The sequence below is a fragment of the Vallitalea sediminicola genome, assembly GCF_054408565.1.
This window is the reverse complement of the sequence record NZ_BTPT01000004.1, coordinates 115344-173014: the sequence shown is the minus strand read 5'-3', so window position 1 is coordinate 173014 and position 57671 is coordinate 115344. Positions and strand designations below refer to the sequence as shown.

Here is a 57671-nt window from a genome sequence, read left to right as displayed (position 1 = left end):
TATTTTGTATTAGGGTCAAGTTCAGAACTATGAGCACCATCATATCCTAAGATATTTCTTGCAAATTCAATAACTGCACATTGCATTCCTAGACATATACCAAAGAATGGAATCTTGTTTTCTCTTGCATATCTTACTGCTAATATCTTACCTTCAATACCTCTGTCTCCAAATCCACCTGGAACTAAGATTCCATCAGCATCTTTCAAGTAATCATCTGCATTTTCACTATTAACTTCCTCTGAATTTATCCATAGAACTTCTAGCTTGGTTTTATGATATATTCCAGCATGTTTCAATGATTCTACAATAGAAATATATGCATCATGTAATTCAACATATTTACCAACTAGAGCAATCTTAACAAGGTTAGTCATTGATTTTTCTCTATCTATCATTTCTTTCCATTCGCTTAAATCAGGTTCAGTACATTCAAGATTCAATTTGTTACATACAATCTTAGCCAGTCCTTCTTTTTCTAACATCAATGGAACTTCATATAAAGTATCAGCATCAAGATTCTGTATAACACATTCTTTTTTTACATTACAAAAAAGAGCCATCTTATCTTTCATTTCTTCTGATAGTTCATACTCTGTTCTACATACTAGAATATCTGGTAATATACCAATAGAACGTAATTCTTTTACAGAGTGTTGCGTAGGCTTAGTCTTCATTTCACCAGCTTTAGCAAGATAAGGAATAAGGGTTACATGTATATATAATACATTTTCTGATCCTACTTCGGCTGATACTTGTCTAATAGCCTCCATAAATGGTAAGCTTTCAATATCTCCAACTGTTCCACCTATCTCTGTAATTACAATATCAGACCCATCACTTTTTCCTACTCTGTATACTCTTTCTTTTATAGCATTTGTTATATGTGGAATAACTTGAACTGTTGCGCCTAAGTATTCCCCTTTTCTTTCTTTGTTAAGTACAGACCAGTAGATTTTTCCAGTAGTAATATTACTATACTTACTAAGATTCTCATTAATAAATCTCTCGTAATGTCCAAGGTCTAAGTCGGTTTCTGCTCCGTCTTCAGTCACAAATACCTCTCCATGTTGATACGGACTCATTGTGCCAGGGTCAATGTTAATGTAAGGGTCGAATTTTTGTATTGTAACTTTCTTACCTCTAGCTTTTAAAAGTCTTCCTAATGAAGCAGCTGTTATGCCCTTTCCTAGTCCGGAAACAACACCTCCCGTAACAAAAATGTATTTCGTTTGCATCCTCATTTCACCTCTTAGTTATTTTTTTTATTAAATGATTACTCTATAAAAAGTAGTCTAAACAATTTTGTTCTTACTACTTTTTATAATGAACCTTATATACTTTTGGGTTATTCAATTTCTATTTAATACAACCTCTTTATTTTATTATTAGTTAGTGAAATAGTCAATAACAAATTTAATTTTCGTTTATTTTACTTAAAATTACTTCTAGAGCCTTCTCTAATTGTATATCTTTTTTATTAATGCTTTCAATCAATTTTGTATTGAGTGCCTTTAGAGTCTTATGATCTGAGACTCCATATGCTCTTAACCCCATATTCTTCTGAAATTGCGTAACAGCCTTTTCAGTCTTTTCATCGTACAGATTATCTGGTTCATTAATATCATAACCCAAATAATCTAAAATTAATTCAACATTTTTAACTTCTTCCATTTCATCATCTAAAAATAATCTTTGTGGACTCAGAATAAGATTAGGTAATATTACTTCATAATCTGGAGCAACACCTATACCATTTATTTTGTGCTCATCTCTTGATAAAAATTCCTCCATAGTCAATTTTATAGAATATTTATCTGATATATCATAAATATATTGAGCTACACCTTTACCATAAGTTGTTTCTCCAACTGTAATACCTACTCCAGAATCTTTTACTGCCGCTGCGATAAATTCTGATGCTGAAGCTGTATTTTCATTAGTAAGCACTATTAGTTCAAAAGGAGCTTTTTTCAAATTGCTTCTATAAGTTATTTTTCTGCCCTCTTTATTTACAAAATGTAGAACTGGTCCTTTTGGAATTAACATATTACATAGAGCCACTCCCGAATCAACATATCCACCTAGATTATCTCTAAGGTCAAGAATCAAATACTTCACATCATCTTTTTTTGCATTTTCAAGATATGGTTCAATATCTTTTGCTACATTTGCATTAATAGAATTTATTCTTATATAATTTATTTTTTTAGCTACTTCCTTATCTAACTTAGGAAATAACTCTTTCATTTCTTCAGTTTCAACAGCGGATATTTTAACTAAAGCTCTTTTTATATCTACTGTATATTCTTTTTTGCCTCTTCTGAAAGCAACAGTAACTATAGTTCCTTCTTCACCCTTTATTTTATTAGCAGCTTCTGTAGGTGTTAAGTTCTCAGCGCTTTCTCCATTAATTGCAATTATTAAATCTTCTGCTCTAACTCCTGCTTTGATAGCTGGTGCTTTTGGTATCGGACGTGATATTTTCACCCAATCTCCATCTTGTACAATCTCAACACCAATACCTACAAATTCTCCTGAAACAGCCTCAATTAAGGTATTTGCTTGTTCTTTGGTATAGAACGTTGAATAGGGATCTAATTCTTCAAACATACCGTCAATAGCTGCCTTAAATAACTGCTCATCTGTTACTTCTTCACCAACATAATTATCACGTATCAGTTGATATAATACTTTGAATTGTTCACCTTTATTTTCTACAATTGATGCATCCACTGCTTTTACATTAATCGGTATTAGCATCATAGATAATACCACTGCTGTAACTACGAACTTGTTGATTATTTTCTTCATCTTTTATCCCTTCTCAATTATATAATATATTATCTTCTAAATATCTTCTTTAAATAGATTTTATGTAAACCGAACTTTATTGAATCAATCTATAATAACCTGAAATATCTTCTCTCAAATAATTAATTAAATTATCAATAATTGTACTTGCATCAATCTTGGATAACCACTTTCTAGGCTCTAGGTTACCTTCTTTTTCTTCTATAATCCCAAGTTGATAACCTGCTAATATAGCTTTTCTAGCCCATGGAGATATCATGTTATCATCTCTAAATGGAGTTACAGAATTCTCTAGTCTACCTATCTTTTCAAGCCCAATGACACGTATCAGTATACATAGTGCTTCTTGTCTTGTAATAGGTCTTGATACATTGAAAATATCTCCAACACCCTTTATAAGTTTCGCATTATAAGCTGACATGATATATGGATATAGTGGATTATCTGGTAATACATCTCCAAATATAACTTTCATATTTTTTTTATTTTTACTGGTTACTTGATATTTAGTTGTATCCATATTCATTGCAAGACAAATAGCTTTTATGAATTCCCCTCTTGTTATTGCTTCTACTTCCATAGATTTATGAGGAATCTCTGTCATGATTTCCATACTATATAGTTTCTTGATATGTTCATTGGCTGGATTACTGTCCAAGAACTCAAGTCCTGCTGGAATAGGAAGTTTTTCTATTTGTTTTGCTGTACTGATCATCAAACTATTTTCCAGCTGACTTCTAGTCAACTCTGGATGATTAGTTGTTATATTGTATTTTAATGATGCTTCTCTTTCAAGTCTTTGATTATAAGTTCCATCAAAACTTATTGGAAACGGTGATGTTTTGTCATAGTACATAGTTTTCTTAGCTTCTAATGATGGATTAAGTGTTACCTGCATTCTATCTTTTGGTCCTATTATATCCATAGTCAGCTTTCCTGACTCAACTTTTGACCAAGGTTGGTCATAACCATAAATTGAACCTTCTGTTTTTATAGTGATTGTCTCTTTTTCACTTGATATGAATCTAGCTTCATAAGATACCGAAGTATCATAATAGCTGACCCCTGGTGTTATATCTTCTACACCGGTTAATGAATATATAGAAAATATATCATCTAAGATATAAGTTACCTCATCAATAATAATTTTTTCTGTCCAACTACTGACCGTAGAATCTCTGACAATCTGTTTTTTGAAATCTCCATCAACATAATAAAATGAAGTTGTAAAATTTATAGTCCTATCAAGCGTACTGTTTTTTTCAATATTTTTAGCGCTTATTACATATTTTTCAGTATAACTTCCTGCTTCTTTTGTATTAATTACATCATCATTCTTAGTAACTTTTATAGTACCTTCGAATTCAATTGGTTCACCCGAAATATAAACCATTTCCTTATAACGCATAATCCTTGTTTTTTGTGGTTTTACCGGAACATATTTCTCAATGGTCTTAGGTAGGTTAGTTCCTTCCGATATGCCCCCAAAATAACCCATATCACCCATATCAGCAGAAACACATATGCTGGTGACACTAAAAGCGAATATCAAAAATATTATTTTCATGCCTATTCTTTTCATCGATTGTCCACCCTTTCTAGTTATTTTACTTTTCTACAAGAATAATATATCCGTCAACATCTCTAGCTCCTTTAGTAGCAAGTTTAGTAATGAGATATTCATCCGTGATTACCCTGATTACATCACCTTTTTCTAACATGTCTGGTGATATGACTTCATTGTTCTTAATTATAATAGTGTTAGTCTTAAGATTAATCTTAGCATAACTATTACTATAACTTAGATCTTTCCAGCTATTATTCGTTTTGTTATATACTATAGTATCTTTTATACTGATCGCACCACTCTCAGTCTCATATATCTCACCTTTTACTCCGTCCAGACAATATGGATTTTCGATGATATATTTTGCTTTTGTTCCATCTGAGATAATAGTGTAAACATCATCTACCTTTGTTTTCTCAGAGTAATCTAAGAAATCTTCTTGTGGAACTATTCCGTTAGTATCTATAATGACTGTTTCATAATCTGTAGTGAACATACGTGGAATAGGTGAATATATCCATTTCATTCCTTTTAGTAATGCAAAAGATTGCACCTGCATATCTTCATTTTCATTTATACTCTTAATACGTCCCCTGAATATTGATGTAGCTTGATTACTCGGTTCATGAGTTATGTTAACTATTACAGCTTTTTGATTACCGTTCAAGATAACTTGTGCATAATCTGGTGATACGATATTATTATCTTCTAACAGCTTACCATTCTTAACTACAATAGTACCATCATGAGTATTAATGTAATTAGGACTTTGTAATATCTTGAATTTATTATTTCCATTGGAATAGGTTACATTGTCACTAGCTAATATATTCTCTCTTCCTGTTCCAAAAGTTACTTTTAACACTTTTTCATCATCATAATACTTTTCCATCGCTACATAAACATCAATATCTGGTGATTTCAGATAATTTAATGCGTAGTCAAGAGATATCTGCTTGGAATCTAAGTAATACTCTATATTCTTAGAAGAGATATCAAGTATTTTTGATTTGGTATAATCTCTCCATCCAGCTTTTGTCAACTCATAACTATTGAGTACAGTCAGCGTCCTCTGTGAATTATTAAGGCTACCGAGTTTTCCTTTGTAGATATTAGCTACAGTATTACCATACTCATCAACTTGAATTTCTTTAACGGACTCAGTAATTGTTCCTGGTTCAAAAACAGCTTGGTTAATAAGCATCTTAACTACTTGTCCTTCTTGCAAAGCATATTGTGATATGTTTTGCCCTGATTTTTTTACAGGTATGTTGGAAGCTATATCATATATAGTTGAACTAAGATCATCAAATTGAACCCATAAACGTAATCCACTAGCTCCGTTATTAACTATCTGTTTGATACTTCCATACTTTACAATATAATTGGTCTTAGCACTTATTGATAATACATTTTTCCCATCTGGCGACATTTTAAGATCTACTAAATCGCCTGCTTCAACATCATCTATAGTAGTATCTCTTGGATCAAATCTAAAATCTGGAAACAGTTCATCTATATAACCAATCTCATCTTCAGTATCATAATATTGTTGTTTTTCAACTTTAACAGCTTTCTTTTGATAATTCTTTGTTACTTCTTTTCCATCCCAAGTCATAATAGTTATATAATTAAAAATCGGATTATTTTCTTTTACAATACCGCTTAATGTATCAAATATAACCTTATCACCTGCAAGTTCTATTTTATTAACCAAATTATTGTCTATATACAATTTTACTTTACTGCTTATAGGCGCATTGGGTATCTTCACATTAAGATCATTTATTTTTATTGTTCCATCAACATTGTTATATATTGATGATTTCATCTGATATGTATAACTGACTCCTCTATCACTAGTTATAGTTATTCTACCATTATCTATTTCATTAAGTGGTTGTAATACTCCTTCAAGTTCATAAGGTTCATTGATACCCTTACCACAAGCATACACCATTTCTTTTGTATCATTATCTACAAGATATTCAATATACTCGCCTTCTCTTAGATTAAGCAAACCACCAACAACTCCATTAATCAATACGGGTACATCTTTAATTAATATCTGTTCATTTGATTTTCTCTTATATTCATAATTGACTTCATTGACTTTTCCGGTTTCATCTGTGATTAATATTCTTCTTGTTGCAATACTGTCAGCAGCACCCATTGAATTACTATCATCAATATACGCTACAGTACCATTTAGTTTAGTAATGTTCATAGTGTTATAAGCTATATCGTCAAGATTTTTTAGAGTCTGCGCCATCTGTTCTCTAGTAACTATTCCTTTTGGATTAAATTTATTATTACTTCCTACCATTATTTTTTTCTGTATTACTGCTTCTACATAAGGAATAAACTCTCTATCAACCTTTTCCCAATCGCTATAATTGAATATATCTTTTTGTTTGTATAATGGACTTATAAGATCAGGCTGTTTATTGTTTATAGCTTTTACTAACCATACAGCTAATTGTTCTCTTGTAACTGCCCCTCTTCTAATGAAACTTTCTGATGGGTTTAATTCCCATTGTTCTTCGACAAGTGCATTATCCAGATCATCTGCAGTTATTAACCCCATGTTTTTGGCTAGTTGTAAATAACCTTTTGTCCAAAGTGTCAGAACATGGTCGGGTAAATCAGGATTATCTTGTAATAATTGATTTCCTGCTTTTTGTGCGGCTTCTTCCATACCTAATATTCTAAGTAATACTGCTAAAGTCTCTTCATTACTTATTGATGCCGTTGGTCTGTACTTTTTAGCATTATTTTCATTGTATCCTTTTATTATCTGTAATGCGCCAAATCTTGTAATAGGCTCTATTGACCAGCTACTAGGACTTACATCCGAAAACTTAAGATTCTTGATTATTGCATCAGCACCTGACCTTGCAAGATATACATTCTGCACTGGTTCCTTCAATACGCTAGGGTCGGTTACAGCATATACTGGCAAAGCAGTTATCATTAGTGTGAATATTATTAAATACGTTATAAATTTTTTCATTTACCCCATCCTCCGTTATAAAATATATATAAGTATTTTTTCCCTGACCAATAATTCTTATCAACTTATTAGTAACAGGAAATGAAATACAATTTGTACAAATCTATCCAATATATTATATCATAATATTTCGCCAAAATGGGACTAAAATTGCACTGTTATCTGATTGTAACAATTAATGAGGCAAATCGCCTAAGACTATTTTGCTATAAAAAAATTATTAAGTTTTTATAAAAACAGATAAAAAAATGGAAAATAGATTTACGAATAGATACTATTTTCCAATTTCAAAGAAGAGATACTTATTTTAATAGAATCTGCAATAACCAACTTGCAACAATAATAAAACAAATACCTAAACTAAATATTATATTAAATTTACTTATGTACACGTTATACTTTTTTCTAAATAAAAATATACTACTATTGATAATTTGACAAATTACAAGTAAGTAAAGGGGTAGTCCTGCATAATTATAATTAAATGCTTTTTTGAAACTACCGTTACTGATGGATACAAAACTTCTTGTTAATCCACACGAAGGGCAATTATGTCCTGTCATTTCTTTTACTACACATTTGCCAATTATAATATCATGTGTTAAATAAACTTCATCATCTTTAATATAAGCTACTGCTGATACTATAATAATTAAAGCTAAGGCTGTAATTATTACAATATTAAAGATAACCATATAATTAATCTTATACAAAATTATTCAATTGAGAGACTGTTGAAAAAAGTCCTACTACAAGTAATATAACTAAACCAATAGTAATAATTCCTAGTATAAGTCCTGCTATAGCCATACCTCTTCCTGTTTTATCCTCGTTTTCTTTATTAGCATTAAGAAATATCGCTCCAAAGATTATAGCTAATACGGCTAGTATAATAGATAAGTACCAAAAACAAAAAAATACTATTCCGACTATACCACAAACCATAGATGCTACAGAGAGACCTTTGAATTTTACTTCTTGGTTTGAATTATTTAAGTCTGACATGCTTGTTTCCTCCTTCAATCTTTATAGAAAAATTATAACATATTTAAATGTATATTTCCATAAACTTATAATTAATCCAAATGTTTCTAATAGATTAATTATTCATAGCTCACATCGAACTAAAATTTTTCAAATTCCAATGCACAAAAAGGGGGTTTAATGTAACGAAACCTCTTTTGACTGCATTTTAAAACATGTAGTATCCCCATTGAGACATAATCCATAGTTATTGCCTCTTAACTATGATATCTTATAGCCATATCAATACAAAGGGTGAACGTAATGCTTATTGATAGGCCAATTAAAGTACTGACATATAAGTTATATAAAGAAACTCTAATACCACATAAGAATATTAGAGTAATGAGATATGGTATATATGCTCTATATAGTGAATGTGTAAAGCTTGCCATATTAATTATATTCTTTAGCTTGATTGGAACGCTAAACGAATTTTTATTTGCTTTAGTTATTCTACTTTTAATTAGGCCCTATAGTGGAGGAATTCACTTCAACAGTTTTATGGGATGTTTTTTATTTACCTTTGGGTTTTTCATCCTAAATGTTGCTATTATACCAAGTTTGAATTATATAAACAATCCCTCAGTTTATATAGTTTTATATCCCATTAGCCTGTTGATAATATTTTTATGTTCACCCATGCCCTCAAAACATAGACCGATTAAAAATAAAAAAATCAAAAATAAATATAAATTTTTAGCTACATTTTTTACCGCTACAATATATTTAGCTTTATTATTAATAGAATTAGATCCTACATATAAGGCAATAGGGTTATGGACCATTAATCTTCAAGCTACCCAATTATTAATAGGAGGAGGTGTAACACGTGAAAAATCTAAAAAAACATAATTATTTTCTACACACTATAGCAGGTTTCTTTGTGTTTTTATCTTGGTTTCCTGTTAACAGAGCTAGTTGGCTGTTATTCGGTGAAATTCCTTGTCCTAAATGTTTACAAAAATAAAATCAGTTACTAAATAATATCTTAAAACATATTTGTTCTTCTTCGTACGATATTTGTATATTTCCTTTATGTGATTTAACAATTTTATTTACATTGTATAATCCAAAACCTCTATTAGTACCTTTTGTTGAATATCCTTTTTCAAAAACTTTATTTAATGTATCAAATTTAACTGGTAAACTAGTATTTTTAACTTCAATAATTGTATTATCCTTTTCTTGAAATAAATTTACATTTACTTCTTTTTTAAGATGACTTTGACAATAAGTTGCTGATTCTATTGCATTGTCTAATAAGTTACCTAAAATATCCACAAATTCATAGTCTTCAATTGGATATTCGGGAAAAGGACTATAACAATTGTAATTTAACTCTATATTATTTTGTTTTGCTTTAATTTTTTTACTATATAATATGGCACTAATGACATTATTACCTGTATTTAATAGTATATCATCTGAATGAAATTGATATCCTTCAATAACACTATTAAGATAATCAAGTAATTCGTCATCTTGGCTTTTTTCTGCTATACCATAAATTGCATTTAATTGATTCTTTATATCATGTTGTTTCGCTCTAACATCACTTAACAAGTTTTCTAATATTGGGTTATATTCCATGTATATTTCATTAGCTTTTTGTTTTTGTTTTATTTGAAGTAATTGTTTAAAAACTATTGCAACTATTAGAGTCCAAGTTATTATACCAACAATGATTAAAGAAATATAATGTACACTTTCAAAATCAATTTTCCATGAAATAAAATAAATTCCTAAAGGGACAGCTATTAAGATAATCAACCATTGAATAATTGTTTTAAATCTATTGTATAAAGAAACTAATCCATTCATGGGAATATACTTATAAGTAAATATAGATATTACTAATAAGATTATATTACATGATATTGCAATAAAATCATTCTGTCTAACTACACCTAATATCTGAAAAACAAAAACAGTAATTAATTGAATAATTAATAGATATATAGTTGCCACAGTATATTCAAAAATTAGTAATTTCACAGATATATCAGTAATTAATTTAAATACAATTAAAATAACAATGCCAAGCATTATCTCTTTTAAAGGAATGTTAAAATAGATAAATAGAGTTACAATAATAATATGTAATATAATTAATATTAACTTATATATTGGACCTTTGAAAAATAGTCTCTTATCAATTTTACTTAGCACTATAATCAAGCTGCTTATTTCTAATATATTCATTATTATAAAATAAACAAAATCCATTATTACATTCCCCCCTCAATCCTATTAATCACATCAATACTATACTTGTCTCCAATTAGCGCTACCTCTTCATAGTCATAGAAATTGATATCCCAAGCTTTTTTATTATGTTTTTCTATGCTTCTTATATGATTAATATTGACTACATAACTCCTGTGAGTTCTAATAAAATAGTCGACTCCCGTTTCATCAAGCATTTCAAGCATTTGTTTAAATGTCATACTTGGAATTACAATTTTGCCTAGAATAGTATGTAAATACAGCTTTCTCCTACATGACTCCACAAAAAATATATCGTTAACTGATACTTTATGGATAACGTTTTTCAGCTTTATAGTGATATACTTTTTATCTTGTTTACTTTCTTTATTTATCTTATTAATGCCTTTCAATATTTTGTTTGTTATGTCAATTATTTTATTTTTAGTGAAAGGTTTCTCAATAAAATCATAACAATGGTATTCTTGAACTGCTTTTGGCAAATACATTAGATGTGTGGTAATAAATATAATATAAGACAGTTCATATTGTTCCATGGATCTTATTATCTCAGCTATTTTTAATCCGCTTATATCTGGTAATTGAATATCCAAAAAAAACAGATCCATTTTAATCTCTCTTAATAACTTAAGAGCCATTTTACCTGTCCCTGCTTTATAGATTCTCACATCACCAAAATTAGTCTTTAGAACATATTCTAGATTATTTCTTGATGTATCATTGTCTTCAACTATAAGTATGTTATTCATATAACCATCCCCTATATAATGAATAAATTTCTTATATTAAATCAGAATACTATTATTATACCTAAATATCTCAGTAAATGGTATCTATTTCCACAAAAAAGCATAAAAAAATATGGATTATTAATCCATATAATTAATTTTAAAAAGATGGTAGACTTTCATACTTGTCCAATAGGTAAGTTATTAACATTAATAATATCTGCTAAGGGATAGATATTATTTTTTTAATACGCTTTATTCTGAAGCATGAAAGCCCTTGTTTCAAAATTAATCATTTTTTCTAAGTTTTTGTGGTACTTTTGGTTGATTAAAGAACCATATGCACGCTGTTTGAACAGAAAGTGAAGCTACTGCAATACCAATCAATCCTACTAAACCTAATAACTTTGTTGATACTTTTTGGTTAATTGTTGCTAACATATTTTGACCTCGCTCTCCTTTTTATTTATTATTGGTAGAACTGTTAGTGACTCCATAAATACAGCAATAGCAGCTACCATATAATACTGTTCTAATGAATTAAAAAATATGCTCATGGTTAAAATAATTATTGCTTGAAGTATAACCGTAATCATACTTTTCCTTTTATAAGCATCTTTTTCTGAGTTACATAGAGGTTTATTAATTGTATCAACAGGCGCATAAGTAATAATAATTATGCATGATTCTATTAGTACCAATATAATTATTATAAGATTTTTATCAAAATCTAATAATAAATGGGAAATTATAATTGCTAAAAAACACGATAACAAAAAATATGTAAAACATTTCAAATGTGACTTTGCATGATATCCTCCAGCTTGTATTCTAAGTGAACAGAAAAAAAACATAAATACAATTACTTTTAACAAACATTTGAAAATGATTCCTATGATAATCATACCGGCCAGGATTAAAAGTGATGATATAACAATTTCAAATCCATATGTATAAACTTCTTTATCATCTTCCTTAATAATTTTCTTGTCAATTAGTTTGCTAGATATTTTATTTGAAAATTCATATATCACATTTATCCCCCTCTCACATTTTTAATTTTATACCAATTACAATACAAATCAACCCATTTATGACTTTTGGTAGTTAACTCGTGATAATTGGTCATTATCTAATTAAGTTCCCCATTATACAACATTATATTAACGTTAAAATAATCTTTAATACACATTATTTCTATATTGCCATAATATTTTTCTACCATTTGATTAATATTTTTTAATCCTATTCCATGTATATCTTTATCATCTTTAGTAGTATTTAAATTAATGTTTTCACTATTTATAGTACTATTGACACAATCGATGACAAGATAATTATTCACATTATTTATATCTAGTTTAATATATCTATTGGTTTCATCAACTTTCACATTAGCTTCAATGGCATTATCAATAAGATTACCTAATATGATACATAAATCTACAGTATCAACAGTTAAATAATCTACACCACCTATATTCATCATACAATTAATATTATTTTTCTCTGCTTGAGCATACTTTCTATTTAATAATGCAGATACTGCTGGGTATTTAGTTATTATAATCTTATCTATTTCATCAATTTGTGATAATAAATTGTTAAGATATTCTTCCAGCTTAGTATATTCTTTGTACATAACTAGACCTTTTATGTTCCCGAGATGATTAGACATATCATGTCTTAAGCTCTTCAACTTCATAGTTGCATTATTAATTTCATCAAAATATTTTGCTTGGATTTCATATTGCTGAATCTTAAGCTGTAATTCAAGATCCTTTTTAGATTGAGCTATTAATTTATCAAATATCAGCAATGATACTATATTAATAATACCCAAACCCAGTATTACGATTCCTGCAACAATACTGTCTTCGTTATTTTCATACATAAGATTTCTATACATAGGTATAATACTTGTCATTATTCCTAAATTCATAATGAATAAAGTTATAATTTCAATCAACAAGCTCTTCTTCAAATAACGTAATCCAAATCTTTCTCCGTCTGATATAAAAAGTACAACAACCAAAAAAGTGATTAACTTAGAAACTACCATACCAAGTACTCTTAACACATTGCTTTTGGCAAAAATAGCTGGTGATTCGCCAAAAATAAAAGTGAGCAGTGAAAGTATAATGCCCTCTATAGCAACAATCAATATTAACAATCCTATGTATCCTAATAATAATTTCATTATTTTTTCATCATATAATACTAAGACTACAACAAACATAATAATAATCATACCAATAAAAGAACCTCTGAATGTACACTCCAAAACATTAGATAAATAGTTGAAAATAAATATACTAGCGGCTATTGAAAAACCTCCCACATAATAAATAATATTATTATTATATCTTTTCTTATATACAGAGCTGCAATACTTAATTATTATCAAAGCTTCTACAATATCAACAAATAAATCAATTAAATACCAAATCATAATTTCACCCTTTTCCGACTCAAAAAAGTCTCTCTTACTTCTTTAGCATTTCTTCTACTTACCGGAATTCTCTTACCATTTTTCAAAAGAACTTCCTTTGATGTTATCAACTCTATTTTGTCAATATTTGCAATGTATCCTTGATGGACTCTAATAAATTTATCCCCATTAAGTAACATATTCAGTTCACTAAATGTTCCATAGAATTCTATATCCTGATTATCAGCTATAACCATAACTTTGTTTTTATATTTTTCAAAATAATTTATGCTGTTATATGCTATTATTATCTTTTCCTTATTTTTATTTATGACCAAGAACTCTTCCTCTTTTGAAGGTGTTTTTAAGTTGTCTATTATTTGGATTGCATCAAATAATGCTTTTTGGAATTGTTCTCTTTTAACGGGTTTTAGTATATATCTAAAAGTATTAACCTCAAAAACGTCAAATACATAGTCTTTATATCCAGTTACAAATATAATAATTACACTGTTATTTTTTTCTCTGATCTTTCTAGCTGACTCTATTCCGTCTAATCCTGTCATTTCCATATCCAAAAATATAATATGAAGTTCATTGGAATTACAATATTTAATTAAATCTTCTCCCGATAAAAACTTCAAAATATCAACTTTAATATTTTTTGATTCTACTGCTTCCACAATCAATTTTTCCACTAAATTCACTTGTATAACTTCATCATCACATACAGCAATATTAAACTTCATTATTAAATCCCCCAACATTCATTGATTTAAATTATCTGTATATATAAAATTTACAAATTAATTAACGTCATTTAATAAATTCTCTTAAATTAATTAAGTTGATTAGTATAAATAATTATGATTATAAGTGTCATTTTCTATATATAACTTATATATTTTAAATTTACAGATAATATTATATAAATAAATTATACCTAATGTTACAAATTTTTGTCAATACACACATAACATTTTATAAATTTCTTAATTTTGAGTTTTTATTACATAACAAAAGTTACTTCGTCACATTATTACATTACCATATCGGTTCAACATATATAAAAAAAACTAGTTGAGGTATTTATATACCCAACTAGCTTTATAGATATTATTAATCAATTTTTAAAATATCATCAATGTTATTTACTGTATGTTTCAGATATTCTAAGAAATCATCTCTTAACTCATCTCTTCTAAGAGCAGATTCCACTGTAGCTTGTAAAAACCCCATTATATTTCCTACATCATATCTCTTACCAATAAAATCATATGCATATATTGCTTCATCCCTTGCCAAGCGTTTTAGAGAATCAGTTAGTTGAATCTCTCCGCCTGCTCCTGCTTCTTGAGTTTCTAAGTATTTAAAAATACTAGGACTAATTATATATCTTCCAAGTATAGCAATATTGGATGGAGCATCATCACTTAATGGTTTTTCAACAAGATCTTTTATCTTATATATTCTATCTTCTATATGTTTAGCATCGATTATACCATATTTGGATACATCATCCATCGGTACTTTCTGAACTCCTAATATGGATGTTCTATATTCACTGTAAACATCAATCATTTGCTGTAAACACGGTTTTTGGGATACAATTACATCATCCCCTAGTAATACCGCAAATGGTTCGTTACCAATAAAATGTTTAGCCATTAGTATTGCATGACCTAATCCTCTCGGCTCTTTTTGCCTAATATAATGAATATTAGCTATCTCTGAAACACTTCTTGCAATTTCCAACAAATCATCTTTACCCTTTTTTTCTAATTCTAATTCTAGTTCAATAGATTTATCGAAATGATCTTCTATAGAACGTTTATTTCGACCAGTTACAATAATAATATCTTCTACACCTGAGCTAACCGCTTCCTCCACAATATACTGAATAGTTGGTTTGTCAACTATAGGTAACATCTCTTTTGGCTGTGCCTTTGTAGCTGGTAAAAATCTAGTACCAAGACCAGCTGCCGGAATAATCGCCTTTCTAATCTTCATTTACAATTTCTCCTCCTTAAGCATCTTAACTTAGTTCTTCATTTTCTACTTCTACACTTTTGTCATCCATCAATACAACTCTTTCAGACTTAGCGTTTTTAACTGTTATTGTAAATGTATTAACACCCATGGACATATGATTAATGCTGAGATCATAAGATACATTTATCTCCATGAAAGCCTCTTTTTTATCTACAGATATCTTTTTTGTATGAGTATTAATTTCAAACATACCATATGGAGTTTGATAGTGTGTGATATGAGTTTTATCTTGTTCAAATACCATATGGGAATTGACTCCACCAAATCTTAATATTGATATTTGTTCTTCTTCAAGTTTTATAGTAGTTTTAGTTTCTTTATCACCGTCAATTGTTGAATCTATATAAGTTATATACACTTTATTATTTTTCTCAACATATCCACCCGTTGTTACTAATTCTATTTCATCTGATTCAAACATATCTGTCTGAACCCCTTTTACTCTTACTAATACGTCTTTTGTCACCTTATTTCACCTCGTTATTTAGTACTTATCTATTATCGTTTATTTATTAAATGCAAATTCAATAAGTCTATCAACTAATTCTTTGTTAGACATTCCTTTATCTTCCCAAAGCATTGGGTACATACTTATATTTGTAAAACCAGGTAATGTATTTATTTCATTAAATACAACTTCTCCTGATTTTGATTCAACAAAGAAATCTGCTCTTGCCAAGCCTCTACCATCTACAGCTCTAAAAATTTGTTCTGCAACGTTTTTAATTTTTTTAACTGTATCTTTTGGTAAATCTGGATTTATTATAGTTTTAGATCCTTTATCATTATATTTTGAATCATAATCGTAAAATTCTGCTGCTGATATTATTTCACCAACATTAGATGTTCTTGGATGGTAATTACCAAGTACTGCACATTCTATTTCTCTACCTATTATGGTTTCTTCAATCAATAATTTTGAATCATGCTTAATTGCAAGTTCAAGACCATCAAATAATTCTCCCCTATTATGTGCCTTAGTAATACCTTTAGATGAACCCGCATTAGAAGGTTTAACAAAAACTGGATATTCTAATTGTTTTTCTATCTTAGCCACTACCTCTTTAATTTCATCCATTTCTTTCTTATATACAGGAACATATTTAGCCTGCTTAATTCCTAGCCTATCAACTATGACCTTAGTGAAAAGCTTATCCATTGATACACTAGAAGCTACTATACCACATCCTACATACGGAATACCTGCAAGTTCTAGTAACCCTTGAACACTTCCATCTTCTCCATACAGTCCATGAAGAGCAGGGAATACTACATCTACCTCTAATTTTACTATTCCATCTTCTTTGAATATTATTAATGCTTTATCAGTTGCATCTGGACTAATAACAGCATTATCTGAATTACCTACCCAACTATCTACTGATAAGTCTTCTATGTGCCCATGATATAATCTCCAGTTACCTTCTTTTGTTATTCCTACAGGATATATATTATATTTATCTTTATTGATGTTTTTCATTATAGTAACTGCTGATATACATGATATCTCATGTTCTGATGATTGTCCACCAAATAAAACAACAATATTTCTTTTATTCATATTATATTCCTCCCCGTTTTTTAATTATTCAGAATTATATTTCTGCAAAATTTTACCCATTGTGGATAAATGTGTATAAATCTAGTTGTACAAACTCATGTATTATAAAATATATTAATTATCATCTCCAAATATGATAAATTACTTATCTGTTATATTTTATATCTTATTGTATTTTTATTCAATAGCTAATTATAATAAATATTTGATATATGCATAACGACCAGGGTAGTACATAATCGAAGTGTGGCTATACACAAAAAAACCATATATAGTGATAAGAAAGTGATTATCACTATATATGGTTTTCTCATATGACTGTTGCCTTAATTTTACTCTACAAATCCCTATTAACAAACACCTTACTATTGTTATCCTTCTTATCTCTATCTTTATCCCTACTGAAATTAAACCATTCCAAAAACTTGAATCTAATCTTTATAGGCATATTCTCTTCAGGTTCTGTCATAACAACAGAATTATACTCTTCATCAGTTAAAACCCTTTTAAGGGTCTCTTTCGTCTCTTCTGGAACTACTCCATGAGTTACATCAACGAAACATAGTGGTGGAAACATCACGCACCACCAATTCTTGCCTTTCGCCTCACCTATTTCTACAAGTAAAGCTTCATATTCTCCTGGAGGTAATATTATATCTCCGTAAGTCTTCAATGGGAACTGCTCCATCTTTAACTTAACATCTATTTTATAATCATAGTTATTTTCTTCTATAACCTTTTCAGCTATTTCTTTAATATTCTCTTTATTATTATATATAAGCTGTCTAGTTTCTTCAATGTTCTTAGATTCTCCTAAAATACCGTTCATCTTCTTTAGAATCTCATCTCTTACTTTTAATTTCAGTTTCTGATCCTCTTCACTATCACTATTTGCAACGACATGAAAACGTATTAGACTGTCTGATATCCCCTCGATTACAGCAGCACTTGTCCCATTTTTATCATAATCATAAACTATTGCCGCTAACATCAATATCACTACTAAAAGTGATAATATATAGGTCCTTAATATCTTTTTCTTTTCAAATGCTTTCATTAAATTCACCTTCATTAATCTTCCCCCATTTTTCATATTTATAACCTACTATTTCTATTATTACCAGCTACATAATTATTTATACATAATCTATCTCTTGAGCCGTTAATTAGAAAACATGACAAAAAATTGATGAATAATATACTTTATTTTGATAGTCCTATTCTTCTTATATTTACTTTACACTCTACTTCAATAGTCGCTGCATTAAAAAAATTCTGCCAATCGGATTTTGTTAATTTCCATACTTTCCTATTTTTAATTTTCACATTATTATACGCATTAATGATATCAATACCATACTCTTCTTGAATAATATTCATTACTTCATCTATATCCTCTTCCATACTTCTTGCAACTTCATTTTCTATTTCTTTGATATAATCAGTATTAAATAATTTGTCTTCATCTTCTAATATATATTCAGCAATATCTCCTTCGCTTCTTATTGAAATTTTTATTTTCAACAAACCATCTTCGAATTTGAAATCCATTTTAGATGTTAAATCGCTTATTTCATAAGGAACCAAGACACCTTCCATATTCACTAGAGCAACTGTTTCTTTGCCTTTACCAAGAACCCAGCTATATGGGGTCATGTATTTATCTTCCATCCAACCTCTAAGCTGATAATCTCTAAGAATGGCTAATCCATCCACTATAACCTCATTATCCCTGAATATTACATTTGGCATGACACCATTTCCTTCTGTACTATACATCTGAGAAATAAAATCTCCAAGTTCTATAGTCTTGGCACTTACAGTTTCCAGACTGTTATTAATAAAGACTTGTGATAGATAAATCCCCGTTGTCTCTTCTCCATTAGGAACTGCTTGAAGTAATTTTTTTCCGGTTTCTTTGGTAGCTAATAGAAGTAGCGCTTTGGAATATTCAGGATTCCTATCAAAGTGGTCTAGTATTTTTCTTAGATTATGAGGATCTTGTAAAAAATCAGAGCCAAATATTATTACTTTCGTGTGGTCAAAATTAATTTTGAGATTGGATTTTTTACCAAATGCTCTATTCGCTTGTGTTAAAGTCTCCGCTTTAGTTATCTTAATGAATTTTGTCGCTTCACCACCACTCTGAGCAGTTATAACAGGTAAATTAGGAATGGTATATGTTACCTCTAATAAATCACCAATATCATCTAAAGAAAGGCTTATTACATATGCTCTATCATTTAACTCAACCTTATCCCAGCATCCTACTAGGAGTATAGAACATATCATAAATATAACCATAACTTTCATTTTCATGTTACCATCAACCTCTCATTGCTTTAATGTATTATTTACTGGTTTTACCTAATCCCCTTATCTTAGCAACAACCAATAAGATTAACGGAATAGGTAGAAGAAATAATAAACTAACATAGCGTGTCATAATCTCTATCCATTTATAAGTCTCAACTATATTATCTGGCAATAGTGATATCAGATAAATAATAGGTACTAACGGTAAAATCAAGAAATTCTGCTCTTTTAGGTTAGTCATTTTTTTAATTAATAATCCCGAAAAAAATAAATAAGCATTTATTAGTAAAAATACTGTCATTATCCAGAAACTCACCATTAGAGCATCTTGTCTTTGTATTAAAGCACCTGGTAAATGAATAGTCTGCATAATGGTCATTACAGGCCATATTTGTCTTGAAGTCTCTATTGGTCCAAAGGAACCAATGGTCAGTATACATATTAACGCATTTAATATACCTACAAATGCTACGCCTCGTAACGTTACTTTTTGTAATTTATCAGGTTTTATTACAAAAGGACTTGATAATAACAATAACTCTATACCAGAATATGCAAAAGACATTATTAAGCTTCCATACATAAATTTTCCACCTGAAATAGAAAAAATAGGTGAAATATTATACAACTTAATATCTGGAACAGCAAAGAAAAATATTACTACCAAAGGGATTAAAATGATAAATATTAATAATTCTGCCATTCTAGCCCTAGCTTCATATCCTTTTCTTGTAAGGTAGACTATGACTAGAAGCATAACGATGACTATAATTTCTATTGGAGTATTTCGTAGTAGTGCCTGTTTAACCAACTCTCCAAAGGCTCTTATTTCTAAGCCTGCTAAAATAATAAGTTTTAGACAGAATACTATTCCTATAATAATTGCAATAGGCTTATTAAATATTAATTCTGTATATTCCACAATATTTTGTTCAGGAAACATTTTGACAAGAGAAGTTATAATAAATACATACACAAGTGAAATGATAGCTCCACCTAGAACTATAAAGTGACCATCTCCATCTGCTATTTCAGAAGCGATTCTAGGCAAAATCAAACTTGTATTACTAAACATATTGAGAATAATTAGAATCTCAACTTGTCTCATTGATATTTTATTATTTTGTGAAAACATTATTTTCTCCTTTTTCATCTATATCTAATCTTACTTTGTTACTTCTCCTAGCAAATACAGGTCTTAATTTATTAAGAAATATCGGCAACCTTATTAGAGAATCTTGCAAATCTTCATTATTGACCTCTCTTGCAACAAATGGAGACATATAAGGGATATCAATACTCTTCAGTGAAACTAGATGAGTCAATATTATTAAGATACCTAGCCAAAAACCAAGAAAACCCAAAAAAGCTGATAAAAATATAATTAGATATTTAATAATTCTAAAAGCTGATGTAAGTGAATAGCTGGGGATAGCAAATGAGGATATAGCTGTTAATGCCACAATGATTACTATAATGGGACTAACTAGATTAGCTTCTACAACTGCCTGCCCAACAATTAAACCTCCTACTATTCCAATAGTATTACCTATAGGCGCCGGAAGCCTCACTCCTGCTTCTCTCAGAAGTTCAAAAGCCAGTTCCATTATCAACACCTCAATCAATGCAGGAAAAGGCACACCTTCCCTAGCAGCTGCAACGGAAAATGTTAATGATGTTGGTATCATGGCAGGATGGAAGGTAGTTAATGCCAGATAGAATCCTGGTATTGCAAAAGATAGAAATGCAGCACAATATCTTAATAATCTTACAAAACTCATTACATACCATCTTTGATAATAGTCTTCTGACGATTGAAAAAAACAATTAAGTGTTGTAGGTAACAAAAGAACAAATGGTGTATTATCTACAACTATTGCCACTCTTCCCTCTAGTATTGCAGATGCAGCTTTATCTGGTCTTTGAGTTACTTGAGATTGAGGAAACGGAGAATACCAATTAGTTTCAATCATTTGTTCTAATGTACCACTTTCTAATACACTATCAATTTTAAAATAACTCATTCTTTCTTCTATTTCTTGTAATACTTGAGGTCTTACAAGATCATCTAAATACATAAGTGCTACGTCTGTTCTTGTTCTTGTTCCTAACTGTATTTGCTTTACTTTTAATTTGCTATCTCTTATACGTCTTCTAATAAGTACTGTATTAATTCTAAATGCTTCTGAGAAACCTTCTTTTGATCCTCTTATCACATTTTCTGTATCTGGTTGTTGTACTCCCCTGTTAGGGAATCCTTTTGTTGCTACTACTATGGCTTTTTCATAGCCATCAATAAAAATTACAGTATCTCCTGATAGTACTGCTAATACTGCATCATCCATTATATTGACTTCTTTTAAATCTGCTGTTGCAAACCCACCATCTTTTATGAACGAAAATTTATCTTCATCTGTCTCTGGTAAAGTTTTTCCTACACCTCTTACTTGTACTAATAGTTGTTCTAGCACAGATTCTTCTATTACTCTTCTGTCAGTCATAACATCAATGTATACAATATATGCCCATACGTCTTTGTTTTTTCCTATAGGAAATTTTCTCTTTACTAAATCACCACAATCAGTAAATAATTCTTCAAAATTTCTAATATTCGTATCTATAGAATCTGAAAACGGAATTATGACTTTGTTACTTTTTTCATCATATTTTGATTTTACTTTTTTTAATCTCACATTATTCACCTTACTCTATATTTAAATAAATCTTCCTACTACGAAAAGTACAAATGCTGCTGATACATAAATAATTCCCAAAACAATACTAATAATATGCTCTTTTTTCATTTTTTTTCTGTATAGTACTTTCCTGTCCCATACAAGAAGAACTAAGCCACCAATTAATAAGAGGACTATAAATTTTACAGAAAAAACATTTCCTAATTTGTCTAATATACTTATCATTATATTCCCTTCCTTTTTTTACATTTTTTGTATTTATAGATATTTTTATTCAATATAAATAAACTATTTTTTATATATATAAAAGTACAAAAAAAATAAGCTATTGGTTTTCTGCCAATACCTCATCTTTCTATAGTCATTATTTATTTTTTTTATCAAATATTTCAATAACTGCTATTTCTTGATTAACTATATGTTGTACCGCTATCTTTCTTGCTTCTTCCACATCTCTATTTTCAATTGATTTTACAATCAAATCATGTTCTTTCACTAGAATACCAAAATCAGCAACTTTTCTAATATACTCAACTCTATAACGATAGATTTGTTCTCTTAGATTATTTATTATTTGAATCAATTTCTCATTTTCAGTTGAATTAAATATTATATCATGGAATTCAACATCTTTCTTAATTATTTGCTCTATATCATGGTCTTCACATGCTTTTTGAAATGTTTGAGTAGTTCTTCTTAAATCGATCAAAGACTCCTCTGACATCTTTTCGCATGCTATCTTGACTGCTAATTCTTCAAGTGCCGCTCTTACTTCTAATACATCTTTTATATCTTTATGTGTAATCTTGGCTACCTCTGCACCTTTTCTAGGTATCATGACTACTAGTCCTTCAAGTTCTAATTTTCTAATAGCTTCTCTAATCGGAGTTCTGCTAACGCCCATTCTTTCAGCAAGTTGCTTTTCCATTAATCTTTCTCCAGCTACAAGCTCACCTTTTAAAATGGCCTCTCTCAATGTATTAAAAACAACATCTCTTAGGGGCAGATATTCATTTAGATTAACTTTCAATTTATCATCCATTACCTTATTACATCCTTTCTTTCATTAGAAAATGTTTAGCTATTAAATATTGTAGTGGTATATACGAATTTAGCTATATTGTTTACCTTTAATTTATGGGCAAGATTATGAGCCTTATGTTTGTCTTCGAATATGCCAAAAACGGATGGTCCACTTCCAGTCATTAATGAACCTATAGCTCCATTTTCTATCATATACTCTTTTATTTCATTTATTACAGGATATTTTTTTATGGTGACGGTCTCTAGAATATTTCCCATATTTAAACAAATCTGATGTAAGTCACCTTTATTAATGCTTTCAATAATTTTATCTGTATCAGGTCTGACCTGTATATCATTTAAATCAAGATTACTATATACAAATCCAGTAGAGACATTGATACCTGGTTTTGCTATGACAACATACGCATTAGGAAAACGATTAAGAGATGTCAATTTCTCACCAATTCCTTCACTAAGAGCAGTTCCCCTAAGCAAGCAATACGGAATATCTGCGCCAAACATTGTACCAATTTCCATCATTTCATTCATGGACATGTGAAGATTAAAAAGTTTGTTCATCCCTACTAATGCAGCTGCTGCATCACTACTTCCACCAGCAAGACCTGCAGCTACTGGAATAACTTTATATAAATCAACAAAAACTCCAGTTTTTATGTCATATTTATCTTTTAGATATTTTATAACTTTGTATACTAGATTTCGTTCATCAACTGGTAAAAAGGACAAATTGGTTTGAATCTTTATCTCATCTTTTTTTATTTTCTTGATATTAATTTTGTCGTATAAGTTAATAGTCTGCATGATCATCTTTACATCATGGTAACCATCTTCTCTTCTACCTATTACATCAAGTGATATATTAATCTTGGCTCTAGCCTTAATATTAATTCTATACATAATAACCCTTTCAGATTTTTAATCTTTTCATTCTGATTATCTATACATATTGAACTTGAACATCTATACACCCATATTAATAAGTTCAATATATTTACCTTGATTTTATAAGCCTAATAGATCTAAATAATTGCTGGTTCTATAGCAATTATTTAATTCAGCTTATATAGCTTGTATCTTGTATACTTAATATTATATACAATGTATATTTATAAATCAAGAAAAAGAGAAAAAAAAGAACGCTAAGCGTTCTTAAATTTCAAGGCTATCAATGTTTTTAACTATTATTAATTTATCCCCTCTTTTTACATCAGCTGAGTCCAAATTATTAACAGCTTTTATATCATCTATCTTGGTTGAATATGTTTTTGCTATATCCCATAAAGATTCATTGTCTTTAACAATATAACCTACTACGCTAGGAGTATTTTGAAGTTTTTTCATATCTAATTCATTTTCTAATAATCCATTTATTATGTTTAATTCTTGATTATCAAACACAATTGTATCTAGATTAACCCCGCATTTTACTTCTACTTCCTTATCACCTAACATACTACAGTTAATATAGCTTATAGATGGCTTTATAGACATTCTACTGTCATCTTTGATACCTTCTGCATCTATTACCTGATTAAACGGTAAAACAGCGTTATATACATTAATAGGGCTATTATCATCAGCTGCTACATACATTATTTTACCAAACACAACACCTTCAACTTCTACTTTATCCTCAAATACATCTATGTTATCAATATTTACATCACCTGTTGCATAATATATCTGCATAATTTCTGGATCATTAGCATTCATTTCAATGGTTTCTTTTATTTTACATTGGCTTTGATTTTTGCAAAGTAATGTTTCATAATTAACTAATTCTTTTTCTATGTCAATATCTTTGGATAAAGAATATACATCTGTTAGAATGCTATTTTTTTCTTCTGAGTATACCTTAATATCCAACTGGGTTACGATATCTACTGAGAATACTCTTTCTTCTCCATCTATATCTGGTCTAATCTGAATCTTATCATCTACAATTTTAATATCAATATCATAATACATTTCTTCATTGATGCCATTACACTCAATTACACCGTTGAATGGCATTTCATGTTCAACGAATTCTAGATTGTTCTCTCCTGATTCACCTAGATATAAAGTATCAAGTGCTACTACTCCTTTAATATTGATCTTATCATCTAATAGCCTGAATTCCTTATTCTTGATGGTTCTATCATACCACAATATTTCCGTTATATTTGGTTTGCTGCTTGGAATAGCTAATTCATCTTTTATTTTGTATGTTTCTTTCTTGGATGTATGCATCTTACATATTGTAATATCATCCCATCTACTCTGAATATCCCCTGCACCGCAAATATCAGTAGGAACATACATTTCCTTTTTCTCATCAACCATAATCTTCACTTGTACGATTGCCTTTACATTAATCTTTCTAGTGTTGATTGGTGTAATCTTCATCTCTTCTATGACATATTCAGTCTTAATACTATCATTTTTAGATACATCATCCATGTTAATAGTTTCCTCTAGAGGTATAAGACTTATCATATTATGTACAGGCTTGGAATCATTAAGAGGTACATACAGTACCTTACAACCAAATTCACCTTTCACTAAAACTTTAGAATCATAAACATCAGTACCTGTAATGTTTACCACCGAATTACTCTGCAATATTTTATCAATGTCAGGCTTGATATCTGGCACATTAATATCTTCATCTATTGTCATCTGAAGAACTCGGTTACCTTTCGGTTTAATTAACGCTATGTTTCTTTGCTCCAGTTCTAAACTCAAAAAAATCCCTCCTAAAACCTTTGTCTATATTATTATATTAAGGTTAGGAAGGATTTTATGACTATTATTTAATTGTTAGATATAATACTTAAAGATAATTGCGAAATTTATTCCTGACATAATGATAATTCAACGTTATTGGTTAATATATCAGTATAACTATATGAAACAGTTCTATAAGTATTCTGTAGTTCATTTTGTACTTTGACTACAAAAATGCTTGGATATGTGCTCTGTAGTACACCCTGTTTAATGACAATTCTTTTTCGTCCCTTATTAGCTTTAACTAAAACTTTACTACCGACGTACCCGTCTACCCGTTTTCTTACCTCGGTAATATCTTCTTTTGCAATCATTTTTAACCACCTCATCTTTAACAACTACTACTAGTATATCATAATACTATAAGCAGGTCAATAAATTTTTAAATTATATCAAATAACACCATAAATGTCAATAGAATTAAGAGACTTTTTTACTATTTTATGGTTTTTTTATTTGGGAAGCTATAACTTTGTTATCACTTTTCCCCTAATTTTACTTTTATTGAAACATCCTAGAATACGACTATCCTTGCTTAAACTTCTATTATCGCCTAGAAAAAAAACATTTTCTTTGGGTACATATAGGTCAATATTTCCTATGGTGGTTCCTTTTGCATAATTTTCTTCTAAAACCTGGCCATTTCTTATAACTTTATTATCTATTATCTGAATATGATCTCCTTCAAGACCAATAATTCTCTTAACTATTCTACTAACTTTTCCATTTTCTTCATAGCAAAGTATAATAATATCACCCTGTTTGTGTTTTGTTATCAGTGTAATAGCCTTTGATACTAATATGTAGTCGTTATCATATATAGTATTCTCCATAGATCTGCCTTTTACTTTCATAGGCCAAATTATTAAAGAAATAACACCCACAATTACTATTGAATATATAAATGCTATAACCCAGTCTCTAAATATTAGTTTATCCAATTTCTTCATTTTTATACGACCCCTAGAATTTTTATACATTATTATTAACTTTTTACCACTAATCACCTCTAACATTTCTTTGGTATTTTAGAAATTCATACTGAAAACGAAAGTCATTATTGCTAGATTTTGTTATCTTTACAATATTTTAGGGGAAAAGTAATCTTTTCCCCTTGATTTCTACTTATAGTATACCGGTAATGATAAATCTTCTGTTTTTACAACTACATATGGATATGATAGACTCATGGTAACTGTATCATCTTTTGACGGACCTAACAGCTCTGTTGTAATCACAACATAATCTTTGGATTCATACACTTCTTTCACTTGTATACTATATCCACCTGTTGGCTGTTCTCCATATCCAACAACTATGTATAAATATTGCCCATCACTGAAACTAAATTTAAATGGTTCCGCCTTGGACTCTTCGATCTTTTGTTTTATAACATCTGGTACATCTTTTTCTTCTACTACAGTAAATTCCAGATCTCTTATCTTATCTTCATCTTGTTCCTCTGCCTTATTACCACATGATGTAAATATACACACTATAAGTAAACACAAAACAAAAATAATTTTTTTCATGCTTTCACCATAAAATTTCTATTTATATTATTTTATTGTTTTTGTGTTCAAATTATACCCTAATTTTGAATAATATTATTAATGATTTTCATAACTCCTTCTGAAAATTCTTTTAAGTGTTTATCTGCTTCATCATTACTAGCGTCTTTTATACCAAAATAGAATTTAATCTTTGGCTCTGTTCCTGATGGTCTTACGCAGAACCATGACCCATCTTCTAGCGTATAGTAAAGCACATTTGATTTAGGTAGATCTGTATCCTCTAAGTAATCTACCGCATCTATTACTTTGACACCATTAATATCTTTTGGTGACTCATTTCTTAATATACTTAGTATATGTTTTATTTTGTTAACGCCTTCAATACCTTTTAAAGTAACCGATTCAAGTGTTTCTTTGTAATAACCATATTTTTCATATACTTTTGTTAATGCATCATAAAGAGTTAAGCCTTTTAATTTATAGTATGCTCCCAGTTCACATACCATCATGGTTGCAACAACAGCATCTTTATCTCTTGCATGAGTACCAATTAAACAACCGTAACTCTCTTCAAACCCAAATAGATATTCATAGGAATCATCTTGTTTGAATTCTTTTATCTTTTCACCTATATATTTGAATCCTGTCAATACCTTAATTAATTCAACATTATAATTATCTGCTATCACACTTGCCATATCAGTTGAAACGATTGTTTCAATAACAGCCCCATTGTCCGGTAATTCATTATTTGCTTTCTTCTGAGATAATATATAGTCCAGTAATAAAACACCTATCATATTACCTGTTAGAGCTACATAATCGCCATCTTTTTTAACTAATACACCTAATCTATCTGCATCTGGGTCTGTTGCTAATATAACATCTGCATTTTTTTCTTTTCCCAGTTTAATTGCAAGTTTGAATGCTTTTATATCTTCTGGATTAGGATAACTTACTGTTGAAAAATTACTGTCAGGTAATTCTTGTTCTTTAACAACATTCACATTATTAAAACCTATCTCGTCCAAGATTCTTCTTACAGGTATATTTCCAGATCCGTGAAGTGGTGTATATACTATAGAAAAATCGTCAGAAGCCTTCTTGATTGAATCAGGATTGATAATTTGTTTTTTAAGTTCTTCTATATATCTATCGTCAATTTCTTTTCCTATAACATTATATAGTCCTTCTTTTATAGCAGTCTCTTTATTCATAGATTTTACATCTTTGTAGTCTGTAACTTTCTTAACTTCATTTATTATTTCAACATCTTTTGGGGAAGTAATCTGAGCTCCGTCTTCCCAATATACTTTATAACCATTGTAGTCAGCAGGATTGTGACTAGCAGTTACAACAATTCCTGCTACGGCACTTAACTCTCTAACTGCAAATGATAATTCTGGTGTTGGTCTTAAGCTCTCGAAAACATAAGCTTTTATACCATTAGCATTCAATACAAGTGCTGCTTCATCAGCAAATTCAGGGGACATATATCTAGAATCATAAGCAATGGCCACTCCTTTATTGCTTGCTTCCTGTCCATTTTTTTTGATGTAATTAGCTAACCCTTGAGTTGCCTTTCTAACAGTATAGATATTCATTCTATTGTTACCAGCACCTATAATACCTCTAAGTCCACCTGTACCGAATTCTAAATCCTTGTAGAATCTCTCTTGAATCTCCATATCATTATCTTTAATTTCTCTTAGCTCTTTTTTTGTTTCTTCATCAAAGTATTCATTATCTAGCCACATATTGTACTCTTTTAAATAATCCACGTGTCTACCTCCAAATTTATTATATTATAGAATCTAATCATCATATACATCCTCAGAAGACGGTGTATCTTTATCTTCTGCATTAGATTCTTTATTATCTAGTCCATTATTATCAGAATTGTCATTATCTGTATTATCATTGTTATTGTTAGGTGTTGTTGCACTATTATTAGAGTCATCAACTAGATCTTTATCAATCACTTTTAACTTAGGTAGAGTGTAGAAAGAATCCTCTCCATCATCTTCAACAACAAGCTGATGCATTTGAGAATAATATCCATCTTTTCTAAGAGTTATTGTATGTTCACCTGGATTTATTGGTGAAGTAATCGGTATAACTCCAATATAATTACCGTCTATATATATATCTACTCCCACTGGACTATCTATATGTATATAAGTCGGCTTTTTCTCTAGGTTTATTTCAAAAGTTACAAATGATTTGTTGACAACTAGTTCTTTTTCCCAATCAACATAATTATCTTTTACTACTTTAACTGTATATTTACCATAATCTAGAGGAATTGGCTCTGAAAAATCATTATATGTTTCACCATTAATTGAGAATGATATACCTTCTTGTACAATACTGAATTGAACCATACCTTTTCTTGGTGTAGCATCTTTTACGTTAATGACTACTCTTTGGTCTTTCTCGACCATAACTTCAGTTTCATATGTCAATTGCTCATTAGTGACTACAATATCATGGACACCTACAGGTACAGCTACTAGTGTCACATCTTTTATATCAACTGTTTTATTTGTTCCTATTTGCAATATTCCACCAATAAAATTGCTATGGTTTTCTAAGGAAATATATCCATGTCCATTCTCCATGATTATAGTCCAAACATTGTCTTTATAACCCAATAGAGTAACTACATCTTCTTCAGTTAATTCCTTAATATCAAATGGACTTCCATTGAAAATTGTTACTAATTCATCTGTATAGTTATACTTATCATTACCTATTGTAATAGTATTCTTTTCTTTATCCACAACTGCACCTTTTATTTTATTTATTTTCCACGTTCTTGCAGTCTTATGAACATATTCTGGTCTCATTTTACCTTTGTCGTATTTTGTTTCTACCATATCTCCAATATTAAATTGAACAAGTGTCATTAATGATCCATATTCATCTTGGATATCAACAGCACTATCCATATTCAATATAGCAGATTCGTTACTATCAATATTAAATATCGTTAATGTATCATTTACTGAATCAACTTTTTGTACAACCCCTAATGCTTTTTCATATTCTATATCTCTATTGACATCATTATTGTCTACAGGTATTTCTGTATCTTGGTCCACTTTATTATTGTTGGTACTTTTCTTCTTACCACCACCAAGGACCATAGAAAGTACAACTATAAGTATAACTGCTAGTCCTAAAACGCCAACAATAATCATTTTACTAATAATATCCATTTTCTTTTTCTTCTTATTATTATTCATAATTCCACCTCGTATTCAAATTATATTATTAACATGAACCTATCTCTTTAATCAATAGTTAAGAAAATGTTAATAGAGATTAATTCCCAAATATCTAAGTTGAATTAATCTAATGTATAATCTTGTCATAAAGTTTTTCTGCTTCTTCATTATTCTGTGTTAGCTTTTTTGACATGTATAGTCTAGGTATATGTTTTACATTATAATCAGTAAGCCTTTCTTTTGCAAGTTTATTAAGATGATACGGTATTTCAAATATTCGTTTAAGCCTATCTAGAGCCTCTTCTTTCTTGTCATTCTTTATATTTTGTTTTACCATGTCTAATAATATATTACTATATTTTTCTAGATGATTAATACTCAGAGGGTTAAGATCAACTATTTTTTCAGCAGATATATAGGCTTCTTCTAAGTTTCTATTTCTATAATCAATATCTCTTTTAATAATGTAGCCATCTATAGCAAATGAATTCTGACTTATGATTTCCTCAGCTAATTCATACGCTTCTTTTTGTTTTACATCTTTATATTCATTAGCTAGATTGATTTTAGCTTCTGTATCATAAGGATACAGACGTAAAGATTCTTCATATTCTCCAATATAAGCTAGATAAGAGCTTAGCGCCATATAGATATATATGATTAGACAAAAGGCAGTAATTATTAATATACCTACCCTTTTAATATTTAGTTCTTTTATTTTTGTTTCGTCTACAAATACAATTGTTAGGATTAAGAATATGATAACCAAGAACTGCCAATCAAAATCAATGGCACCATGTCCAAATATGATTAGCAATATTAGCTTATCATAGATTGATAATCTTTTACTTAATGTATTTGATACAAAATATATACCTACAAGTACAAAACCACCTATTCCTATATCCATAACAATCTGTAATACATTGCTATGTATATATTTTACATAATAAGTAGCTCCTGTCTGATATAATCGCTGTATATAATAATACCCTAGATGCCCAGTTCCAAAGGGATGATCCTTCATTATTTCTAGACTGTCTTTATAATATAATAACCTTGTGAGCCATTCACTGGTTTTTGTAGATGTTTCTTCAATTCTATCAAACATATGGGAGAAATCACCAAATGTCATAATTATATACCATAGTCCTGCTCCTAATAACACAGCAGGTATTAAGTATTTTATCTTTTTCCTATCATAAACAATAATAATCACTACTGCACCTAGAGCTATTATATACATACTTCTACTAAAGGATAATAGAAGCGCAGCCCACATAATTACTATACTTATTAGATGGTAAATATCTAATTTTTCCCTGTTGATTACTAGAATTATGCATACCAAAATAAAAAGAGCAAAAGTATTTGGATATTGAAAAAAAGAACCTAACCTTCCCTTCTGTATCAATCCCTCTTTTAAATAAGGTATAAAAAAAGCTGATAGACTAATAGCAGACATCATAATTCCGCAACCAGAAATGGCATCCGTAAAAATCTTCTTGTTCATATTGGTTTGCATAATAACTAAATAGAACAAATATATTACCAATACTTTCAAAAAACCCATATATGCCATACCTTTATCAACAGCATAAAAAATAGAAATGAAATATAATGATATACCTATTAATATACAATAATGGTTTAAACTTTGTTCAAAACGCAAAGTTCTATTAGTTCTAATGTAATACATTAGAATTCCTAATAGAATGGCTCCAGCTAGATATGCTACATGATAAAAATATGCTCCTTGCAGAAAAGGACATATCATTATAAAGCCTATCATTATTATGTTAATTTTCTTCTTACACATATTTTTCTTTCCTTAACTTGAGTATTGACATTCATATTATCTTTTCGTTTATATTTTATAGTTTATTAGGGTATTTAACAAGGGTTTTTAAACTTTTTTATACTTTCTCTTTTAACTGAGTAGGTGTTATCCCTACATATTTCTTGAATATAGAGCTAAAATATCTTGAATCATTAAATCCTACTAACTCTGCTACTTGATATATCTTGATATTTTCATCTTGTAATAATTGAATAGCTTTCTTGCATCTATATCTGTTTAGATAATCCACAAATGTATAGCTTGTCTCTTTTTTGAATAATCTGCTTAGGTAACTCTCTGTTATATATAATTTTTCTGCAACATTTTTTATATTAACATCATTGTAATAATCATCTTTTATGCATTTTATAGCTTTTACTACATATTTTATCTTGCCTTCAACTCTACCATTATTATCATACTCATGAAAATTTAGTGTTGTATCCACTTCTTTTACATCCTGCTCATAAACCTCTTTTTTAGCTTCTATGGAATCAACTGTTTTAATTAGTGCACTAAATAGTTCACTATCCTCAACTGGTTTGAGAAGATATTCTTTTACACCTAATGAAATAGCTTGCTGCGCATATTTGAATTCATCATATCCCGATATGATTATGTATTCTGCTTTAGTTTTATTCTGTAGGTTTTTAATCATTTTTATTCCATCCATCTTCGGCATTCTGACATCTGTAATAATAATGTGTGGTTTTACCCTTGAAATAACTTCTATGCCTTCTTGTCCATTAGAGGCCTCCCCTACAACCTTACATCCAAATTCTTCCCAAGGTGTAGTGACCACTAGTCCTTTCCTTGTTAACATTTCATCTTCAACGACTACGACTTTTACCATAAAACCCAACCTTTCAAATACTAATAAATTTAGTACTTTTCTTTGTAATATGCTTTAATTGGTATTTTTATAATTACCTTTGTTCCAGTATCAGAATTACTCTTGATAGTGATACCACTCAAATCTCCATAATATAATTTTACCCTTTGGTCAACATTGTATAGACCGATATGATCATCACTTTTCTTGCATAGAGCTTTTTCTAGCTGTTTCTTATTCATGCCTATCCCATTATCCAATACCTCAAAATACAATTGATAATCTTTTTTATAGCATCTTATTATGAGGGTACCTTTTTCATCAATATTCTCAAATCCATGAACTATGGCATTTTCTACGATGGGTTGTAAAATCAGCTTAGGTATATAGTAACCTAGAATTTCATTATCTGTATATATATTAACATCAAAACCATCGTTATATCTTATCTTCTGGATTTCTAGGTAATTATTTATCAAATCCAAGTTATCCTTTACTGTCAAAAATTCTTGCTCACAATTAATGCTATTTCTTAGCAGGCTTCCTAATTGGGTTGCTATAACACTTATTTCTTTTACATTATTGAGTTTTGCAATCCATTTTATTGCATCAAGTGTGTTATATAAAAAATGTGGTTTAATCTGAGCTTGAAGAATGTTTATTTCTGCAATTCGTAATCTACGTTGTTTATCTATAGCACTGTCTATGGATTCTTTTAATCTGAGTACCATCTGATTAAAACTATTTTCAAGCATTCCCAGTTCATCATTTCGATGAAGATTAATTTGGACTGTCAAATCTCCTTCTTCTACTTTTTTCATACTTTTAACAAGTTTTTTTATAGGTCTAATCATATAGTTGGCTACTATAAGTGAAATAAAAACAGCAAGGGATATACTGATTATAAAACTCTGGATAATCGTTTTCCTTATATTGCTATTATTCTCTTGTATGATATTCAGTGGAACTGTTGCAACTGTATCTCTATATGGCAAATCCAAAAAAAACCCTTCTTTTTCAGGATGATTAGCATCAGTTATTATATAATAGAATTCGTCTAATAACATGACATCTAGTAGTTTACTGTTTCCTATAGTATTAATAATATCTACTATAGCATTTCTTTTAATATCTATGATTACATAACCCACAGGGTTATTATTGTTGTCGTATATTTTTTTACCCATAGAAAAAACAATAGTCTCACCCATATTATTGATAAATTTTTCTGGATATAAAACTATTTCATTTTGTTCATTCATCTTTCTGAAGACACCCCAACCATTTTGCAGATTGTTTTTATACATCTGAGGTAATGGAGATGTTTCAAATACTGGGTTACCTTTTGTATCTAATATATATATTGGAAATTTATATTTTTTACTTGCTAACAATAAGTATATTTTTTGATTGATTTCGTAGTAGTAGTCATCTGATATTTCATTGCCTGACAAAGTTTTATGAAGTTTAGAATCTTTACTTATCATATTAACGATGGTCTTATATTCATTTAAGAATGTGTCTATATTTTTGTTAATGTTGATTAAGCTGTCATAGGCTTCATCATATATTGCATCTTGTAAAATTTTTGACGAGAAAGTGAATCCTAGAAGGGTTAGAACTAGGGGTGGTATGATACCGATTAGAATGAAGATGATTAAAAGTTTACGGAATAAAGTTCTTTTAGGTTTCATTGATAAACCCTCTTTCTATTTGAACTAGTAAGTTATAATGAATAGCTTTGGGTTATTAATAAAATTAGTTTTATTTTAGTGTATTTATGGCTAGAGGGTGTATAATAATTGCATTTTACTTGCCTTACCCTGAGAAGCGGTCGGTCTGCGTAAAATGCAATTATTATACACGGTTTTTTTGCCGTACCTTACGTTAATTATGTGAGTTATAATTGTGTTGATTTTTTTATTGGATACATTTATATTTTTATTACCTTAATCTTAATAAGGTAGGTGTTTTATTTAGTTTAATGTAATTAAAGTTTGTTTTGTTATAATTGTGGTTATATTATTTCTTATAATTTTATTTGATAGTATACATTTTTGTTTCTGGGATATTGAGTTTGTTTATTATTGATAGGGGGTATTTTAGGTTGCATATTTCATTTTTTCTGTGGCAGTCGCTGCCTAGGGAAAAGAGGATGTTTTTTTGTAGGGCTTTTTTCAGGAAATTGGTGTTTGGTTCTTTCCATAGGCCGCTTATTTCTATAGCTACTTGGTGTTTTTCGCATAGAGTCAGTAGTTCTTCTTCCCATGTGGTGATGTAGTCGGTATCTATTAGTTGTTCGTAGAATGGTAGTACTGTACAATGTCCTAGAATATCAACTTTAGTTCGTTGGAAGGTTTTTGTTATAGTTTCAAGTATACCTTCTAGTATGTATCTACAATCAGAGATTTTGTATTCTTGTTTGTAGTTGTCTCTGTGTCCTGCTCTGTACCCGAAATATTCAGATAACCAAGTTCGTTGGTTTATGGTATCGTTATAAGTATGTACACTTGAGATCACATAATCTAGTTTGCCTAATATTTTATCGGACCACTCAGTGTAATCTCCTATATTTGCTTCTACGCCTTTGTAGACATTGTATTTTTCTAATTCATCAAGATATTCTTCTATCGCCTTCTCAGTAGTCATTTTAGAACAGAAAACGTGGTCAGAGATGCCTATCTTATATCCTGATTCATCTGCAACTTGTAATATTTCTTCAACAGTGGCATCTCCATCCGAAAAAAGAGTATGTGTATGTAAATCCATTACGTCCATAATCACTAATTCCTTTCAAATATATATCATTTCCGAGTTATCACTTTAATAAATTAATTCTTGTTATATTATACCATCAACATAACAACATATGTATTGCTCAAGCCAAGTGTAAATAATCCTTCGTTTTACGCAGACCGACCGCTTCTCAGGGTAAGGCAAGTAAAATGAAGGATTATTTACACGCCCCACCCCAATATAGTATTATTCTACATAGTTATTCCTTTACCACCAGAAATCTTATTAAATATCAAAATAGAAATAATCGTAGTAACAGTCAATATAGATGCTAAAGCTGCCGCAGTACCAAAACTTGCCCTAACAACTTCTGTATAAATAGCAACTGAAATAGTAGCCGTCTTACCAGTATACAAAATAACACTTGAACTCAATTCATTTATAGTGGTAATCCAGCTGAGTATTGCTCCAGATAGAACTCCTGGTGCCATCAACCTTGCAGTGGTCTTGAAGAAAGTCTTCATAGGTGAAACCCCTAGATTAATTGAAGCTTCTTCAATACTAGGATCTATCTGATATAAAATAGCTGTACTTGACCTAATTGTATAAGGTAACTTTCTAATAACATACGCAATAATCAATATCCATGCTGTACCAGCTAATACAACTGGTCCTTTATTGAAAGCTACAAGAAGACTAATACCAAGTACCGCTCCTGGAATAACATAAGGAAACATGATTAATATATCTAACAAGCCATTGACTTTTGATTTCTTCCTTACAATCAAATACGATAATAATAAACCTGCGATAACCATTATTATAATAGCTATTGTAGAATATAAAAATGTATTAGATATATTCGTAGATAATTTACTAATAATCATTTTATAACTATCAAGACTGAAGCCTTTTACAAAGATAGGTCCCTTGGTTTTAATAAATGAAGTTATAACTACAACAACTTGTTGAACCATGGCAAAACCTGCGACAATCATACAAAAAGTTGTTAATCCTATCCTCTTACCTTTTGATAACTTAACAACTTTTGGTGGTCTAAGAGAACTCATCATATAGCTCTTCTTTGCAATTACCATTTTCTGGACTAACAAAATGGCTACAGCACAAATTATTATTATTACGCTTAACATACTTGCTATAGTTGCATTACCACCGATTTCACTCATATATTCTTCATATATAAGAACTGGTAATACTTTGTATCCTTCTCCTATTAACATAGGTGTCCCAAAATCCGCTAGAGATGTCATGAAGACCATTAATGCACCTGCTGTTATAGTAGGAAGTATTAGTGGAAAAGTGATAGTAAATAATTTCTTCATTCCAGATACTCCTAAGTTTTCAGCAGCCTCTTCGATTGATGAATCCATAGTCTTGAGTGCACCAGAAACAAAAAGATAAACATATGGGAAAAACTTCAATGTAAATACTAATACTATACCTGTCCATCCATAGATAGTCGGTAATTCTATTCCGATACTTCTAAATAAGTTAGTCAAGAATCCATTTCTTCCAAGTAATAATATCCATGAATATGCCCCAATGAATGGTGGTGATAATAGTGATAGTATAATCATTATATTAATTAATGGTTTCCCCCATATATTATAACGTGTTGTTATATATGCCATTGGCAGACCTATTACTGTTGATAATATCGTAGCTGTAATTACAACAGATAGACTATTGAAAAGTGTTTTATAATAATAAGGGTATTTAAAAAACTCTAAATAATTAGCAAGAGTAAATCTACCTGTATCTTGTGAAATAAAGCTTTCTTTTATCATTGAGAAGAAAGGATATATTAATACTACAGCCAAAGTGGCAAATGCTATAATTCTAATTACGTTCCAGAAATTAAAGAATTTCCTTAGTCGTTTCATTATAGAAGTACCTCCTCGCCAGTGCTATCATAAATATGTATTCTATCAGTGGATAATATCAAACTTACTTTATCACCTTGTTTCCTTATACGAGATATGTCTTTTGTATATTCATTAACCTCAACTATCTGACCATTAGTAAGTTTAATTTCATAATTAATGAAATCACCTAGAAAAGTACCTATGACAATTTCTCCTTGTAAGTTATCATTTTTTTCATCTGTAATCATTATTTCTTCTGGTCTAGCACCTACAATTGTTTCACCTGTATAATCTTTCTTTAATTTTATATTGATGATTTTACCGTTGATATTGATTTTGGTACCATTGGAATCTTTCTTTATCACTTTACCTTTCAAGTAATTAGATGTACCTATAAAATCACCTATAAAAGTATTTTGAGGATCTTTATATATCTCCACAGGCGTTCCTACTTGTTGAATAACGCCTAATTTCATGACAGCTATTCTATCAGATATAGCTAAAGCTTCTTCTTGATCATGAGTAACGTAGATAGTTGTTATTTTAAGGTCTTTTTGAAGTTTTCTAATTATAGTTCTCATCTGAACACGTAATTTGGCATCTAGATTACTAAGGGGTTCATCCATCAATAGTACATCTGGATGGATAACTATTGCTCTTGCAAGTGCAATTCTCTGTTGCTGACCACCACTTAACTGTGACGGTTGTCTATCTTTGAATTGTAACATCTGAACCATTTCCAAGGCTTCTGTAACTCTATCATTAATTTCATTTTTATGTATTTTCCTAGCCTTCAAACCATATGCAACATTATTGAAGACGGACATGTGAGGGAATATCGCATAGTTTTGAAAAACCATTCCTATATTTCTTTTATGTGCTGGTATCATTTATTATCTTGTCTCCAAATGAAATATGTCCCCCATCTATTTTATTGAATCCTGCAATCATTCTAAGTAATGTTGTTTTTCCACAACCTGATGGACCAAGCAATGTAAATAATTCGCCTTCTCTAATTGTTACGCTTGCGTTGTTAACTGCTTTGTAGTCACCATATATTTTTACGGCATTTTTTATGACAACTTGATGACTCATATCTGTATCCTCCCAATATTCTATTTTAAGTATTTTTGTTAATTATGATTAATCCACAAAAAAGAATATGGAATTTTAATCATTTCTAACTTATTGTGGATCAATCTTAATCTAATTATAATATTATTATTTTGATTTTGGATTGAGGATTATTCTCTCAATTAATATTTTCCAATTACAATATCTTTCCATTTCTTTATAATGTTTTCTTTGTTATCTGATACCCATTGCAGATCATAATCAACTAGTTTGATATCTGCCATTTTTATTAAATTATCTGCGATTTTCACATCATCACGAACTGGACGTGATGCGAAATTATCTAGTATGAATTGTTGTGTTTTTGCAGTAAGAACAAAATCCATGAATTTTTTTGCATTAGATTCATTTTTTGCTCCTTTAATAATCGCGATTCCATCTGGTACTGAGGATGTACCTTCACTTGGATATACAATTCCTACTTCTGCTCCTGCATTAACATATTCCATAGCTGTCTTTTCTAGTGTTAATCCAACCGCATATTCTCCATCAGCAACACCTTTGTATACTCCTGATGAACCAGATGTCAATTTTCCATCTAGATTAGTATAAAAGTCCTTGATGAATTTCCATCCTTCATCTTCTTCATTTTTATAAGCAGTTAACATTGTTGCTAGAATCGTAAAAGATGAACCAGATCTTGTTGGGTCAGCATAGGCAATCTTACCATTCCACTTTGGATCTAGTAAATCACCCCATGAAGCAGGTACATCTTCAGGTTTGACTAACTTTTTATTATACATAATAACCATAGGAAGTGGACTTGTACCAGTCCAAGCATTATTTCTATCAATAAAAGCGGCATCTACCATTTTGGCTTCTGTGCTTTCGTATTCTGCAAAATATTGTTTGAAAGCATTCAATGATTCTGCTCCACCACCCCACATAACATCACCAAGAGCATTTTCTTTTTCTGATTCAACTCTTTTTAATAGTTCACCAGTACCTGCTGCAACAACTTCTACTTTAATTCCTGATGTTTCTTGAAATTCCTTCACAATAGGATTAATCATATCTGCTTTATGAGGGCTATATACTACTAAACTATCAGTTTCATTTTCTTGCTTAGGATTCTCAGCGTTTTTTTTATCATCCTCATTTGACTGCTTTGCATTAGTAGTATCCTTAATGTCATCTTTCTCCTTACCTCCACAAGCTACTAAAGTAGTAACTCCTAATGCTAGAACCAATATTAATGCAATGATTTTTTTCATAATAATATGTCCTCCTCCATTTAATTAGATAATATACTCATATATAAGTTTATATATATAATATAAATTTTCTACAATTTCTGCAATCCATTATTATGAACTTTTGTTTAAAATCATGAACATCTTACATGACACACAATATACATACTACTACATTTATATTTTATGTTAATAAATCTAATGATAAGAATTATATTTTGTCTGTTTTGTATATTATAAAAAATTATCTAATTTTTACTGTTTCTACCTACAGAATTAATAGTAAAGTTGACTTTTACATTTATTATGGCATTTTCAAAATATTCATTGCTACTACATTTATTATGTCTCCCATATTTTGCTACTGCATATTGAGTAATATCAAGAAAATCTTCTCTATATTCTTTTTGAATTTTTATTATTTCCTCATTAAGCATTTCTTCTAATTTCTTAACAAAAGTTTCCTCAACCAAATGTATTGTTTTCTTATCAAGATTTTGTTCTATGAGAGTATTAAGTAATATATAACCAGAAATGTCGATTGTAATATCATATTTTAATCGTTCTCCAATTTTTGATACTTTTACTTTACGCTTACTTTCCCCATTGAAGTCCAAATATTTTATAGGATCACCCGATAATATATCTGAATACTGATCAAATTTTTCAATATCGAAAAAATTAATGTCTTCATTTGCTGACAAATGCAAATACCCATGACCATCATCATTTCTTAAGAGATTAAGTAGTTTAGTTTCTCTCATATCTAATTTATACATCATTTTATCATCGCTGAATAATGCCAATCCTGTTATTTGAGGTTTATTATCATTTAGTTCTATATAAGGAAGACATACCTTTCTTCCTTCTTGAAAATACATACGTATAATATGATCAACAGTAATTTTTTTAGTAAAGAAATTAGAAAGGTGTGATAATTTAATTTCATTATATAATACATCTGAATTAGTTTCGTCACTCACGCTATCTCCACTAAAATATTTAACACACTCCCCTTCATTAACAGCAAGAAGAGCTTTTAACCCTGCATTTGGATCTCTTAAAATACCATCTAGTATATCTTCTATACCAAATTTTGCTCTTTCTTCACTAATGATTGCAACTAATTCTGTACCCAAAGAAAACCTTGAAGGCATTTTAGTCATACGGTTTTCTACTAAATCCATAATTGTATGCCCTCTACCGATATAAACAGTTGAAGATACTTTTTTTTCACCAATTATTGGTATTTCAGCAGGATCAACAAACGTAACATTATCATCAATATCAATATCATAGCCTACCCCTAATAAAATACCTAAGTCTTCTATGGGATATTCATCATAGCAACCACTTAACATAAAAGATGTAATTATTAATTCACATAATATAATAACTTTTTTATAATTTTTCATTTTTTTTACTCCTATATCTCACTTGAACCAATATTGCAGTTAGTATTCCAAAAACAAGAGAAAAGAGGATAAAATATTTTAAATAAGTACCTACTATATCTAATCTATTATGCTCCGATATCATGAAATAAGAATAGATTAAAATAAGGCAACTTGATATGATTACAGATATTTTATTACTCAATCCAGAAAAGCTTGCTATGCAATAAGATACTAGATAATTACTGCATACTATAGTTTTCAATACTATCAATCCCCAAAAGAAAGTAAAGACAGAAGTTAAATTAGAGAATATAGGAAATGATATTGTCCCTATTATATAGAATAGCGGAAAATCAATTCGAGAAGCAAGTTCCCAACCTAAATAATAAATCACTACGAAACTAACAAAAGTATATATGGCTGTAGTTATGAGACAAGCAATTATTCCAGCTCTTAATACATGTTTTCTATTAGATATTTTACTGATTATTATAAAACTGATTTCTACTAACGAATACTGTGTAAGGTTCTCAAGCATACCTTTTGGGATTTCTCTAGGTGAATGAAGAATAGGCTGGATATTAAGCACTGATCCTTCAGGAATTATAAATACTAATGATAAAATAAAAACTACAGTTAAATAAAAATAGAATTCCGATATTCTACCTACTATATTTAATCCTGACATTGTTATTACAGTTGATACTAATAAACAAGGTATTATTATTCTGTAAGGAGATAGAAAAGAACTTATTGTTTGATTTAAATTATTGGCAAATCCAGCTACTATACTTGTCATAATGGTTAGAAAATACACAAGAAATACCAACAGAATTATAAATGCAATTAGCGTTCCATAAACCTTTTTCAGCATTATCCAGAAATCGTCATGATTAGATTTTTTATCAATGATATATGCTGTTATTACAATTATTATCGGATAAATCCCTGAAACCAAAGTGGAAATCCATGAATCTTGATGAGTTACAGCTGCTCCAGATGATCCTAAAAACCCAATCCCTATTCCTATCATAGTACCAATAATCATAAATATATATTGATATCTGGTTATTGTATTTTTATTCAATTGTTATTTTTCCTCCTTCTAAAACTTCTAGGGACTCTATCTATATTTTTCAGCTTACCTCTTATTAGAGTATCTTGTAGATCTTTATACCTAACAGGAGCCAAAGGCGAAAGATAAGGTACTCCTAGACTTTCAATACAAATCAGGTGAGCAATCAAAGCGAATAATCCTATCATTATCCCAAATAATCCTAATATCTGAGCAAGTATCAGCATAAAAAATCTACATAATCTTATGGTTAGACTCATTTCGTAATTTGGTATTAGGAAAGTGCAAATTACCGTAACAGATATCACTACAAGAGTTGTAGGACTTACAAAACCTGAATTGATTGCTGCTTGTCCTAAGATAATACCACCTACTATACTTAATGTTTGTCCTACCATTGATGGTAATCTAAGACCACCTTCCCTAAGAAACTCAATGACTATTTCCATAAGAAGTATTTCAATAAAAGGAGGTAAAGGGATATCTTTTCTAGATTCAGAGATGATATAGATTAAATCCTGAGGTATAAGATCAATATTATAACTTATAAGTACAAGATATAATGGTGAAGCCAATAAAATTATGATTAATGCTAAAAGTCTGATGAAACGATCAAAATTGGCTAATATTATTTTATTAGAATAGTCTTCAAAAGCTTGAAAAAATTCTATGAAAACTACAGGTAAAGTAACTGCATAAGAGCATCCGTCAATAATAATTATTGCTTTACCTTGGATTATATCAGAAACAGCTTTATCTGGTTTTTCAACAGTCTTGTACTGTGGAAAAACGCTGAAAGGGCGCTTTTCTATATATTGCATCAACATTCCTGTGTCAGGAATATAATCAGCTTTTACTGATTTTAGTTTATCTTTTAATTTGTTAATTATTTCATTGTCAATAACTCCTTCTAAGTATATTAAAGCACCTTCACTATTGTTTTCTTTCCCAAATACATATTTTTCTATTCTAAGATTATTATTTATCAGTTTTTCTTGAATCATTGAAATATTTATCTTTATATTTTCAACAAAAGCACTTTTTGCACCTCTGATATTTTCTTCAATCTTAGCATCAGATACTTTTCTGAAACTATCTTTGAAGGTATCACAAATAATAGCATTATCTTCATTATCAAATAATACAATCGTTTGCCCTTTTTTTAAGCTTTCACATATAAACTTTAGGTCTTTTGAAACTTCTGTCGAATTTATTGAAATATACCTTTTTGAAATATAATAAGCAAGAGACGATATATCCCCAAGTTTAGTATCAATTCTAAATAAGAGCGGTGAAATAATATGTTTCTCAATACAATCTTTATCAGTTATTCCATCGATATATATTATTAAACAATTGATATTACCCTTCAATATTATATCTCTGCATCTCAAATTATAATTAGATGCCAAAAATGTGTATATTGAATGTTTATTCTTTTTTAAGTCGTCAGTTAGATTCTTAGTTATCATTAATCCATCACCTAATTATTTTTTTGTATTCTACTGACTTATTTTTCCTTTTAGTTCTATATTTTATGCATAATTAGGCTTTAATTATTTATCTTCTAAACTTTTCTTTAATTCTTTTATGAATCTCTCCTTTTTATCTTTTTGATTAATTAGTTTATTAATCTTAACCAAACTCTGTTTTGGCTTCCAGGCTCTGTTAAGATTAAAGTAATAGTTGCTGATCTTCCAGAATTTTTCTGGATACATAATAAGATAGAGAAGTATATTTAACTCTTCTTTACTCAATGGATTAATACTTACATATTTATCAATTGCCTTAATGCCTAACCTTACATTCCAATCATTTTTTTCTAGTACTTTTCTAAGAAGACGATACAAATCAATTACTGGAATGTCTATATTACAGTACTCAAAATTCATGGTATATAATTTTTTATTGCTGACTAATATATTATGGTGTATATATTGTCCATGTATAATGACATTTTTGTTATAGTATTTATCTACCAAATTATTGTATTCTGATAATTCTATTAAGGAAAGTGCCTCTGCTGCTTTTTGGTAATAGTAATTAAAACTGCTCAAAAAGCAGATATCAAACTCTGACCATTTACCAATTTTTCTTATTTTATTTCTAATTCTAACCAACTCAATATTATGTCTTTCTAACTTACCTGATAATGTGCCTAATTTCACATAATTTTTATATCTATTGCCTCTTGGAAAATTAGTACCACATTTATGTAATACAGCTAAATTCTTGATAGAATCATATATTTCCTCTTCATCGTTGAAGAATATTTCTCTTCCGTTAATCCAATTTTTCATAATATACATTGTACCATCATCTTCATAATAAGGATTATTTTCTTTTGATAGAGCTAATCTATCAATATCACTAAATCCCTTATCATGTAGATATTCTTCTATCTCATACATGAATTTTATTTTTTCTCGATGCATTCGGATTTCCTTAAATAATTTTAAACCCTTATTAGTATCTAGTATATACGCCCCTCGTCCTTTATAACCGTTTTTTACTTTAACATCAAATTGTTCAAAAATGTTATTGTATTCCTCAAGCATCTAAATCACCCCAACTTAGCCCTAACTATAATATTTTTATCAGTATTTAAGACATTTAAATCTAATGCCCTACTTTAAAATATATGAGGAAGTTATCTAGATTATGAGGACAGGAAATTATTATTTTACGATCATAATAATAGAATAATAAAAAACCCCTATATATTGTATTGTTTTTTATCAAGCAACAATATATTGGGGTTTTAATTTAAATATTTTATTCTTTTATCTCATCGACTATTTTAAATAAATCTTTTTTTCTATTTTTAGATGGATCTTCAATAACTATATCTAATAATTTATTCAGCAAATAACCTATTTGACGACCTTCTTTTATACCGTATTTGATTAGATCTCCACCATTAACATCAAGTTCTTTTATACTTATACACTGTTCTCTAGCCTTAATTTCTACGTATTTTATTTCAGCATTATCTAGAATCGCTATTCTATCATCTAACTTATCTGGGTTTTGAGCCGTAATATCTGCTCTTTGGACAAGTATAAAATCATAAAATAATTCATGTCCTAACTTTTTCAATAATCTTCTTATGCTTTTTGAACTATCTTTCAATCTGATATCATGGAATTCTATTAGCTTAACTACTTTATCAATAGTTTTATTATCAAATTTTAGTCTTTTCAAAATATCTTTTGCCATGTTAGCACTGATAGCTTCATGACCATAGAAATGATCTATACCTAGCTCGTCAGTAGTCTTCACTTTTGGTTTTCCTATATCATGTAACAGCATAGTCCATCTAAGAGCTTTTTCAGCTTTTATAGCATTCACTGACCTAAGTATGTGCTCGTGAATGTCATAGCTGTGATATGGATGATTCTGCGAATTGCCTATACAAGGAATGAATTCAGGCATTATATATCCCATTAACTTGCACTCATAAATCTCCATAATCATATTTGGATTATCAGATACTAGCGTCTTATTAAGTTCCACTTGTATACGTTCCATACTAACATTCTTAATGAGTGATGAACAATCTGTTATAGCATCTCTAGTCTCTTTATTTATTTCATAACCTAATTGCGCAGAAAATCTTATAGCTCTTAACATCCTGAGTGCATCTTCATTAAAACGTTCCTTTGGATTGCCCACACAACGAATAATACCCTTCTCTAAATCTTCTATACCATTGAACTCATCCACTAATCCTGTTATATGATTGTAAGCCATAGCATTTATAGTGAAATCCCGTCTTTTTAGGTCTTCTATTAAGTTATTGGTAAATTCAACTGTGTTAGGTCTTCTATTATCTTCATATTCCCCATCAATTCTATATGTCGTAACTTCAATAGGGTTCTTATCCATGAGTATTGTGACTGTTCCATGTTTTAAGCCTGTATCAATAGTTTTCCCAAACAATTTTTTAACTTGATCTGGCAATGCGGAAGTCGTTATATCCCAATCATTAGGAATTTTCCCTATAAGGCTATCTCTTACACATCCACCAACCAAATATGCCTCATATCCATTATCAGTCAGTTTATCAATAATCTTCTTGGCATAATCTGGTATATCTATTTTAATTTTATTCATAAAATCATTCCTTTGAGCTGGTTATTCAGTCAATTCTTACACGACTTTTTATTTGTTCTTTACTATATCCAGCATTTTCTAATCTACTTATAATATCTTCTATATTAGGAATATATGTCTTAACTAATGAAGCATCACCTTTTAGTTCATACTCATCAAGTGAGGCTGGTATCATAAAGGAGTCCCCTAGTTTAAATTTATATTCAATATTATTATATACTACTTTTCCACTACCTGATATACACATATAAATAAAAAATTTATTTTCTGTTTTTTCTTTTAAGCTTTCTTTCAAACCAATTTTCTCTAATGAAAAATATTTATTAGCTACATAGTAGATTATTTCGTTTTCACCATCTTTTATACCAAGTCCAGTTACTATATCTTTACTGTGTTTACCTTCAAAGTCAATGACATCTAGTGATTTTTCAACATGAAGATCTCTCATATTACCATCAAGACCAACACGGTTCCAATCATAAACTCTATATGTAGTATCTGAATTCTGTTGTATTTCAGCTAATAATATACCATCTTCTATTGCATGGACAAATCCAGCTGGTATATTGATGACATCTCCAGCTTCTACTTCCACTTCATTTAGAACTTGTTCAAGATGTCCTTCCTCAAGAGCTTTTTTGAAGTCATCTTTGGATACATTATCTTTTAGTCCTGCTATTAGTTTTGCACCAGGTTGTGCATCTAATATATACCAAGCTTCACTCTTACCTAGTTCACCATTTTCATATTGCATAGCATATTCATCTTCTGGATGAACTTGTACAGAAAGTTTATCTTTTGCATCAATAAATTTTATCAGTAATGGAAATTTGTCATCACTATTTATTTTATGACCAACTAATTCTTCTGCATTATTTTCTAATACTTCTTTCAAAGTCTTGCCTTTCAATTCTCCATTTTTAATTATGGAATTACCATTATCATGGCAGGCAACTTCCCAACTTTCTCCTGTATGTTCATAAGGAATGACTTTATTTAATTTATCTTTTAATAAAGTTCCTCCCCAAACTCTTTCTTTAAAATCTGGTTCAAAAAATATTGGATATAACATATTCTTCTCCTCTCATAACTCATACTGTTTTCATCTGTCGCTTAGATTATATCAAAGCTTATATTTTTTGTATAGCTGTAAAAATATTATATTTCATTAATATACTTATTATAAAAGTTATTCCATCTTACATTATCATCAATATCAGTATAAGCTATTTCATATTCGGCATGATCACCTAAGACATGTATTACCTCTACACTTATACCTAAAGTTCTTTCATTTATATAAAAATTATTTGCTGATATTTCATCCTTGAGTTCTTCTATAGATAAATCATCTAAAAGACCGATTTGTTCACTTCTTACAGCACTAAAGTCATCACTTTTGAATTTGTCCAAAAAAGAATCATCTATATCAATGACATCTGATAATTTCAATATAGTCTGATTTTCAATATCTATATTAGTAGTATAGAAAATATTATTTGGACAAACTGATTTTTTTGCATTACCTAGTCCCGAATAGTTGATACTGATTATCTTATCATTACAAAATGAAATTTTATAATCGATTTCAAGGCTGGATATATCATTGACATCATAATAATCCAGTATGTTTAATGCTTCATCTTCGATTATCTTATTTAATATTTTTATTTCTTCTTTATCATTCTTATTTTCAATCTGAGGATAATTTATAAGGATTTTTTCCTCCGAATATGTATCTTCAACAATATTCATTTTACTGGATGAACAGGATACAAGTATAAGTACTGCTACAATAACTATTAATATTTTTTTCAACAATAGGATTCCTTCTTTCTTTTTATATCATTTGTCGGGATTTTCTACACCATATTCATTTCATATTAATTTTAATCTTTTAGATATTCTATATTATAATGGAAGAAAAATCAATGTTACAAAATATGAAGATAGTAATTTAGTATTGTAATTATTGGAGTACGGAAGTCTGTTGTCTGGCTTCCGTAAATGCCAGCTCTCTAATATTTCCTTATGGCTACTACCATCTGTAAGGTCTTATAGGTGATGCTATTCCTTTCCGCTAAACGTCCTGTTTAGAGGAAAGGCGCTTAGCCGTCCATGGCACGCTTACCGCATCACCTATAAGACCTTACTTCCATATGATCGTTGAAATCTTAGAGAACTAGCATTTACTACTTCCTCGGCTCATCTTAATTCAATAACAAAACTGATATGTCAATTGCTAAATCAATACAAAAGTAAGCCTTTTAGTAATTAGATAGTAAAATCCATCAAAGTATTTTTAATTATAATCCAAGAGACAAAAGTTACATTCACGAACGGATTGCACAATACAAATCATCATATCACTACGTTTTTTTAATCTTCATACTATAAATCAACCTATTCATCCCAATAAAAAACATCTACCCAATTATTATCCATATCCAATAATAATATAAGCAGATGCTTCTAACTTCAATAACTAATATTAATTATGCATTTAACATTACCTTTTCATCATTAAATGTTAGTGTTATAAGTCTAACTAATATTAAACTAACAATAAATGATGATATAGCAGTAACTAGGAATTGATTCATTGTCAATTCGAATGATAAAGCAGCTTTTAATGCCGAAACGCTTCCATATATTGGAATAGCATAGTGATAAAGATCAGTTGCTCCTCCACCAAACATAGTCGAGAATGCTGCAATCATAACAATCATGAATACAGGTGTTACATATGTTCCTGCTTCTTTCACTGTTCTTGCTCTAACAGATAATAAGCAAATAAGTCCTACGTATATACCAACAAGAGTAATCATAATAATCAATAACTGTATTAGCTGAAAAGATGAAAATTGCAATGCACCAAGATTCATATCAGCTCCACCAGTCAACATTTTTGATGAAAAAGGCATTGAAGCCATTATCGCAGCAAACGAGACTATAGCACTTACAATAGCCACTATTCCAAGTCCAATTACTTTTCCAAGTGCTATTGTTTCTCTCTTAACAGGTGTTAGTAATAATGTAGCCATTGTTCCTCTTTCTTTTTCTCCTGCAATAGTGTCCATACCTATACCCATTGCTCCAGAGAATAGTATGATTGCTATAAGCATAGGTAATATCATAGAAATTCCTTGTCCTGATGCTTTTTTCTCATCTACGACAATTGATTTGTTATAATCTCTATCAATATCAAATGCAACAGCATTGTTTATATCTCCAAATCTATCTGTAAGAATATTAGTTTCATATCTATCTAAAGTAATTTCAAGAAATCTTGACCTTGATTCCCTTGAATATTCTTCAGATGGATTATAAAATGTTTTGATCTCAGGTGGTAATTCCAGGTTTTTATAGTTATCTACCTTATCTATAAATTCTTCCTCGAATTGAACCATTAAATCAACTTCTCCATTTTTGATTTGATCTTTTATTGTTGTTGTATCTTCAGCAATATCTATATAAGTAATATTCATATTCAATTCGTCTTCATTTACATATTGTTTGAAATTATCTGGAGCATTTTGAATATATACTGTAGATGTATGTTCTTCTATATCGTCCATCATATTACTAAGCATACTTCCCATTATTGTATATACAATAAAGATACTAAGAGCTGGCAAAATAAATGCTGAAAAAACTAATCTACGATCAGTAAAAACTCTTTTCAATTCTTTTTTCAATATATTTCTTAACATAATATTATCGTCCTTTCCCTACATATTCATTTTATTAAAATACATTGGATATTTAGGCATTCTTAACTGTCTTTTTATATAATTCAAAGAATGCATCCTCTAGATTTTCTGTATTTGTTTCATTCAGTACATTTTGTATAGTACCATCTACAACTTTTTTTCCATTGATAATGATAGCTACTCTATCACATAGTTTAGTAGCAACGCTCATAATATGGGTTGATATTATAACCAGTTTCCCTCTTTCTTTTAGAGTTACTAGGTATTCTTCAACTGCTCTTGCTGTTATTATATCTAATCCATTAGTTGGTTCATCGAATATTACAATATCCGGATCATGAACTACACTAACTGCAATTGAAAGTTTTTGTTTCATACCTGTTGATAATTCACTTATTTTTTTATCTGCAAATTTATTTATTTCAAAATAATCAAATAGTTCTTTTTTCCTTGATATTATTTTTTTATCAGTCATTCCATGAAGTTTACCAAAAAACTCCATTGTGTAATTAGGTGTAAAGTGTTCATCTAATTTTAATTCATTAGTTAGAAACCCTATTCTTTTTCTAACTTCAGAACTATTTTTTACGACGTCATAACCATTAACACTAATTGAACCTTTTGTTGGTTTCAGTAGCGTAACTATACTTCTAAGTGTTGTTGTTTTACCAGCTCCATTTGGTCCTAAAAGGCCAAATATCTCACCTTGATTAGCAGTAAACGAAACATCGTTAACAGCTATTTTAGTGCTTTCTTTAGTTTTTAATTCTCTTTTCTGTTTACTGTTAAGCTTATATATCTTGGTTAAATTCTTTACTTCTATCATATAATGAACCTCCAATACGTAATTATTATACTGTATATTTTGTATATACACAGTATATATAGAAGTTTTTATTTTGTCAAGTCATAATATAACTTTTAAATAAGAATAATATTAATATAGAATTAATGATTAAATTTTTTATTGTTATCATAGATTAAAATATAGAAAATTGTTTTTATACCTTTAAGTATTATGATATAATATTTTTATGTATGATATTAATTATATCAAAAATGATTTCTTGGAATTATTTTATATTATTTGTACTTATTCCATTATTTAAACTTAGGCACTGAACTTATTTTATATGATTGGGGGACTTTTTGTGATTGAAATAGTCGAAGTTAGTTCTAAAAAAGATTTAAAAGTTTTTGTAAAATTTCCTACTAAGCTATATAAAAATTGTAATAATTACATTCCATCACTTCTGGTAGATGAACTTAATACGTTGAGGAAAGATAAAAATCCTGCAATGGAATTTTGTGAATCCAAGTATTGGTTAGCATACAGAGATGGTGAAGTCGTCGGTAGAATTGCTGGTATTATCAATTACGTTGCCATTGATCTATGGGATGAAAAAGCTGGTCGTTTTGGTTATATTGATTTTGTTGAAGATATTGATGTCGCAAAGTTATTATTAGAAACAGCCGAAAATTGGCTAGTATCAAAGGGGATGACTAAGATACAAGGTCCACTTGGTTTTAGCGATATTGACTTGGAAGGAATGCTTGTTAAAGGTTTTGAATACTTAGGAACTATGACTACCATCTATAATCATTCCTATTATGTTGATTATATGAACCAGCTAGGTTATTCCAAAGATGTAGATTGGCTGGAATATGAGATAATAATACCTGATAAAATACCCGAACAAATTAGAATAGTTGCAGAACGCTCAATAACAACTAACCATCTGAAAGTACTAGAAGCAAAGAGTAAAAAAGACATTATTCCTTATGTACATCAACTATTCACTCTAATAAATTCAGCTTTTAAGGAACTATATGAATTCACTCCATTGACCGATAATCAAATCAAATTATACACAAAACAATATATAAGTTTTATTGACCCTAATTTTGTTAAATTTGTTCTTAATGATAAAGATGAATTGATAGCATATGTTTTAGGTTTCCCATCTCTTGCAAAAGCAATACAAAAAGGTAATGGACGTATATTCCCTCTTGGATTCATATATCTTTTAAAAGCTCTTAAAATTAATAAAAGGTTAGAAATTGTTCATATCGCTGTTGATCCTAAGTATCAAAATCTAGGTGTTAATGCTATATTATTCAGAGAACTAATAGTATCTTGTAATAAAAAAGGTATTCATTCTGCTGACCTTAATCCTCAACTTGAAAGTAATAAAAAGGTTCGTTCTCAATGGAAAAGATTCAAGCATAGACAACATAAAGTTCGAACATCTTTTTTCAAAAATCTGGCATAAGAACAATAGTATTAATAGTATTGAGAATGTGCCGTATTTCCGCAGAGAAGGCATAGGGTAATATTACTCTATACCTTCTCTGCTTGGCTCGTTCTTATTTAAGTTTAATGGTTATGATTATAGTTTGTAATAGTATACAGGTGATTGACCTTATAGTAATTATTTGTTACTTTTAGATATCATGATATCTAATATCATCTTGTCTGTTTCTTCCATACCTTTTGAACCTATACATGTCAAATTATTAATGCACGTTTCTATATTTTCATCGATGATGCCTTCTGTTTTGGTAATTTCAATATCTCCAAGAGATAACATCATGGCATTAAATGAAGCTTCTACTACAGTAGCTACTTTTAATGCACAACCTGTTTTTGCACCGTCACATATCATACCGCTTACATCACCAATCATATTTTTAATGGTTGATTTTATATTGTGAATATCTCCGCCTAGAAGATATGTCATACCACACCCTGCACCAATACCTGCCACGATTACTCCACATAGAGCGGATAGCTTGCCTAAGTTTTTCTTAATATGTATAGCTACTAAATTACTAAGAATTAGAGCTCTTGCTAATTCTTCTTCACTTTTATGTAACCATTCTGCTACAGCTACTATTGGTAAAGTTGCAGTTATCCCTTGATTACCACTTCCAGAGTTAGTCATAACAGGAAGTGGACATCCTGCCATCCTAGCATCAGAAGCTGCTGCTGATAGCCTAATAGCATAATTTTTCATATCATCAGCTATCATCTTATTCTTAATATTTTTTTCTAGGGTCTTTCCTACTTTCAGTCCATATTCTTTCTTCAATCCTTCAAGTGCTATCTCTTTATTCATTATGGCACCTTCTAATATGAACTTTATTTGCTCAAATGGTGTATTTAATACAAATTCAAAAATACTATCAACACAAATCGCTACCTTATAATCTTCTACTTCTACTATCTCAGAAATTTTATCCATTAAAATCTTATCATTGTGAGATATGAATACTATATCTGTATGACCACCTTGAATTATTACATGAGCTTGATTACTTTTACTAATCACTGTTGTATCAATATACAATTTACAATCTTTATCAGCTACTTCTATTTTAATTCTATTTTCATCTATAATCTGGTTAGCCTGATTCACATGGGTTTCTTTCACTTTAGATAACACTTCCAAGCCTAATTCTGATTCACCTACAATCACACCAAGGGCAGCAGCTATATGAATACCAACTTGACTTGTTCCTGGTATACCTACTCCCATAGCATTTTTGATAATATTAGGGCTTAATAAAAGTTCAATTTTTTCTACTTCTTCATCTAATATTTCTTTTGCTTTTGCAACACAAAGTGCTATAGCTATAGGTTCAGTACAACCTGTAGCTGGCTTTACTTCTTTATTTATCAAATCTATAAATGATTGAACTTGGCACATAAATTAGACCTCACTTTTCATATAATCATCATTATTATTGTACAATAGAAGATACAATAATTACAGTTTTTTAGATTAAATATGATAATAAACTTACTATCTAAACCAAAATACAATAAAATGATTAAAAAGTAAAGCATATTTTTTACTGGTGTACTAATCTATATCTGGCTTATTAATATTCTAGATTCAATCATGAATTAATAATATCATATAAACATTTTCTGAATTTATCCACATCTCCATCAAAAAGCACAAGATTTATCCCCATAGATTGGGCTCTTTCATCCACATATTGACCTTTGGATGGTTTTGTTGCTACTAAAATCTTCTTAACCGTTGAACCACCTAATTGTTCCGCGTAAATATCTAATTCATTAAGTGCTCCGCTATTATATCTTTTGGTATCTTTGCATGATATGCATATCAAAGACGTTCCAGCCACTGCTATAACATCTATTTCATTTTCAACTTCTATCTTATCTTCATCCCACAGGAATCTAACCCCTGTTCTAACATCGCATACTTTACTGTTTTCTTTAACAATATTATAAGTAAAATGTTCTAACCAAACTCCGGATAATATATATTTTCTAATGTCTTCATTCTTAAATGCTATCATTATATTATTTGCATTCTCTTTTATATTTTTAACACACCCAATGTTGGTAAAATGATTAAATAAATCCTTGATATCTTGATTGTTTTCAGATGACTTGGTAATTATACTATCATCAGATTCACTAACTAAATTATTTCGTATATAATCTCTCGTTTTAATCCACAAATCATAATTATCAAGTATAATTCGAAGCATATTATTATAATCAACTATTATATAATCAAAGGTCTCATCTGTTACAATTTTACCTCCTGTGATAGAAACATAATCTCTAACACGAAAATTAATATTATCATAGTTTATTACTTTCATCCCTTTTTTAGTTATCTTATAAATTTTTTCTTGTGTAATATCCATATATATCAAAGTACCATCATGATCCATCATTGCTTGATGTGCAATAACAGCTGATAAATTATCCCCAGATGAAATATTGATTATTGTATCTTGTTCCACATGATTAGCAATTATTTTTTTTAACTGCAAAGGATTAGTATAACTTTTTTCAATTATCCGAGTTCCATCTAACTGCTTACTTAGAAATTTTCGCATATCAGTTAGTACATCAATGGAATCCTTACTTTCATTAGCAACATTAACAACTTTCCCTGGTTTTATGAATTTAGAAATATAGGCTACATCATCATTAAAATCATCTAATATATTAATCAGTGTATTACATTTCATGTTTCCCACAACCTTTGATATTATTTTACTTATTATATCATTTTTTTATTCTTTATTCTATCTATCATAATGAAGACTCCGTTACCAGCTAGTATAAAAACTATAGGCATCACTACATATTTATATCTAAAACTGATCTCTATTAAAAAGTGTGCCCCTGTATAAATGGTCAATACATAATATAATAAGTGTACATAATTGTTTTTACCCACTCTGAAATATCTTATGAGCCCATATAAAACAAAACCTATTATGAAAGTATAAAATATTTTCTCGAATTCTTGTATCTGTCTATATATATAATCAAAGCTTATACCCGCTTTTCTTATTCCTTTTCCTATCAGATGTGGAAATGTGAATACACCTAATTCAAAATCTCCCCACATATACCTTATTTTTTTAATCATCAAAGATAACATTCTTGTTGGAGATATCATCAGACGCTCTTTAATTAATTCCCTTTCTTTGAATAATAATTCTTCATCAATAGTAATATCATACAACATCAATGAGTTAACATCTTCTTCAGAAAAACGACCTGAGGTCTTCTCATTCAGTCCTGTAACAAATTTCCAATAAGGATTATTATTTTTTAGTCCATTATCAGTTACACCAATTACAACACTAAGGCTAGAGATACTGTAAAATATTATAAGATATGATACAAGACATACAGCAAAATATTTCAGATTATTAATAATACTAGTCTGCTTATGCGTATTAATGATACTCATAATAAAAATAGCCATAATGAATATAATTCCAATAGGACGTAATGAATTACCTATGGCAATAAATAGACCTGCGAAAATCCATTTCTTGTAACTATTTTTATGATGCTTAACAATATAGTATAATGCTATATAATAAAACAATGTGGCTATGTGCTGATTAGTAAGAACTGGTGCCATAAAAAATATTGGAATATACACTGCATGTAAAACTCCTGCAACCCTGCCTGCAAACTCATTAAATATAATCTTACCTATTTTATAGACCAAATAATTAGTACCAGCAATGAAAAAACAATTAATAATTTTTAATAATAGTACGCTGTCCCCGAATATTTTAATAATTAATCCTTGATAAACTGCAAATATAGTCTGATAAGGGAAAAATGAGAAATATTGAAACTCTTTGAATGAGTAATCATCAATAGCAAATAATCTAGCAGCTCTTAGCATGACTTCAAAATCAGATATAGGAGGAGTTCTAATAATTAGAATCATAGCAATCTTGGTTACCAACGAAAACAGAAATAATATCAATCCAAAATAAGGCGTTCTTAATTTAGTAATAAAATATAATATTGATAAAAGAATACATGATGGAATAATATATAGAGTATTTAATTTTTCAACATAGATAAAATATATATTTATAATAAATACTAATGCAAAAAAAAGTATCATATATACCTGGAATATTTTCTGTAGCCTTTTCAAATCTAACACCTCTTAATATTATGTTATACTTCATCGCTCTCATATTTATTTATAAAATACAAAGGTCTGTTCTTGGTTTCATTGAAAATCCTACCAACATATTCCCCTAAGACTCCTATACTGACCAACTGAATACCACCTATAAATAACATAATGCTAATAAGTGAAGCATATCCAGGTGAATCAATGCCTACAATCAACGTTCTAAGCACAATATATATCATATAGATAAATGCTCCAACACCTGTAATACCTCCTATGAATGTAGCTATTCTAAGAGGCATGATTGTAAATG

Annotated in this window: 49 protein-coding genes and 1 pseudogene (2 of these 50 cut by a window edge); 2 read left to right on the top strand and 48 right to left on the bottom strand. The window is 29.5% G+C overall.

What is annotated here, in order from left to right; genetic code table 11:
- From ACX6CF_RS02170 to ACX6CF_RS02145, 6 genes are all read right to left on the bottom strand, one after another.
- Positions 1-1238 carry the 5' portion of a CTP synthase gene (locus ACX6CF_RS02170; protein WP_458783653.1) on the bottom strand. Its footprint begins 370 nt before the window's first position, so 1238 of the gene's 1608 nt are visible here — the first part of the coding sequence; the start codon lies at positions 1236-1238; the stop codon falls past the left edge of the window.
- A 178-nt stretch (positions 1239-1416) separates the two neighbouring features.
- Entirely contained in the window at positions 1417-2814 is a 1398-nt protein-coding gene (locus tag ACX6CF_RS02165; RefSeq protein ID WP_458783652.1) for a S41 family peptidase, read from the bottom strand.
- A 76-nt stretch (positions 2815-2890) separates the two neighbouring features.
- Positions 2891-4396 carry an S-layer homology domain-containing protein gene (locus ACX6CF_RS02160; protein ID WP_458783651.1) on the bottom strand — a complete coding sequence of 502 codons (1506 nt, stop codon included), beginning with the start codon at positions 4394-4396 and terminating at the stop codon, positions 2891-2893.
- A gap of 25 nt (positions 4397-4421) precedes the next feature.
- Positions 4422-7394, bottom strand: coding sequence for an S-layer homology domain-containing protein (locus ACX6CF_RS02155; protein ID WP_458783650.1), 2973 nt, complete (start codon positions 7392-7394; stop codon positions 4422-4424).
- Positions 7395-7696: 302 nt separating this feature from the next.
- On the bottom strand, positions 7697-8089 hold the full coding sequence (locus ACX6CF_RS02150) for a DUF2752 domain-containing protein (RefSeq protein ID WP_458783649.1): 393 nt from the start codon (positions 8087-8089) through the stop codon (positions 7697-7699).
- A gap of 10 nt (positions 8090-8099) precedes the next feature.
- On the bottom strand, positions 8100-8399 hold the full coding sequence (locus tag ACX6CF_RS02145) for a DUF4190 domain-containing protein (RefSeq protein WP_458783648.1): 300 nt from the start codon (positions 8397-8399) through the stop codon (positions 8100-8102).
- A gap of 282 nt (positions 8400-8681) precedes the next feature.
- Here ACX6CF_RS02145 and ACX6CF_RS02140 point away from each other — a divergent pair, with 282 nt between their 5' ends.
- The gene (locus ACX6CF_RS02140; protein WP_458783647.1) at positions 8682-9272 is read left to right on the top strand and encodes an accessory gene regulator ArgB-like protein; all 591 of its coding nucleotides are present in this window, start codon (positions 8682-8684) and stop codon (positions 9270-9272) included.
- Positions 9273-9389: 117 nt separating this feature from the next.
- On the opposite strand, the gene ACX6CF_RS02135 is transcribed toward ACX6CF_RS02140, so the two are convergent.
- From ACX6CF_RS02135 to ACX6CF_RS01950, 38 genes and pseudogenes are all read right to left on the bottom strand, one after another.
- Entirely contained in the window at positions 9390-10646 is a 1257-nt protein-coding gene (locus ACX6CF_RS02135; protein WP_458783646.1) for a sensor histidine kinase, read from the bottom strand.
- Between the two features lie 2 nt (positions 10647-10648).
- Complete coding sequence (locus ACX6CF_RS02130; protein ID WP_458783645.1) at positions 10649-11395, bottom strand: LytR/AlgR family response regulator transcription factor; 747 nt, start codon at positions 11393-11395, stop codon at positions 10649-10651.
- A gap of 267 nt (positions 11396-11662) precedes the next feature.
- Positions 11663-11815, bottom strand: a complete 153-nt coding sequence (locus ACX6CF_RS02125) for a cyclic lactone autoinducer peptide (protein WP_458783644.1) — start codon at positions 11813-11815, stop codon at positions 11663-11665.
- Positions 11809-12408, bottom strand: a complete 600-nt coding sequence (locus ACX6CF_RS02120; protein ID WP_458783643.1) for an accessory gene regulator ArgB-like protein — start codon at positions 12406-12408, stop codon at positions 11809-11811. Before ACX6CF_RS02120 ends, ACX6CF_RS02125 begins: the two co-directional genes overlap by 7 nt.
- A gap of 98 nt (positions 12409-12506) precedes the next feature.
- Positions 12507-13826: a sensor histidine kinase gene (locus ACX6CF_RS02115; RefSeq protein ID WP_458783642.1), complete on the bottom strand. Its 1320-nt coding sequence runs from the start codon at positions 13824-13826 to the stop codon at positions 12507-12509.
- Positions 13823-14554 carry a LytR/AlgR family response regulator transcription factor gene (locus tag ACX6CF_RS02110; protein WP_458783641.1) on the bottom strand — a complete coding sequence of 244 codons (732 nt, stop codon included), beginning with the start codon at positions 14552-14554 and terminating at the stop codon, positions 13823-13825. The genes ACX6CF_RS02115 and ACX6CF_RS02110 overlap by 4 nt, the downstream gene beginning before the upstream one ends.
- 370 nt (positions 14555-14924) lie before the next feature.
- Positions 14925-15815, bottom strand: a complete 891-nt coding sequence (galU, locus tag ACX6CF_RS02105) for a UTP--glucose-1-phosphate uridylyltransferase GalU (protein ID WP_458783640.1) — start codon at positions 15813-15815, stop codon at positions 14925-14927.
- Between the two features lie 25 nt (positions 15816-15840).
- The gene (locus tag ACX6CF_RS02100) at positions 15841-16323 is read right to left on the bottom strand and encodes a YwiB family protein (protein ID WP_458783639.1); all 483 of its coding nucleotides are present in this window, start codon (positions 16321-16323) and stop codon (positions 15841-15843) included.
- Between the two features lie 39 nt (positions 16324-16362).
- A complete protein-coding gene (locus ACX6CF_RS02095; protein ID WP_458783638.1) occupies positions 16363-17418 on the bottom strand; it encodes a D-alanine--D-alanine ligase family protein in 1056 nt (351 codons plus the stop codon).
- A gap of 337 nt (positions 17419-17755) precedes the next feature.
- Positions 17756-18490 carry a stage II sporulation protein R gene (spoIIR, locus tag ACX6CF_RS02090; RefSeq protein ID WP_458783637.1) on the bottom strand — a complete coding sequence of 245 codons (735 nt, stop codon included), beginning with the start codon at positions 18488-18490 and terminating at the stop codon, positions 17756-17758.
- Positions 18491-18621: 131 nt separating this feature from the next.
- Positions 18622-19737 (bottom strand): Ger(x)C family spore germination protein, encoded by a 1116-nt coding sequence (locus ACX6CF_RS02085; RefSeq protein WP_458783636.1) that lies wholly within the window; start codon positions 19735-19737, stop codon positions 18622-18624.
- A gap of 31 nt (positions 19738-19768) precedes the next feature.
- Entirely contained in the window at positions 19769-20869 is a 1101-nt protein-coding gene (locus ACX6CF_RS02080; RefSeq protein WP_458783635.1) for a GerAB/ArcD/ProY family transporter, read from the bottom strand.
- The gene (locus ACX6CF_RS02075; RefSeq protein WP_458783634.1) at positions 20853-22427 is read right to left on the bottom strand and encodes a spore germination protein; all 1575 of its coding nucleotides are present in this window, start codon (positions 22425-22427) and stop codon (positions 20853-20855) included. The genes ACX6CF_RS02080 and ACX6CF_RS02075 overlap by 17 nt, the downstream gene beginning before the upstream one ends.
- A gap of 21 nt (positions 22428-22448) precedes the next feature.
- Positions 22449-22655 carry a CLC_0170 family protein gene (locus tag ACX6CF_RS02070; protein WP_458783633.1) on the bottom strand — a complete coding sequence of 69 codons (207 nt, stop codon included), beginning with the start codon at positions 22653-22655 and terminating at the stop codon, positions 22449-22451.
- 139 nt (positions 22656-22794) lie between these two features.
- The gene (locus tag ACX6CF_RS02065; protein ID WP_458783632.1) at positions 22795-23472 is read right to left on the bottom strand and encodes a GntR family transcriptional regulator; all 678 of its coding nucleotides are present in this window, start codon (positions 23470-23472) and stop codon (positions 22795-22797) included.
- Between the two features lie 35 nt (positions 23473-23507).
- Positions 23508-24374 (bottom strand): 4-(cytidine 5'-diphospho)-2-C-methyl-D-erythritol kinase, encoded by an 867-nt coding sequence (ispE, locus tag ACX6CF_RS02060; protein WP_458783631.1) that lies wholly within the window; start codon positions 24372-24374, stop codon positions 23508-23510.
- Positions 24375-24626: 252 nt separating this feature from the next.
- Positions 24627-26204: a DUF3794 and LysM peptidoglycan-binding domain-containing protein gene (locus tag ACX6CF_RS02055; protein ID WP_458783630.1), complete on the bottom strand. Its 1578-nt coding sequence runs from the start codon at positions 26202-26204 to the stop codon at positions 24627-24629.
- Positions 26205-26311: 107 nt separating this feature from the next.
- Positions 26312-26560 (bottom strand): Veg family protein, encoded by a 249-nt coding sequence (locus ACX6CF_RS02050; RefSeq protein WP_113672647.1) that lies wholly within the window; start codon positions 26558-26560, stop codon positions 26312-26314.
- A 150-nt stretch (positions 26561-26710) separates the two neighbouring features.
- Positions 26711-27196, bottom strand: a complete 486-nt coding sequence (gene lepB / locus ACX6CF_RS02045) for a signal peptidase I (protein ID WP_458783629.1) — start codon at positions 27194-27196, stop codon at positions 26711-26713.
- Between the two features lie 171 nt (positions 27197-27367).
- A complete protein-coding gene (locus ACX6CF_RS02040; protein ID WP_458783628.1) occupies positions 27368-27778 on the bottom strand; it encodes a protease complex subunit PrcB family protein in 411 nt (136 codons plus the stop codon).
- Between the two features lie 59 nt (positions 27779-27837).
- The gene (locus ACX6CF_RS02035) at positions 27838-29541 is read right to left on the bottom strand and encodes a phospho-sugar mutase (RefSeq protein ID WP_458783627.1); all 1704 of its coding nucleotides are present in this window, start codon (positions 29539-29541) and stop codon (positions 27838-27840) included.
- A gap of 33 nt (positions 29542-29574) precedes the next feature.
- Complete coding sequence (locus tag ACX6CF_RS02030) at positions 29575-31008, bottom strand: PEGA domain-containing protein (protein WP_458783626.1); 1434 nt, start codon at positions 31006-31008, stop codon at positions 29575-29577.
- A gap of 109 nt (positions 31009-31117) precedes the next feature.
- Positions 31118-32809 (bottom strand): O-antigen ligase family protein, encoded by a 1692-nt coding sequence (locus ACX6CF_RS02025; RefSeq protein ID WP_458783625.1) that lies wholly within the window; start codon positions 32807-32809, stop codon positions 31118-31120.
- Positions 32810-32906: 97 nt separating this feature from the next.
- A complete protein-coding gene (locus ACX6CF_RS02020; protein WP_458783624.1) occupies positions 32907-33683 on the bottom strand; it encodes a response regulator transcription factor in 777 nt (258 codons plus the stop codon).
- A gap of 29 nt (positions 33684-33712) precedes the next feature.
- Positions 33713-35356, bottom strand: coding sequence for a sensor histidine kinase (locus tag ACX6CF_RS02015; RefSeq protein WP_458783623.1), 1644 nt, complete (start codon positions 35354-35356; stop codon positions 33713-33715).
- 343 nt (positions 35357-35699) lie between these two features.
- Entirely contained in the window at positions 35700-36440 is a 741-nt protein-coding gene (locus tag ACX6CF_RS02010) for a PHP domain-containing protein (protein ID WP_458783671.1), read from the bottom strand.
- A 209-nt stretch (positions 36441-36649) separates the two neighbouring features.
- Positions 36650-38302 carry an ABC transporter permease gene (locus tag ACX6CF_RS02005; protein ID WP_458783622.1) on the bottom strand — a complete coding sequence of 551 codons (1653 nt, stop codon included), beginning with the start codon at positions 38300-38302 and terminating at the stop codon, positions 36650-36652.
- A pseudogene (locus ACX6CF_RS02000) lies at positions 38302-39379 on the bottom strand (ABC transporter ATP-binding protein). Before ACX6CF_RS02000 ends, ACX6CF_RS02005 begins: the two are co-directional and overlap by 1 nt.
- 161 nt (positions 39380-39540) lie before the next feature.
- Positions 39541-40632, bottom strand: coding sequence for an ABC transporter substrate-binding protein (locus ACX6CF_RS01995; protein ID WP_458783621.1), 1092 nt, complete (start codon positions 40630-40632; stop codon positions 39541-39543).
- Between the two features lie 227 nt (positions 40633-40859).
- On the bottom strand, positions 40860-42026 hold the full coding sequence (locus ACX6CF_RS01990; protein WP_458783620.1) for a Ger(x)C family spore germination protein: 1167 nt from the start codon (positions 42024-42026) through the stop codon (positions 40860-40862).
- Positions 42013-43095, bottom strand: a complete 1083-nt coding sequence (locus ACX6CF_RS01985; RefSeq protein WP_458783619.1) for an endospore germination permease — start codon at positions 43093-43095, stop codon at positions 42013-42015. The genes ACX6CF_RS01990 and ACX6CF_RS01985 overlap by 14 nt, the downstream gene beginning before the upstream one ends.
- Complete coding sequence (locus ACX6CF_RS01980) at positions 43092-44555, bottom strand: spore germination protein (RefSeq protein ID WP_458783618.1); 1464 nt, start codon at positions 44553-44555, stop codon at positions 43092-43094. The genes ACX6CF_RS01985 and ACX6CF_RS01980 overlap by 4 nt, the downstream gene beginning before the upstream one ends.
- Positions 44556-44639: 84 nt before the next feature.
- Positions 44640-45641, bottom strand: a complete 1002-nt coding sequence (locus ACX6CF_RS01975) for a CotS family spore coat protein (RefSeq protein ID WP_458783617.1) — start codon at positions 45639-45641, stop codon at positions 44640-44642.
- A 217-nt stretch (positions 45642-45858) separates the two neighbouring features.
- Positions 45859-47199 carry a CCA tRNA nucleotidyltransferase gene (locus ACX6CF_RS01970; RefSeq protein ID WP_458783616.1) on the bottom strand — a complete coding sequence of 447 codons (1341 nt, stop codon included), beginning with the start codon at positions 47197-47199 and terminating at the stop codon, positions 45859-45861.
- A 25-nt stretch (positions 47200-47224) separates the two neighbouring features.
- Entirely contained in the window at positions 47225-48271 is a 1047-nt protein-coding gene (manA, locus tag ACX6CF_RS01965) for a mannose-6-phosphate isomerase, class I (RefSeq protein ID WP_458783615.1), read from the bottom strand.
- An 86-nt stretch (positions 48272-48357) separates the two neighbouring features.
- A complete protein-coding gene (locus tag ACX6CF_RS01960) occupies positions 48358-49020 on the bottom strand; it encodes a polysaccharide deacetylase family protein (protein ID WP_458783614.1) in 663 nt (220 codons plus the stop codon).
- Between the two features lie 674 nt (positions 49021-49694).
- Positions 49695-50912 (bottom strand): ABC transporter permease subunit, encoded by a 1218-nt coding sequence (locus tag ACX6CF_RS01955; protein WP_458783613.1) that lies wholly within the window; start codon positions 50910-50912, stop codon positions 49695-49697.
- A 52-nt stretch (positions 50913-50964) separates the two neighbouring features.
- On the bottom strand, positions 50965-51738 hold the full coding sequence (locus ACX6CF_RS01950; RefSeq protein ID WP_458783612.1) for an ABC transporter ATP-binding protein: 774 nt from the start codon (positions 51736-51738) through the stop codon (positions 50965-50967).
- Positions 51739-52063: 325 nt separating this feature from the next.
- On the opposite strand from ACX6CF_RS01950, the gene ACX6CF_RS01945 reads away from it, so the two are divergent.
- Positions 52064-53185, top strand: coding sequence for a GNAT family N-acetyltransferase (locus ACX6CF_RS01945; RefSeq protein WP_458783611.1), 1122 nt, complete (start codon positions 52064-52066; stop codon positions 53183-53185).
- A 159-nt stretch (positions 53186-53344) separates the two neighbouring features.
- Here the strand turns inward: ACX6CF_RS01945 and ACX6CF_RS01940 are convergent, their stop codons facing one another.
- From ACX6CF_RS01940 to ACX6CF_RS01925, 4 genes are all read right to left on the bottom strand, one after another.
- The gene (locus ACX6CF_RS01940; RefSeq protein ID WP_458783610.1) at positions 53345-54622 is read right to left on the bottom strand and encodes an L-cysteine desulfidase family protein; all 1278 of its coding nucleotides are present in this window, start codon (positions 54620-54622) and stop codon (positions 53345-53347) included.
- A gap of 193 nt (positions 54623-54815) precedes the next feature.
- Positions 54816-55931: a Card1-like endonuclease domain-containing protein gene (locus ACX6CF_RS01935; protein ID WP_458783609.1), complete on the bottom strand. Its 1116-nt coding sequence runs from the start codon at positions 55929-55931 to the stop codon at positions 54816-54818.
- Between the two features lie 32 nt (positions 55932-55963).
- Positions 55964-57376, bottom strand: a complete 1413-nt coding sequence (locus tag ACX6CF_RS01930; protein WP_458783608.1) for an ArnT family glycosyltransferase — start codon at positions 57374-57376, stop codon at positions 55964-55966.
- Positions 57377-57399: 23 nt separating this feature from the next.
- Positions 57400-57671, bottom strand: partial view of a glycosyltransferase family 2 protein gene (locus ACX6CF_RS01925; RefSeq protein WP_458783607.1) — the end only. It continues 661 nt past the right edge of the window; the window shows 272 of its 933 coding nt (coding positions 662-933); its start codon lies off the right edge, out of view — the gene reads right to left on this strand; the stop codon is at positions 57400-57402.

Excerpts from the sequence above, each read along its gene's own strand:
- ACX6CF_RS01975 (WP_458783617.1), bottom strand. The coding sequence starts at position 45,641 with ATGCTTGAGGAATACAATAACATTTTTGAACAATTTGATGTTAAAGTA.
- ACX6CF_RS02020 (WP_458783624.1), bottom strand. The coding sequence starts at position 33,683 with ATGGTAAAAGTCGTAGTCGTTGAAGATGAAATGTTAACAAGGAAAGGA.
- ACX6CF_RS02005 (WP_458783622.1), bottom strand. The coding sequence starts at position 38,302 with ATGAAACGACTAAGGAAATTCTTTAATTTCTGGAACGTAATTAGAATT.
- ACX6CF_RS01995 (WP_458783621.1), bottom strand. The coding sequence starts at position 40,632 with ATGAAAAAAATCATTGCATTAATATTGGTTCTAGCATTAGGAGTTACT.
- ACX6CF_RS01970 (WP_458783616.1), bottom strand. The coding sequence starts at position 47,199 with ATGAATAAAATTAAAATAGATATACCAGATTATGCCAAGAAGATTATT.
- ACX6CF_RS02130 (WP_458783645.1), bottom strand. The coding sequence starts at position 11,395 with ATGAATAACATACTTATAGTTGAAGACAATGATACATCAAGAAATAAT.
- ACX6CF_RS02135 (WP_458783646.1), bottom strand. The coding sequence starts at position 10,646 with ATGGATTTTGTTTATTTTATAATAATGAATATATTAGAAATAAGCAGC.
- ACX6CF_RS02095 (WP_458783638.1), bottom strand. The coding sequence starts at position 17,418 with ATGAATAAAAGAAATATTGTTGTTTTATTTGGTGGACAATCATCAGAA.
- ACX6CF_RS02025 (WP_458783625.1), bottom strand. The coding sequence starts at position 32,809 with ATGTGTAAGAAGAAAATTAACATAATAATGATAGGCTTTATAATGATA.
- manA (WP_458783615.1), bottom strand. The coding sequence starts at position 48,271 with ATGTTATATCCAATATTTTTTGAACCAGATTTTAAAGAAAGAGTTTGG.
- ACX6CF_RS02110 (WP_458783641.1), bottom strand. The coding sequence starts at position 14,554 with ATGAAGTTTAATATTGCTGTATGTGATGATGAAGTTATACAAGTGAAT.
- ispE (WP_458783631.1), bottom strand. The coding sequence starts at position 24,374 with ATGTATAGAATTAATATTAAGGCTAGAGCCAAGATTAATATATCACTT.
- ACX6CF_RS02040 (WP_458783628.1), bottom strand. The coding sequence starts at position 27,778 with ATGAAAAAAATTATTTTTGTTTTGTGTTTACTTATAGTGTGTATATTT.
- ACX6CF_RS01955 (WP_458783613.1), bottom strand. The coding sequence starts at position 50,912 with ATGTTAAGAAATATATTGAAAAAAGAATTGAAAAGAGTTTTTACTGAT.
- galU (WP_458783640.1), bottom strand. The coding sequence starts at position 15,815 with ATGAAGATTAGAAAGGCGATTATTCCGGCAGCTGGTCTTGGTACTAGA.
- lepB (WP_458783629.1), bottom strand. The coding sequence starts at position 27,196 with ATGAAGAAATTGGATAAACTAATATTTAGAGACTGGGTTATAGCATTT.
- ACX6CF_RS02165 (WP_458783652.1), bottom strand. The coding sequence starts at position 2,814 with ATGAAGAAAATAATCAACAAGTTCGTAGTTACAGCAGTGGTATTATCT.
- ACX6CF_RS02080 (WP_458783635.1), bottom strand. The coding sequence starts at position 20,869 with ATGTTTTCACAAAATAATAAAATATCAATGAGACAAGTTGAGATTCTA.
- ACX6CF_RS01980 (WP_458783618.1), bottom strand. The coding sequence starts at position 44,555 with ATGATAACTAAGAATCTAACTGACGACTTAAAAAAGAATAAACATTCA.
- ACX6CF_RS02115 (WP_458783642.1), bottom strand. The coding sequence starts at position 13,826 with ATGATTTGGTATTTAATTGATTTATTTGTTGATATTGTAGAAGCTTTG.
- ACX6CF_RS02070 (WP_458783633.1), bottom strand. The coding sequence starts at position 22,655 with ATGATAAGTATATTAGACAAATTAGGAAATGTTTTTTCTGTAAAATTT.
- ACX6CF_RS02065 (WP_458783632.1), bottom strand. The coding sequence starts at position 23,472 with ATGGATGATAAATTGAAAGTTAATCTAAATGAATATCTGCCCCTAAGA.
- ACX6CF_RS01950 (WP_458783612.1), bottom strand. The coding sequence starts at position 51,738 with ATGATAGAAGTAAAGAATTTAACCAAGATATATAAGCTTAACAGTAAA.
- ACX6CF_RS02050 (WP_113672647.1), bottom strand. The coding sequence starts at position 26,560 with ATGATTGCAAAAGAAGATATTACCGAGGTAAGAAAACGGGTAGACGGG.
- ACX6CF_RS02145 (WP_458783648.1), bottom strand. The coding sequence starts at position 8,399 with ATGTCAGACTTAAATAATTCAAACCAAGAAGTAAAATTCAAAGGTCTC.
- ACX6CF_RS02155 (WP_458783650.1), bottom strand. The coding sequence starts at position 7,394 with ATGAAAAAATTTATAACGTATTTAATAATATTCACACTAATGATAACT.
- ACX6CF_RS02160 (WP_458783651.1), bottom strand. The coding sequence starts at position 4,396 with ATGAAAAGAATAGGCATGAAAATAATATTTTTGATATTCGCTTTTAGT.
- ACX6CF_RS02010 (WP_458783671.1), bottom strand. The coding sequence starts at position 36,440 with ATGGACGTAATGGATTTACATACACATACTCTTTTTTCGGATGGAGAT.
- ACX6CF_RS02015 (WP_458783623.1), bottom strand. The coding sequence starts at position 35,356 with ATGAAACCTAAAAGAACTTTATTCCGTAAACTTTTAATCATCTTCATT.
- ACX6CF_RS01940 (WP_458783610.1), bottom strand. The coding sequence starts at position 54,622 with ATGTGCCAAGTTCAATCATTTATAGATTTGATAAATAAAGAAGTAAAG.
- ACX6CF_RS02085 (WP_458783636.1), bottom strand. The coding sequence starts at position 19,737 with ATGAAAATGAAAGTTATGGTTATATTTATGATATGTTCTATACTCCTA.
- spoIIR (WP_458783637.1), bottom strand. The coding sequence starts at position 18,490 with ATGAAGGTGAATTTAATGAAAGCATTTGAAAAGAAAAAGATATTAAGG.
- ACX6CF_RS01990 (WP_458783620.1), bottom strand. The coding sequence starts at position 42,026 with ATGAAAAATTATAAAAAAGTTATTATATTATGTGAATTAATAATTACA.
- ACX6CF_RS01935 (WP_458783609.1), bottom strand. The coding sequence starts at position 55,931 with ATGAAATGTAATACACTGATTAATATATTAGATGATTTTAATGATGAT.
- ACX6CF_RS02150 (WP_458783649.1), bottom strand. The coding sequence starts at position 8,089 with ATGGTTATCTTTAATATTGTAATAATTACAGCCTTAGCTTTAATTATT.
- ACX6CF_RS02030 (WP_458783626.1), bottom strand. The coding sequence starts at position 31,008 with ATGAATAATAATAAGAAGAAAAAGAAAATGGATATTATTAGTAAAATG.
- ACX6CF_RS02140 (WP_458783647.1), top strand. The coding sequence starts at position 8,682 with ATGCTTATTGATAGGCCAATTAAAGTACTGACATATAAGTTATATAAA.
- ACX6CF_RS02125 (WP_458783644.1), bottom strand. The coding sequence starts at position 11,815 with ATGTTAGCAACAATTAACCAAAAAGTATCAACAAAGTTATTAGGTTTA.